Genomic DNA, 57483 nt, shown 5'->3' with positions numbered 1-57483 from the left:
CGAACAACAGCAAACGCATGTGGGCATCCTTTCCACGTCCAGCCGGCATGCTCGCAACGGATCGTTGCGAACGCAAGCCAAGCGCGCGCTGCCGGGATGTGTCTAGAATCCGCCCATGACGCCTCTCGCCCGCCTGCTGGCCTTCCCTGCCCTGGTCCTGACCAGCCTCGCCGCCACCGCCGCGCCGGTGCGCTACGCGCTGGATCCGGTCCACACCCGGGTGCTGTTCGCGGTGGAACATGCCGGGTTTTCCAAGGCTCTAGGCACCGTATCCGGCAGCAGCGGCACCCTGGTGTTCGACCCGGACGACTGGGCGGCGGCAACGCTCGAGGTCACCGTGCCGCTGCGCCGCGCGGACCTGGGCGATGCGAAATGGAACGAGGCCACCCTGGCACGCAACCTACTCGACGCCGAGCGCTTTCCTGACGCGCATTTCGTCTCCACCAAGGTCGAAGCCAGCGATGCGACCCACGCCAAGGTCACCGGCAACCTCACCCTGCACGGGGTCACTCGCCCGGTCACGCTGGACGTCACCCTCAATGCGCTCAAGCGGCATCCGTTGCCGCCGTTCCGCCGCACCGCCGGCTTCTCGGCCACGGCCACGCTCAGCCGCGCCGCGTTCGGCGTGGATGCCTGGAAGTCGATGATCGGCGACACCGTCGAGCTACGCATCGAAGCCGAGGCCGTCCGCGAAGGCCGCGCCGACAGCGACGACGATGGCAGCAAGACCACCGAGCCCGCCGCGCCGGAGCAACCCGCGCCAGCGACCACCGATCCGGAGAGCGGCCGATGAGCCTGAAGAATGTCGAGCGCTGGGGCGGCGTCAGCCAGACCCTGCACTGGTTGATCGCGCTGCTGATCCTGGTGCTGGGCATCGTCGGCCTGACCATGGGCGAGCTGCCCAAGACGCCCAAGTATTTCTGGGTCTACACCGCGCACAAATCCGTGGGCCTGACCGTGCTGGCCCTGGTCATCGCCCGCCTGGGCTGGCGGCTGTATGCCGGCGCCCCGCCACCGGTGCCGGGCACGCCAAGCTGGCAGGAACGCATCGCCGGGTTCACCCACTGGCTGCTGTACGCGATGATCTTTGCGATGCCGCTGTCCGGGTGGCTGTACGACTCCACCAGCGGGCTGCGCCCGTTCCGCTGGTTCGGCCTGTTCAACGTGCCCAAGCTCAGCGCACCGGACGAGCAGCTGCGCGCGGTGTCGCACGCCGTGCACGAATGGGGCTTCTGGCTGTTGATTGCCGTGGTCCTGGCGCATGCCGGCGCCGCGCTTTACCACCATCTCTTCCAACGCGATGCCACGCTGACGCGCATGCTGCCGCGTGGCTGGCTCTCCCCCAAACCGTAAAGGATTTCGCATGTCTTCCAGGCTGTTTGCCTCCCCCCTGCTGGTTGCGTCCGCGCTGGTCGCCACCTTCGCCGCCGCCCCGGTGCTGGCCGCCGACTATGTCCAGGCGCCCGGCTCCTCGCTGGTGTTTGCAAGCAAGTACGACGGCGAAGTGTTCACCGGTACGTTCCCGGGCTTCGACACCACGCTGAGCTTCGATCCCGCCAACCTGGCCGGCGCCAAGCTCGATGTGCGCATCCCGCTGGCCGGTGCCAAGAGCGGCAATGGCGACCGTGATTCCACCCTTCAGGGGCCGGACTTCTTCAACGTGACCAAGTTCGCCACCGCGCGCTACCACGCCGAGAAATTCCGCGCGCTGGGCGGCAACCAGTACGCCGCCGACGGCACCCTGGAGCTGCGCGGTGTCAGCAAGCCGGTCACGCTGACCTTCACCTGGACGCCCGGCGCGCAGCCGGTGCTGGCCGGCAAGGCCACCGTCAAGCGCCTGGACTTCGGCGTGGGCGGCGGCGACTGGACCGATACCAAGACCATTCCCAACGAAACGGCAATCAGCACCAAGGTGGTGTTCAAGGCGAAGTGACGCGCCACCGGCCGCACCAGGACGCGGCCACTGAACGGCGGACTACCTCGTCGGGTCCGCCGTTTTTTTATCTCTCATGCATGGGGTGCAGCGTCCAGCCAGGTGCGCAGACGTGGCGCATCGAATGGCCAGTCCAGCTCACGCCCCATCGGGTCGCGCAACACCGGCACACGCAGACCATAAGCGGACTCTAGCGCCGCATCGTCGTCGATGAACACGCTGAAGAACGCGCCTGCGCGCGCCTGGGCCAGCACTTCCACGGCCTGGTCGCAGAGGTGGCAGTCGTCGCGCTGGTAAAGGGTCAGGGCCATGCGGGGGTCTCATGCTGCGCTGCAGCCGTGCTGCAATCGCCAAGCGCTTAGAATAGCGGGCTTCTTGCTCACCTCTCCGGCACGCATGGCTGTCAGTACGTTCGACCTGTTCAAGATCGGTATCGGTCCGAGTTCCTCGCATACCGTGGGGCCGATGCGCGCCGCCGAGCGCTTCGTCCACCGCTGGTTGCTCGATACCGGCCGCTTGCAGGAGGTGACACGTCTGCGCGCCGAAGTCTTCGGCTCGCTGGCATTGACCGGGCGCGGCCATGGCACCGACAAGGCCGTGCTGCTCGGGCTGGAAGGGCACCGCCCGAACCTGATCGACCCGGACGTCATCCCCGCCACGCTCGAGCGCATCCGCAGCAGCAAGCGCATCAACCTGATGGGCCAGCACGCAATCAGCTTCGACGAAAAGCGCGACCTGCCGATGAACAAGCGGCAGAAGCTGCCGTACCACACCAACGGCATGCGCTTCACCGCCTACGATGCAAACGAAGCGGTGATCGCCACGCGCGATTACTACTCGGTGGGCGGCGGTTTCGTGGTCAACCAGGACGACGCCGCCGACGACCGCATCGTGGCCGACGAGACTCCGTTGCCCTACCCGTTCCTCAGCGGCGATGAGTTGCTGGCACAGTGCGCGCGCAGCGGCCTGAGCATTGCGCAACTGATGTTCGAGAACGAAAAGAGCTGGCGTAGCGAAGACGAGATCCGCGCCGGCCTGCGGGAGCTGTGGAACGCCATGCAGTCGTGCGTGGCACGTGGCATTCGCGAAGAAGGCACCCTGCCCGGCGGCCTGAACGTCTCGCGCCGTGCGCCCGCGCTGTACCGCGAGCTCTCCTCCAAACCCGAAGCGGCGATGCGCGACCCGTTGACCACGCTGGACTGGGTCAACCTCTACGCACTCGCGGTCAACGAAGAAAATGCTGCAGGCGGCCGCGTGGTCACCGCGCCCACCAACGGTGCAGCCGGCATCATTCCCTCGGTGCTGCATTACTTCGATCGTTTTTGCCCGGGCGCTTCGGAACAACGCATTTTCGACTTCCTGCTCACCGCAGCGGCAATCGGCATCCTGTACAAGGAAAACGCCTCGATTTCCGGCGCTGAAGTGGGCTGCCAGGGCGAAGTGGGCGTGGCCTGCTCGATGGCCGCCGGCGGCCTGGTCGCCGCGCTCGGCGGAAACCCCGGGCAGATCGAGAATGCGGCGGAAATCGGCATGGAGCACAACCTCGGCCTGACCTGCGACCCGATCGGCGGGCTGGTGCAGATCCCCTGCATCGAACGCAACGCGATGGGGGCAGTGAAAGCCATCAACGCCAGCCGCATGGCCATGCGTGGCGACGGCAAGCACAAGGTGTCACTGGACAAGGTCATCAAGACCATGCGCGACACCGGCCGTGACATGCAGGACAAGTACAAGGAAACCAGCCGTGGCGGGCTGGCGGTGAATGTCATCGAATGTTGAGTCGGTGCCTGGCTTAGAGCGGCTAACAAAACGTAGCGAGCAGTCGTCGGGTGGGTGCGGACGGCGCGGAGGAACCGGAATGTACGTGGGTACATGCCGATTCCGAGCACCGGCCGCGCCCGCCTGGCAGCCGCGCAGTCGTTTTGATAGCTGCTCTTAGTGCGTGCGTGACACAAGACCGGCCATCATTTGCTGGACGCAAGCGGTGACCGGTTGGACAACATGACAGTACTGCGCGCGGACGCTGCGCTTGTTCCAAGCAGCGGCCGTACGGCACCGCGGCGCGCCGTGGATACGTTGATCGCAATCGCCCGCGTGGTGCGCGTGGCACCGTGTTGCCCCCGCACGCGTCTGCGATTCTTCTTTTATTTCTCCACTCGCCTGTTCTGACAAGCGCGCGTCAAAGCGCGATGGTCAGCGCGACGCTAGCTGCCAACCAAACCGTTGCTCGACAGTTCGATCCAAGTACAGGCGCGACGCCCTTGTACAGCGCAAGCGTTGAGTGGCGCTCAGTAGCGGCCGCCACGTGCTGTACGCGCTCACCACAGCGCGCTGTGTAGCCTTGCGGGATTGCTCACCTGGAGATCGCGATGCGACACCTTGCCTGCTCTCTCGCCCTGGCGCTGGCCTGCGGCCCGCTGATGGCCCAGGAGGCCAGTTATGGCCCTCGCCTGGAAGGCTTCGATTACCCATATCCAGTGAAAACCTACGCGTTCACGTCGCAACAGCAGGCGCTGGAGATGGCGTACCTGGATGTTGCGCCAACGGGCAAAGCCAACGGGCGCACCGCCGTGCTGCTGCACGGCAAGAATTTCTGCGCCGCCACCTGGGAGCAAACCATCGCCGCACTGAGCAAGGCCGGCTACCGCGTGATCGCGCCCGACCAGGTGGGCTTTTGCAAATCCAGCAAACCGGCCGCCTATCAGTTCTCGTTCGCACAGCTCGCCGACAACACGCATGCCCTGCTGCAGAAGCTCGGTATCCAGCGCGCCGTGGTGGTTGGGCACTCGATGGGCGGCATGCTCGCGATCCGCTATGCACTGATGTACCCGCAAGCGACCGAGCACCTCGCGCTGGTCGACCCGATCGGGCTGGAAGACTGGAAGGCCGAAGGCATTCCGTGGCGCAGCGTGGATGCTTGGTACGACAACGAGCTGAAGATCAGCTTCGAGCGCATCAAGAAGTACCAGATGGACGTGTACTACGCTGGCCAATGGAAGCCGGAATTCGAGCGCTGGGCGCGCATGCAGGCCGGTATGTCACTGGGCAACGGCAAACAGGCCGTGGCGTGGAATCAGGCGCTGACCTACGACATGGTGTTCAATCAGCCGGTGGTTTACGAGCTGCCCAAGCTCGCCGTGCCAACCACGCTGTTCATCGGGCTTAAGGATCGCACTGCCATCGGCAAGGACACCGCACCGCCAGAGGTGAAGGCGCGCGTGGGCGATTACACCAAGCTGGGCAAACGCGCCGCCGAGGCCATTCCGGATGCCACGCTGGTCGAATTCGCTGACCTGGGACATTCGCCACAGGTGCAGGATCCGGTGCGTTTCAATGCCGAGTTATTGAAGGCGATTTCCCGCTAGCCAGTTGCGGCGCGCAGGTTCTGGCATGCGCGCCGCCAGTACCAGGCGCGAGCCCCACGCGCCTTTAACGGATCGGCGGCACCTAGCCTAAGGGGCACCAGGCAGCGGCATTCGCTTGGGCAGCCGCCGGCCATTCGCGCACTGCCCTCTGTTCTCATCACCGCCCGGTGCGATGGCGCGTGCCAGGGGTGACACCCGCGCACAGGCCTAACCGCAATGCCGTCCGCACGCGACAGCACCAACAATGCGTCGGGTGCGAAGCACCGCAACCTCAGCCAGCAACGATCCGCAGCACATCGTCCAGCAACGCCGCCGCGGTCACTTCGGCACCGGCGCCCGGCCCTTGAATCAACAGCGGCTGGTCGCGGTAGCGATCGCTGCTGATGGCGACACGGTTATCGGTGCCCGCGCCGCCCGCCAGCGGGTGGTCCAAAGCCAATTCGCGCAAGCCCACGCTTGCCCCATGCTCGTCCACGCGGCCGACGAACCGCAGGCAGCGGCCGGCGGCACGGGCCTGCTGCCAACGTGTCTGCACCAGCGCATCGAGCGTTTCCAAGTGCGCGTCCACCGCCTCCGGTGCCACAGACGCCAGCGCGGCAGGCACCAGCGATTCCACATGCACCTGCTCGGCTTCCAGCGGTTGCCCGGCCGTACGCGCCAGGATCAGCAATTTGCGGCGCACGTCCTCACCGGAGAGATCGATGCGCGGATCGGGCTCGGTGTAGCCGGCCGCCATGGCCTCGCGGACGCACGCCGAGAACGGCGCACTGCCGTCATAGCGATGAAACAGCCATGCCAACGACCCCGACAACACCCCTTCGATCGAATGAATCTGGTCGCCGCCGGCCACCAGTGCACGCACGCTGCTGAGCAAGGGCAGCCCAGCACCCACGGTGGCACTGTCGCCGTAATACGCGCCGCTAGCGTGACGCGCGGCATACAGGTCCTGCGCACGCGACAGTGCCGTGCCCTGGCCCAGCTTGTTGGCCGTCACTATATGCACGCCGCGGGTCAGCCATTCCACGTGCCAATCCGCCACCACGTCGCTGGCGGTGGCATCCACCAGCACATCGCCGGCGCGCAGCGCAGTGGTTTCTGCCCACGGCTGCAGCTCCGCGCGGCCACGCGGCGCCGCGTTGGCCAGCTGCAATGCCTGCTCCGCGCCGGCACCACAATCGTGCGCAATCCGCGAGTTGGCCAGCCAGTCAAAGCGCGGCAGGCGCAACTGACGCTGCTGCAAGGCGGTATAGCGCGTCACGAAGGCACGCCCCACCGTGCCGGTGCCTAACAGGGCGAGTCGCGGTGTGGGCGTCACGGCAGCCACCGGCGAACGGCGCGAGACAGGCAGCACGGCGCTCACGCGTCGACCTGTTTGCGCGCGACCGCGCTCAACGCGGCTTCCGCACGTGCCAGGCCAGCGCGCAGATCGACCAGCAGATCCTCGGCAGATTCAATGCCCACCGACAGACGCAACAAGCCATCGGAAATACCGGCCGCAGCGCGCGCTTCGGCGGTCATCGCCGCATGCGTCATCGAGGCCGGATGCGCGATCAGACTCTCCACGCCGCCCAGCGATTCGGCCAGGGTGAAATAACGCAGCCCGTCGACGAACGCACGCACCGCCGCCTCACCGCCATTGAGCTCGAAGCTGATCATCGCGCCGAAGCCCTTCTGCTGGCGCGCCGCCAACGCATGGCCAGGATGCGATGCCAGCCCGGGGAAATACACATGGTTCACTGCCGCGTGTTCGTCCAGCAGCACCGCGATCGCATCGGCGTTTTCCTGGTGCACCCGCAGGCGGGCATCCAGCGTGCGCAGCCCGCGCAAGGTCAAAAACGCATCGAACGGCGAACCGGTCAGGCCCAGCGCGTTGGCCCACCACACCAGTTGCTGGTGCAGCTCCGCATCGCGCGCGATCACTGCGCCGCCCACCACATCGCTGTGGCCGTTGACGTACTTGGTGGTCGAATGCAGCACCAGGTCGGCGCCAAATTCCAGCGGCTTTTGCAGCGCCGGCGACAGGAAGGTGTTGTCCACCACGGTCAGCGCGCCCACCTTGTGCGCGGCCTCGATGACAAAGCGCAGATCGGTGATGCGCAGCAACGGGTTGGACGGGGTTTCGATCAGCACCAGCTTGGGCGACTGCGCCAATGCATCGGCCAGCGAGCGCGGGTCGGTGAGGTCGGCGGTGATCAGGGCGAAATGGCCCTTCTTGGCCAGCGCGTTGAACAACCGCCAGCTGCCGCCGTAGGCATCGTGCGGCACCACCAGGGTGTCGCCGGGCTGCAGCAAGGCGTTGAGCACCAGGTTGATCGCGCCCATGCCGGTGGAGGTGATCACGCCGCCGGCGCCGCCTTCCAGTTCGGCCAGGGCTTCGCCGAGCAGGTCGCGGGTGGGGTTGCCGCTGCGGGTGTAGTCGTATTGGCGCTTGTTGCCGAAGCCGTCGAAGGAGAAGTTCGACGACAGCACGATCGGCGGCGTCACCGCGCCGTAGGCGGTGTCCCGGTCGATTCCGGCACGGACGGCGGCGGTGGCAGCGCTACAGGGCGCGTCGGCAGGGTCACGAAAGCTCATGCGGTTTCTCCGGTCGTGCGAAGGGCAGTGGTGAGGATCGCGTCGATGCGATCGATTTCTTTGAGGAAGGCGTCGTGGCCGTAGGGCGAGCGCAGCACGCGCAAACTGCCGCGCGGTCCCAGCCCTTCGACCAGGCTGACCAGATCGGCCAGCGGCACCAGGCGGTCGCCTTCCACCGCGACCACCACCGTGGGCACGGCGACCGCAGCCGGGTCGATGCGGTGCAGGTCGATGGACTCGGACAGGCGCAGATAGGCGTTCACCGGCGTGCGCGCCACGTATTGGGCGCCGGCCGCATCCAGATAGTCTTCGGCGGCCACGCGCACGCGGCCATTGATCACTTCCGGCGGCGCATCGAAGCGCTCGCTGAATTCTTCCGGGGTGCGGTAGCTCAGCATCGCGAACTGGCGTGCCAGGGCGAGCCCGTGGTGCTCGGCGCATTGCAACTGGCCAAGCGCCACCGCGCGCCGCTGCAGGGCACGCCATGCGGCGGCATACGGATGAGCCCGATGGGCACCACTCACCGCAACCAGCGTGTGCAGCCGCGCGGCATGCCGGCTGGCGAATTGCAGGCCGACCAGGGCGCCGTAGGAATAACCGACAAAGCCGTGCAGGCGCGCGATGCCCAGCACATCCAGCAGTGCGGCGATTGCATCGGCCTGGTCGGCGGTGTCGATCGGCGCATCCAGGCTGCCGTCTGCACCAAGAAAATCGAAGGCCAATAGTCGGCGCGACGCCGGGTCCAGCGCGCGGCCGGCACCGACCAGCCCCTCTACCCAACCTTTCTCGGGGAACACCGCGCTGGCAGCGAGATGGCGATGGGCTGAAATTCCGCCCGCCACGAACACCACCGGCGCCTGCTCCGCGCCAACCAGTTCGTAGCGCAGGCGCAGCTCGCGTTGGCCGGCGTGGCGCATCGGTAGATTGATGACGAGCTCGCCGCGCACGGCAGGCGGGGCGTCGCTATCAGCGGCGGGCGTATAGGTGTCGGCGGTGGTGAGTGGCGATGCTGTGGTCACGAGGCTCATGGCGATATCCGGGGTGGATCGGCCATCGAGCTTCGCGGGAGCTCGCGTTCGACGTGCGGAGGGCACGATTCGAACCATCTTTCGGCGGACGCTGAGGTCCCCGCAGGATTTGGCACCAAACGCGGGCGCTTGCGCGCTCCGCTGGCTGCCCCGGCATCAAAGGGCCTGTCCCTCCGCCGGTCTCGATGGTGAGGCTACGATGCCACCGCCTTTTTGCGATGTCAATCTCTTCATGCGGATGGAAAGATATATTTTCATCCGATACCACCTGGCCGTGATGGACCGCATACTTGCGCCCCTCTCGCCCGACCTCAACTGCAGCCGCTCGCCCATGCTTCGTGCCGCCGTTTCCGCCGTCATCCTGCTGTTGTGCATCCCCGCGGCACCGGTCGCCGCGCAACAGCGCTGGCATTGGCCTGGCGCAGCGGCAGTGGGCGCAACGCCACCTGCAAGTGCGTCGCAACGCGCCGAAACCGCCGCCGCGCCGGGCCTGGCCCTGCAGCTCGAATGGCAGGCGCCGGTGTATCTGGCCTGGGCCGTCAATCCACTGGACGGCCCGGCCGAAGTGCGCCTGAGCGCACCGCCCAGCGCCGACTACCGCGCCGTGCCGCAGCTTCCGTTGGTGCAGTCGCTGGGCGCGCGCGAACGGCGCCTGCTGGCCCGCGTGTACCCGGTCAGCCAGCGCAGGACCCTGGACGGGCTCGGCCTGCGGCTGGAGGTGGTGCCCGGCGACCCGCAGGCGCACCTGCAGGAAGCGCGCTACCAGTTGCCGTTCCGCGACGTGCCGATCCAGGTGGACCAAGGCTATGGCGGCCAGTACAGCCACGGCGACGATCCCAACTGGTATGCCATCGACTTCGCCCTGCCCGCCGGCACGCCGGTGCTGGCCGCCCGCGACGGCGTGGTCATGGAGATCCAGCAAGGCGCCGAGGAGGCCGGCCCGCATGGGCCGGATGCCGGCGGCGGCAACCTGGTGCGCCTGCTCCACGCCGACGGCAGCATGGCGATCTACGCCCACCTGGCTCCGGCGGGCGTGCTGGTGCGCCCCGGCCAGCGCGTGCGCAGCGGCGAGCGGCTCGGCAGCGCCGGCAGCACCGGCTTCAGCACCGCGCCGCACCTGCATTTCGCGGTGCAACGCAACGTCGGCCTGCGGCTGATCTCGCTGCCATTCCGGATGAGCGGCCCACAAGGCGAGCTGCACTTCCCCTCGCCCGCGCCCTGACGCGTGCCGCCAGCGCCAGCCAGGCGCCCTGGGCTGCCGCTGGCCGGCGCACCGAAGCCGCTATAATCACCGGCTTCCTCAGTTTCCGCAGGCGTCCGACCGGGCGCGCTCCCTCATGTCCGAAGTCTCCAACGAAGCCGCGCGCCGCCGCACCTTCGCCATCATTTCCCATCCCGACGCCGGCAAGACCACGCTGACCGAAAAGCTGCTGCTGTTCGGCGGCGCGATCCAGATGGCCGGCTCGGTGAAGGGACGCAAGGCCGCCCGCCACGCCACCTCGGACTGGATGGCGCTGGAAAAAGAGCGCGGCATCTCGGTGACCTCCTCGGTGATGCAGTTCCCGTACGAGGACAAGATCGTCAACCTGCTCGACACCCCCGGCCACGCCGACTTCGGCGAGGACACCTATCGCGTGCTGACCGCAGTGGACTCGGCGCTGATGGTGATCGACGTGGCCAAGGGCGTGGAAGAACGCACCATCAAGTTGATGGAAGTCTGCCGCCTGCGCGACACCCCCATCATGACCTTCATCAACAAGCTCGATCGCGAAGGCAAGAACCCGATCGACCTGCTGGACGAAGTGGAAACCGTGCTGGGCATCCAGTGCGCCCCGGTCACCTGGCCGATCGGCATGGGCCAGCGCCTGAAGGGTGTGGTGCATCTGATCACCGGCGAAGTGCACCTGTACGAGCAAGGCCGCAACTTCACCCGTCAGGACTCCACCATCTTTCCCTCGCTCGATGCACCGGGTCTTGCCGAAAAGATTGGCACGCAGATGCTGGACGAACTGCGCGAGGAACTGGAACTGGTGCAAGGCGCCAGCAATCCGTTCGACCTGGATGCCTACCGCGCCGGGCAGCAGACGCCGGTGTTCTTCGGCTCGGGCGTCAACAACTTCGGCGTGCAGCCGTTGCTGGATTTCTTCGTCGAGCACGCACCGCCGCCGCAGGCGCGCGATACCACCGGCCGCCGCGTCGAAGCGGTCGAGCCCAAGTTGAGCGGCTTCGTGTTCAAGATTCAGGCCAACATGGACCCGCAGCACCGCGACCGCGTGGCGTTCATGCGCGTGTGCTCGGGCAAGTTCACTGCCGGCATGAAAGCGCTGCATGTGCGCAGCGGCAAGGACGTGAAGCTGGCCAACGCGCTGACCTTCATGGCCTCCGATCGCGAGATCGCCGCCGAAGCGTGGCCGGGCGATGTGATCGGCATCCACAACCACGGCACCATCTCCATCGGCGATACCTTCACCGAAGGCGAATCGCTGTCGTTCACCGGCATTCCCAACTTCGCGCCGGAATTGTTCCGCCGCGCACGCCTGCGCGACCCGCTCAAGCTCAAGCAGTTGCAGAAGGGCCTGGCACAATTGTCCGAAGAAGGCGCCACGCAGTTCTTCCGCCCGCTGATGAGCAACGACCTGATCCTCGGCGCGGTCGGTGTGCTGCAGTTCGACGTGGTGGCCTACCGGCTCAAGGACGAGTACGGCGTGGATGCGATCTTCGAACCGGTGAGCGTCACCACCGCACGCTGGGTGCACTGCGACAACCCCAAAAAGCTCGAAGAGTTCCGCGAGAAGAACGCCGGCAATCTGGGCATCGATGCGGCCGGGCAACTGGTGTATCTCGCACCCACCCGGGTCAACCTGCAGCTGGCCCAGGAACGCGCGCCGGACGTGCGCTTTTCCGCAACGCGCGAACACGCTTACGCCACCGCGGTCGATTGACCGCCACTTGAATCGCCACAAGCCAGCGCCACCGCTGGCGATGCGATTTGCGCGCGGTTACGGTACCTTTTGGGCATGAATGCAGACGCCCCCCCCCTCCACCGACCTGCGCGATGAAATCGCCAGTGCGGTGACCCACGGCCTGGGCGCGATCGCCGCACTGGCCGGTGGCTCGGTCCTGATCACCCTGGCCGCGATCTACGGCGATGGCTGGCAGCTGGCCACCACCATCGTTTTCAGTGCCACGCTGATCCTGCTGTATGTCGCATCCACGCTGTTCCATGCCATCCCGCACGTGGGTGCCAAAGCCCGCCTGCAGGTGCTCGATCACTGCGCGATCTATCTGCTCATTGCAGGCACCTATACGCCGTTCATGCTGATCAACCTGCGCGGGCCATGGGGCTGGAGCCTGTTCGCTGCGATCTGGACCATCGCCGCAGCGGGCGTGATCTTCAAGCTGTTTTTCACCGGCCGCTTCCGGCTGCTGTCGACCATCCTGTACCTGGCAATGGGCTGGCTGATCATCGTGGCGATCAAGCCCCTGCTGGCAGCGGTCGATACGTGGTCTCTATGCTGGCTGCTCGCCGGCGGGCTCTTCTATACGTTGGGCACCTACTTCTACCAGCGCGACACGCAGCGCTATTTCCACGCCATCTGGCACCTGTTCGTGCTCGCCGGCAGCGCTTGCCACTTTGTGGCGGTCACCGCGCAAATCGTGTGACCGATGGCGCGTTCGCGCGCCGTGCACGAGGCTTCGCCAACCATGGGTCGGGTGACTACCCCGACCGCTTCCACCGCCGCCCGCCCTTCCCGCCAACCACGCCGACGCCGCTGGTTGATCGGCACCGGCATCGTGCTGGCACTGATCGTGATCCTGGTGCTGGTGTTCGACTGGAACTGGTTGCGTGGCCCGGTGGAGCGCGCAGTCAGTGCCAAGACCGGGCGCGAATTCCACCTGGGCCATCTCGATGTGGATCTGGGCCGCATCGTCACCGTGCGCGGTGAGCAGCTGAGCTTAGGCAATGCCGCATGGTCCAAACGCGGCCCCATGGCGCAGATGCGCTCAGCCGAAATCGATGTCGAATTCTGGCCATTGCTGCGCGGCAAGGTGCGCCTGCCGGAGATCCGGCTGGAGCACGCCACGGTGGTACTGGAAGCCGGCGACGACACCCACCCCGGCAACTGGGTGTTCGAGACCAGCGGCGGCGATGGCACCCTGCCGCGACTGGGCCGTTTGCTGGTGCAGGACGGACGGCTGCAGTACATCGATGCGGTCAATAAGTCTGACGTGGACGTCGCCATCAACAGCCTGGCACCACCGCGCAGCGATCAGCGCGCCGCGCCGATCGGCATCGACGGCAAGGGTCGCTGGAAGGGGTATCCCTTCACGCTCAAGGGCAATACCGCCTCGCCGCTGGAGCTGAGCCAGACCGAGCACCCGTTCCGGATCGACCTGCGCGGCAGTGCCGGGGCTACCCGCACCCACGTGCGCGGCACGCTGACCAATCCGTTTCAATTCCAGGTGTTCGACCTGCAGATGGCATTGAGCGGCCAGGACATGGAAGACCTGTATCCGCTAACCGGCGTGGCGATTCCCTCAACCCCGCCGTACACGCTGGATGGCCGCCTGCGCCGCAACGGCGATATCTGGCGCTACGAAGATTTCACCGGCAAGGCCGGCGATAGCGATCTCTCAGGCACCGCAGAAGTGGATCTGCGCAACAAGCGCCCCTTCCTGCGCGCCGATCTGGCCTCCAAACGCCTGGATTTCGACGACCTCGCCGGGTTTGTCGGTGCACCGCCCAAGACTGGCGCCAACGAATCGGCTAACGCCGAGCAAAAGAAGCAGGCAGCGCAATTGGCCGCCGACACCCGTGTACTGCCCGACACGCCCTATGACCTGTCCAAATTGCGGGCGATGGATGCGCAGGTGCGCTGGCGCGCGCAGCGCATCAATGCACCCTCGTGGCCGCTGGACGACATGGATGCGTCGCTGCGCTTGAAGGATGGATTGCTGCAGCTGGATCCACTCAATTTCGGCGTGGCGGGCGGCGATATCCGCTCCACCATCCGCATGGACGCACGCAACCCGGTGATTTCCACCCAGCTGCAGGCCGCGATTCGCGGTATCCGCCTGGACAAGCTGTTCCCCGATGCCACCCTGGCCAAGCAGGCGTCTGGTGCGATCGGTGGCGATCTGGATCTGAAAGGACGTGGCAACTCGATCGCCGCCATGCTCGGTACCGCCGACGGCTCGATCGGTGTGGGCATGGGCCGCGGTCACGTGGGCAACCTGATCATGGAACTGGCCGGCCTGGATATTGCCGAATCGCTGAAATACCTGGTCACCCGCGACCGGCAGATTCCGGTGCGCTGCATCTTCGGCGACTTCGGTGTGCGCGATGGCGTGATGCAATCGCGCGCGCTGGCCTTCGACAGCACCGACACCATCATCATCGGCGAAGGAAGTATCAGTTTGAAGGACGAGCAGCTGGATCTGCTGCTGCGCCCGCGCCCGAAGGATCGCAGCATCCTCAGCCTACGCTCGCCGCTGCGGATCGGCGGGACCTTCAAGGACCCGTCGTTCCGCCCGGATTTCAAGGCGCTGGGCGTGCGTGGCGCCATCGCGGTTGCACTGGGCAGCATCGCCCCGCCCGCTGCCCTGCTGGCGACCTTCGAACCCGGCCCCGGCAAGGACAGCGACTGCGGCGGCAAGTACGCGCAGTAACGCCTCGCCTCAGCTGGCGATGTAGCGCTGCAACTGGTCGATGTCCTGTTGCTGCGCTTCGATCACCGCCTTGACCAGATCGCCGATGGAAATCACGCCCTGCACGCGGCCGTTATCCACCACCGGTAGATGCCGAAAACGCCCATCGGTCATCAGCTGCATGCAGTGCTCGACCGAGTCTGCGGGCGACACCGTCACCACCGCGTGGCTCATGATCTCCGCCACGCTGGTGCTGGACGAGGAACGGTCCCGCAACACCACCTTGCGCGCGTAATCCCGCTCGGACACGATGCCGACCAGGCGCTCGCCCTCCATCACCAACACCGCACCGATGCTCTTGTCGGCCATCAGACGGATGGCCTCGATCACCGCGGCGTCGGCCGCGACGGAAAACACCTCAACCTGCTTCATCCCCAACAGCTGCCGTACCGTTTGCATGGCCTGCTCCGCGATTGGACTGGTCGCCCGAGAATACTCCCGCCGCGCCGCGATACGTATCGATCAGATACAGCGGCCGTTGCTTGGCCTCGTCGTACAGGCGCCCCAGGTACTCGCCGATCATGCCCAGCGCGATCAGCTGGATGCCGCCCAGGAACAGGATGATCGACATCATGGTCGGCCAGCCGGGCACCGGGTCGCCCATCAGCGCCGCCTTGACGATCACCCAGCCACCGAACCCGAACGCCACCAGCGCCGTCAGCATGCCCAGGTAGGTGGCCGCGCGCAGTGGCACGGTGGAGAAGCTCGTGATGCCGTCCAGCGCAAAATTCCACAGCCGCCACACCGTAAACTTGCTGCGCCCCGACAAGCGCGGCGCGCGCCGGTACGGGAGCGCCACCTGGCGAAATCCCACCCAGCCAAACAGCCCTTTCATGAAACGATGGCGTTCGCGCAATTGCTGCAGCGCCTGCACCACCCGTGGCGAGAGCAGCCGGAAATCACCGGTATCGGCAGGAATCGGCGTCCGTGACAACTGCCGGATCACCCGGTAAAACGCATGTGCGGCCGCACGCTTCAACCAGCTTTCGCCTTCGCGAAACACGCGCGTGCCAAAGATGTTGTCGTACCCGGCGCGCCACAACGCGACAAACTCGGGAATGAGCTCCGGCGGATCCTGGCCATCCGCGTCCAGCAGTACCACCGCGCCCGGCTGCACATGGTCCAGCCCGGCCGAGATCGCCACTTCCTTGCCGAAATTACGCGACAACCGCACTGCGCTGACCTGCGCATCGGCATCGGTAAGCGCCTGCAGCACCTGCCAGGTGTCGTCGGTGCTGCCATCGTCGACATACAGCACGTGCGTCTGCACGCCGCTCAGGCCAGCCAGGACACCCTGCACGCGCGGGTGCAGCAACGGGATGCTGGTCGCTTCGTTGAAGGCGGCAATCACCACGGTCAGGCGTTCCGCGGTGAGCGGAGCGTTCTGATCGGCCGGCAGCATCGCGGTCGCGCTCATGGCGCCTGCAGATAGCCGGGGCCACCCAACTGGCGGGCCTGGCGCTGGATCCACGCAGTGCGGCGCTGCACATAGGCGCCGGGGCGGCGCGCGTCATAGCGGCGCGGCGATGGCAGTACGGCGGCAAGGCGCGCCGATTCGGTCGGCGTCAGCCGCGACGCATCCTTGCCCCAGAATTGCCGCGCAGCTGCTTGCGCGCCGTAAATTCCGTCGCCGAATTCGGCCACGTTCACATACATCTCCAGGATGCGTTGCTTGGGCCAGAACAGCTCGATCAGCAGCGTGTACCAGGCCTCCAGCCCCTTGCGCATCCAACTGCGACCTTGCCACAGGAACACGTTCTTGGCGACCTGCTGACTGATGGTGCTGGCGCCGCGCACGCGGCCACCGCGCGCGTTGTAGTCGCGTGCCTTCTCGATCGCCTGCAGATCGAACCCATGGTGAGATGGAAACTGCTGGTCTTCGGCGGCCACCACCGAAATCGGCAGGCTGGGCGCGATCTCGTCGAGGTCGCGCCACTGATGGTGCAGCGAGAACCCCGCCTCACCCTCGCCCCAGGCCTCCAGGTAGCGGCCCACCATCACCGTGCTGATGGGCGGGTCGATGATGCGCAGCGCCAACACCTGCAGCACGCTCGCTGCAGCGAACAGCAATGGTGCTGCCAGCACCCAGCGCAGCCAGCGCCGCGCCCGACGCGGTGGCCTGGCCTGCTTGTCATCCAATCCGTCCGTCCCCATTGTTCGCTACGACCTTCATCCCGATGCCTGCCGCATTATCCGGCACTGGCGTCCCTTACGTCCGACGCTCCCATGACCGATCACGATCAGCTTTCCCGTTTCCTGTTGCCTGCCGCCGGCGTGCGTGGCGTGCATGTGCGTCTGACCCAAGCCTGGCGCGACATCCAGGGCGCTGCCCACTACCCGCCGTTCGCACGCCAGTTGCTTGGCGAGGCCGCAGTCGCGTCAGCGCTGTTCACCGGCCACACCAAGGTGGACGGCCGGCTGTCGGTGCAGTTGCGCGGCAATGACCGCCTGCGCACGCTGTTTGCCGAATGCACCGCCGCCGGCACCTTGCGCGGCATCGTCCAGATCGCCGACGGTGCCGATGCGCCCACCGATCTGCGCGAGCTCGGCGACGACGCCCTGCTGGCCATCACCATCGAGAACCCCGGCCTGGACCCGCGCGAACCGCAGCGCTACCAGAGCCTGGTGGGCATGCAGGCGCCGGATCTGGCCGAAGCGTTCGAAACCTACTTCCTGCAGTCCGAGCAGCTGCCCACCCGCCTGCTGCTGGCCGCCGGGCCTGACCAGGCTGCGGGCCTGTTGCTGCAAAAGCTGCCCGGCGACGAAGGCGACACCGACGGCTGGACCCGCGTCGGCGCCCTGTTCGACACCCTGGGCGCCCCGGAACTGCTTTCGGTCGCCGGCGAAGACCTGCTGCATCGTCTATTCCATGAAGAAGCGCCCGAATTGGTGGGCAACAAGGCGCTAAGCTTCGGCTGTTCCTGCTCACGCGAGCGCGTCGCCGCCATGCTGCAGTCGCTGGGCGAAGACGAAGCGCGCGCGGCGGCGGAGCCGACTGGGGAAGTCGAGGTGCGGTGCGAGTTCTGCGGGCGTGAGTATCACTTCCCGTTGACCGAACTGGACGTACTTTTCAGCGAGGTGCAGCCATCGCAGGATGCGCCGGAACGGTTGCAGTAGAGAGCATCTGGCAAGCGACGTTCTGGGGAGAGCGAGGACTTGTTAAATATTCATAAACACCCTAGCATCCTCACTGCCCGCTATCGGGAACTTAACACCTGCCTCTGGGTCTGAACTCTGGTATGCGACATCTTCTGCGCCTTCCGCTCGCTCTCTTGGTTGCCCTTGCGGCAGCCAGCGGCGTGCACGCGCAGTCGGCAGCCCAGATCCGTGAAAGCACCATCTTGCCGGTATGGAACAAGGGCAGCGGCAAGGTCGAAGCCTTCCTCTACCTGGAACCGACCGGCGAGCAGAAGGCCGGCGCGCGCTGGCATTTCGGGCGTAATTCGCTTGATGCCGCGTTTGGCCTGACCTCGGGCGATTCGCTCGGCCTGCTGTGCAACAGCAGCCGCGGCACCAATATCAGCGGCCTTGCCAGCCATTGCCTGCTCGCAGGTATCGGCGATGACGAAGAAGACAGCGCGGCCGCCTCGCGCCGCGTGTCCGCCACGCTGGGCTTCAACCGCAATGGCGCACGCGCCGGCGTAACTGCGGGGACCGGCCGCGACACCCTGCCCTCCTGGTTGATCGGTGCCGGCAAGGCCCCACTGACCCGCGTCGAGCAGAACGATCTCACCGTCTTCGGCCAGAAGAACATCGGCCGCGAAGGCTTCGTGTCCATTGGTGGTACCTACGCCCGCGCCCGCCTGGTGCCGCTGGCCGACGTCTCGCCGGCCATTGCCGACCAATGGGACAGCAAGACCCTCAGCGTCGGCGGCGGCTACGGCGCCTTCAGCGCCAATGTCATCGGGCGCGTGGTTGACGTCCCCGGCCAGCCGGAAAAGTGGGAAGGCCTGGGCCTCGGCCTGACCTGGCGCACCCCCTGGAGCGGCCAGCTCACGGTCGGCGCGGAGAACGTCATTTCCCGCGGCAAGAACCCGTTTGCCCCAAACAACGAGAGCAACAGCGACGGGACCATCCCGTACGTCAGGTACGAGCAAGACCTGTAAGCCTCTGATTAGAAAAAAGAATTTAGCAACGCCACCGGCCACCAGCCGGTGGCGTTTTGCGTTGTGGCCGACCGTTCGTCGCCCGATTTCACGTCTTTCTTCTTTTTCATTAACGGGACTTTAATTCCTGACGCAACGCATATACCATCGGTTCACCCTGACGTTTTGGATCCGCTTCTTCGGATCCCCCGCCGGGCCAACAAACCCTTGGCAGTACCCAAGATCACTTGGAGAGAGAGCTAATGAATTGCAAGTCCAACAAGCTGCGCGATGCAGTTGTCCTCGCGCTTGTCGTGGGCGTCGGCGGTACTGGTACCGCCATCGCTCAGGAAGCCGGTACCACCAACCTCGACAAGATCGAAGTCACCGGCTCGCGCATCAAGCGCGCCGACGTTGAAACGTCGCAGCCAGTCTTCAGCATGAGCCGTCAGCAGATCGAATCGCAGGGTTTGACCTCGATCGGCGACGTGATCCAGAACATCAGCTCCGGTGGTTCGGCGCTTAACAGCAATGTCAACAATGGCGGCAACGGCGAAACCCGTGTCAACCTGCGCAACCTCGGCTCAAACCGCACCCTGGTGCTGGTCAACGGCCGTCGTTGGGTCGGCGGCACCGGTCTCGGTGGCGCGGTCGACCTCAACACGATTCCGACTGCTGCCGTCGAGCGCATCGAAGTCCTGAAGGACGGCGCCTCTACGATCTACGGCTCCGACGCCATCGCCGGCGTGGTCAACATCATCCTGCGCCAGAACTTCGATGGGGCCGAAGCGAATGCGTATTTCGGCCAGTACGATAAGGGCGATGGCAGCCGCGAGTCCTACGACTTCACCATCGGTTCGACCGGTGAGCGCTGGCATGCCACGTTGGGCGTCGGCTATGTGAAGGAAGAGCCTGTCTGGGCGGGCGATCGTGAAATTTCCGCGGTCCCGGTGCTCGGTGCAGTTGCCGGCACCGGTAACAGCACGACGATTCCTGGTGGGCGTTTCGGTATTTTTGGCTCAACCGGTCCGGACCCCAGAACTGGTGCTCCCACCTTCGGCGCGACGCGCTTCAATGGAACGCCGGGCTTCTCCATTACCAATAATGGCGGCACCACCTCGCGCAACTACACCGCTGCCGACAGCTACAACTTCGCGCCTGCCAACTACTTGGTGACGCCGCAGGAGCGCAAGTCGGTATTTGCCGACGCCGGTCTGTCGATCACCGACAACGTGCGATTCAAGACCACCGTGACCTACAACGAGCGTGAGTCGAGCCAGATCCTGGCGCCGATGCCGATCGTTCTGGGTCGCTCCGCGCCTGGCACCAATGGCGCCGACATCGTCATTTCGGCCAACAACATCTACAACAATACCGGCCGCGATATCGATTACATCCAGTACCGTGCGGAAGAAACGGGTGGGCGTATCTTCACCCAGAACGTCAAGACGTTTGGCTTCAGCGGTGCATTCGAGGGTGACTTCGAAGTTGGCCAGCGCTTCTTCAACTGGGAAGCCGGTATGTTCTACGGCAAGAACGACCAGACCGATCGCACCACTGGTCTGTTCAACATCTCTGCATTGCGCAATGCACTTGGCCCGTCGTTCGTCGACGCCGGCGGCGTTGCACGCTGCGGAACCGCAGCCAGCACGATCGACGGCTGCGTGCCGATGAACATGCTGAGCGGCCCGGGCTCCTTGACCCCGGAAATGCTGGGCTACGCAGGCTTTAACGCACATGACCTCTACGGGTACGAGCAGAAGACCTACTTCGGTAACATCGGCGGCGAGCTGTTCGACCTGCAGGGAGGCGCGTTCGCCTTCTCCTTGGGTGTCGAACACCGCGAAGAATCCGGCTTCGATGATCCGGATGCCCTGATCAACTCCGGCGACACCACCGGCAATGCACGTACCGCAACCGACGGCGGCTACAAGCTGGATGAAGCCTACGTCGAATTCGCAGTGCCGCTGCTGGCTGATCTGCCGGGCGCACAGCTGCTCGACTTCAGCCTGGCAACGCGCTATTCGGACTACAGCAACTTCGGTGACACCACCAATAGCAAGTTCGGTTTCCGCTGGAAGCCGATCACCGATTTGATGATCCGTGGTAACTGGTCGCAGGGCTTCCGCGCACCGTCGATCAACGAACTGTTTCAGGGCGTAAGCGATACCTTCGAAGACGTGAGCGATCCGTGCGCAGGTTCCTTCAGCGATGGCTCCGTCAACGCGGCTCGTCCAGGCTCGTGCGGCGCAGTGCCAGCCTACGCACAGGCCAACCCGCAGGTACGTACCGCCACCGGTGGCAACCCGAACCTCCAGCCGGAAACCTCGACGTCCAAGACGTTGGGCTTCGTCTACAGCCCGGGTTGGGTGACCGGTCTGGATATCTCGCTCGACTGGTGGAACATCGAGATCGAAGACGCGATCGACACGCAGACCGTGCAGGAGACGCTGGATAGCTGCTACCTGGCAGGTATTGCCAATGCTTGTTCGCTGATTCAGCGCGAGCCAACTGGCGAAGTTTCGAATCTGCTGGCAGTGCCGAACAACATTGCGAAAATCGAGGCTGAAGGTTACGACCTGACCTTGGGCTACCGCTTGCCTGATACCGCATGGGGCAGCTTCAGCGTCGTGTGGGACTCGACCTACATGAGCAAGTTCGTGGTCGAAAAGCCGCTGCAGGATCCGGAAACCCGCGTTGGTCTGTACCGCGGCGGTTCGGCTCGTGACAATAACTGGCGCATCCGCTCCAACCTAATGCTCAATTGGGAACTGGGTGATGTCGGCGGTTCGGCATCGATGCGCTACTACAGCTCGCAGGTTGAAAACTGCACCGGCGCCAACGTCGCCACCCCGGCAAACGTCGCGCTGCTGTGCTCGGATCCGAATCGTGTGACCAGTGCCGGGGCCGCTCCACGTAACCACGTGCCCAGCGTCACCTACACCGATCTGGCTGCGTATTGGAAGGCTCCGTGGAATGCCCGCGTCACCGTTGGCGTGAACAATGCCTTCGATCGCGATCCGCCGCAGGCTGCTACCGCGTTCGCAAACAGCTTTGACTCGCAGTACGAAATTCCGGGTCGTTTCTACTACATGCGCTACACCCAGAAGTTCTGATAGCTCTCCGCGTTTGTAATGCGTAATAAAAAAACCGCGACTCGAAAGAGTCGCGGTTTTTCTTTACTCACGAGGCAGCATTAAGCCATCCCTGACGTGTACGGGAATCACCCCGGAATCAACGTCTGAATCACGTGCTCGACGTAGGCTTCGAAATCTTCGCGGGCCTGCTTGGGTTGCTGCAGTTGCAGCGAGAGTTGTAGAAAGCCGACGTAAGCGGCGTAGGCCAGGCGGGCGCGGTGTTGGGCGTCGGTGCGGCTGAGGCCGGCTTGGCGGAACGAGGCGATCAGGTAGTCGAGGCGGCGCTGCGAGACACGGTCGATGACCGGGCGTACTGCGGGATGATCCAGCGCCTTGAGCAGCTCGCTGTAGATCACATGCGGCTTGACCTCGTGCGCAACCAGCTGGAACAGCGCGCGCAGGCGAGCGCTTGGGTCGGGCACGTCCTCCAGGCTGCCGAACACTTCTTTCTGTTCGAAGATTTCCCAGCGTTCGAGTGCGGCCTGCAAGAGTGCGTCGCGCGAGGGGAAGTGCCAGTAGAAGCTGCCCTTGGTGACGCCCAGACGGCGCGCCAGCGGTTCGACCGCAACGGCGCCCACGCCTTGTTCTGCAATCAGATCCAGCGCAGCCTGCGCCCAATCGTCGGCGCTGAGGCGGTTGCCGCGACCGGAACTGGCGCGGGGAGTGGCAGGGCTGGATTCGGTGATGTCGTTCATTGTGACGATTTAACCATACGCTCGGGTCGGTTGCAGTATGCACCATCCGCCGATAACGCAAAGCGCGGCAATTCAACGGCTTAACCGTCCATACCAGGGAGTATTGACATCCCCCGGACGGGATCCATACCATTAGGTATGGTCAGCCATCCCTCTAGCCTCGCCGAGACTGCATCCCTTGCTCGCATCAGCGTGGGAGATGCGTCGCTGGCGGTTTCGCGGCGTGGTGCTGGCAATGCGCCCACCGTGTTACTGGCGCATGGATTCGGGCAGACACGTCATGCCTGGGAAGCGACGGCCACGGCACTGGCGGAAGCCGGCTATCAGGCGCTGTCATTCGATGCGCGCGGGCATGGCGACTCCAGTCCCAATCCTGCGTCCCTGCCTTATTCGGCGGCACAATTCACCGATGACCTGATCGTGCTGGCGGGTGAGTTGCCTGAGCCACCGGTGCTGGTAGCTGCGTCGATGGGCGGGCTGTTCGGCCTGCTGGCCGAAGCACGTTGGCCGGGCTTGTTCCGCGCGATCGTGCTGGTGGACATCACGCCACGCTGGGATACCACCGGCGTGGAGCGCATCCTGCGCTTCATGACCGCGCATCCGAAGGGATTTGCATCGCTGGATGCGGCTGCCGATGCAATTGCCGCGTATCTGCCGCAGCGCCCGCGTAAGAGTGCCGCGCAACTGCAGTTGCTGCTGCGCCAGCGCAGCGATGGGCAGTGGCATTGGCATTGGGATCCGCGCCTGGTCAGCGAACTGGCGGGCCAGGATAGTCAGGCGCAGCAACAGGCACTGATGGAGGCTGCCGCACAGGTGCGTTGCCCGATGCTGCTGATCAGCGGCGGACGCAGCGATCTGGTCACGCCGCAAACCATCACTGAATTCCTGTCGATCGCCCAGCATGCGCAGCACGTGCAACTGCCGCACGCCACGCACATGCTGGCCGGCGATGACAACACCACGTTTACCGCCACCGTGTTGCATTATCTGGACGCACTTCCCTCGGTTGGCATCAGCACCGCGTCCAACATTACCGAGCATGTCACTGGAGCAAGACCATGAGCATCGTTGCACCGTTCCTCCTCGTCATCCTGGCGGCGGGCATCGCTGCCTATCACCGCATGCGCCTTGCCACGTGGGTCGCGCTGAGCGCCTGCGTGCTGGTGGCATGCTGGCTGTTGGGGGCCAACCTCACCGCCACCATCGTTGCAGCCGCGCTGGTCGTGCTGATTGCAGCGCCGGTGTTGTTGCCGTTTTTGCGAAAGCCACTGCTGACCACGCCGTTGATGGCGTTTTTCCGCAAGGTGCTGCCGCCGCTCTCGCAGACCGAGCGCATTGCGCTGGAAACCGGCTCGGTCGGTTTCGAGGGCGAGCTGTTCACCGGTGATCCGGACTGGCAGAAGCTGCTCAACTATCCCAAGCCGCAGTTGACCGCCGAAGAGCAGGCGTTCCTGGATGGCCCGGTGGAAGAGCTGTGCAAGATGGTCAACGACTGGGAAATCACCCATGTCCACGCTGACCTGCCGCCGGAGCTGTGGGATTACATCAAGAAGCACAAGTTCTTCGGCATGATCATTCCGAAGCAATACGGCGGCTTGGGTTTCAGTGCGCTGGCGCACCACAAGGTGATCCAGAAGCTGTCGTCGATCTCCAGCGTGGTCAGTTCCACCGTCGGTGTGCCGAACTCGCTCGGGCCGGGTGAGCTGCTGCTGCACTACGGCACGCCGGAACAGAAAGATTATTACCTGCCGCGTCTGGCGGTCGGTGCCGAGGTGCCGTGCTTCGGTCTGACGGGTCCGTTCGCTGGCTCCGATGCCACGTCGATTCCGGATTACGGCATCGTCTGCAAGGGCGAGTGGAATGGCGCCAACGTGCTCGGCGTCAAGCTCACCTTCGACAAGCGTTACATCACCCTGGCGCCGGTGGCGTCGCTGATCGGTCTGGCGTTCCGCGCGTATGATCCGGATGGCCTGATCGGTGACAAGAAGGACATCGGCATCACCCTGGCGCTGCTGCCGCGCGACACTCCCGGGGTGGAGATCGGCCGCCGCCACTTCCCGTTGAATTCGCCGTTCCAGAATGGCCCGATCCATGGCGAAGAAGTGTTCATTCCGCTGAGCCAGTTGATCGGCGGCGTGGAGATGGTCGGCAAGGGCTGGAACATGCTCAACGAGTGCCTCGCCGTGGGCCGCTCGATCACCCTGCCCTCCACCGCCAGTGGCGGCGGCAAGTACGCTGCTGTGGTGACCGGTGCGTACGCACGCATCCGCAAGCAGTTCGGCCTGTCGGTTGGCCGTTTCGAGGGCGTGGAAGAAGCGCTGGCGCGTATCGGCGGCAAGGCGTATGCGATCAGCGCACTGGCGCAGGCCACTGCCGCAGCGGTCGACCGTGGCGACGTGCCGTCGGTGCCGTCGGCGATTGCCAAGTACCACTGCACCACCATGGGCCGCGAAGTGGTCAGCGACATGATGGATGTGATCGGCGGCAAGGGCATCATCCTGGGGCCGCGTAACTTCGCCGGCCGCGCCTGGCAGGCCGCACCGATCGGCGTGACCGTGGAAGGCGCCAACATCATGACCCGCAGCCTGCTGATCTTTGGCCAGGGCGCGATCCTGTGCCATCCGTGGGTGATGAAGGAAATGAAGGCGGCGCAGGATCCGGATACGCGTCGCGGCCTGGAAGAGTTCGACCAGAGCCTGTTCGGCCATATCCGCTTCGGTATCTCCAACGCCGTGCGCTCGTTCTGGTTTGGCCTGACCGGTGCGCGCATCGGTGCGGCGCCCGGCGATGCGTACACGCGTCGTTTCTTCCGCAAGCTGGATCGCTATTCGGCCAACCTGGCCTTGATGGCCGACGTGTCGATGCTGATGCTGGGCGGCAAATTGAAGTTCAAGGAGTCGTTGTCCGGGCGCCTGGGCGATGTGCTGAGCCATATCTACATGACCAGCGCGATGCTCAAGCGGTATCACGACGAAGGCGCACCGGCGACCGACCAGCCGCTGCTGGCCTGGGCCTTCCACGACAGCGTGCACAAGATCGAAACCGCGCTGTCGGCGGCACTGCGTAACTTCCCGATCCGCCCGGTGGGCTGGCTGATGTGGGTGCTGATCTTCCCGCTGGGCCGCCGTGCCGAAGCACCGGGCGACCGCCTGGGCCATCGTGTGGCATCGATCCTGATGGCACCTAATGAAGCACGCGATCGCTTGGCACAGGGCGTCTTCCTCACCCCGTGCGCCAACAATCCGGGCGGTCGTATCGCCAGCTATCTAACCAAGGCGGTGATGGCCGAGCCGGTGGAACGCAAGTTCCTGAAGGCACTCAAGACCAAGGGCATCGAGGCGTTGGATTTCCCGGCGCAGCTGGACGAAGCCGTGGCCGAGGGCGTGCTCAGCCTGGACGAGCGCAAGCTGCTGGAAGAGCTGCGCGAGATCATGATGGACACGATCACCGTGGACGATTTCGATCCGCACGAACTGCGCGCGGCCAGCTTCTACGACAAGCCGCAGGCACAGCAGCCGCGCGAAGCCGCGTAAGGGCTGCAACGAGGCACAACACAACGGCGAGCTCAGGCTCGCCGTTGTTGTTTATGGCGACGCGTGAGCGCAGGCGAATGTGCCGTCGCCAGCGCGTGGAAGGTCAGGCTGACTGATCGGCAGCGTTGATGAGAAGGGGATGAGCGACTCGTCGCGCAGTGTCCTTTGCAACGGCGAGCTCAGGCTAGCCGTTGCTGTTCTGACTGGCGACCGTGCCAACACGCTGCAGGCATCGCGTGGAGCGATTGCGCCGACGGGTCCGGCCGCGTTTGGGGTGAGAGAGATGCAGGCTTGTTGCACAGCGTCTCTGCGAGCGGATTGTGCTTCGCCACTGTTGTCTCTGGAGCCTGGCGAACGAGTGCTTGCCGCGCGCAAGAGAGCAATCGTCATTGCACCTGCACTACTGCGCTGATTGGCCTGGCTGTGCATCGCTGCGGAGGTCACTTGGCACCCTGCACAATCGCGTTCGGCGCGACGGGAGGTGATCTCCTTCCACTTCTAGCGCTGGCGTCGCCAGGCAGCAGCACAGCGCCCTTCCCGAGCACCAACGGAAGACACGTTGGAACGCGCGCAGCAAACCGACGATGCGCTGCCGCACTCCCGCCTACGTGCCCTGCACGCCGGTTGCAGCGCGTCGGTCGCGCGCCGCTATCAACGCAACAGCGACGTCAACCCGGCAACCACAGCAGTGCCAAGTCAATCAGCGCCGGCAACGCCTGCACAAAGAAGATGCGTCGATTGACGCTGTAGGCGCCGTAGCAGCCCGCCACCACCACACAGCCCAGGAAGAAGCTCAGCACGTCGGTGCGGGCCTGCAGCGCGCCCCAGAACAGGCCGGCGGCAAGGAAGCCGTTGTAGAGCCCCTGGTTGGCCGCGAGCACGCGGGTGGCCTGTGCCTTCTCCGGCGTGTTGCGGAAGGTCTTCAGGCCCAGTGGGCGCGTCCACAGCACCATCTCCAGGACCAGGATGTAGACGTGCAGCAGTGCAACACACAGGCCGGCAACGATGGCAAACATGGACATAGGGACGGGCTCGATCAAGGTAGGCGCCAGCATAGCGGCGATGACTGGCGTGCGGCTTACTCGCGGGCGCGCCCTGACCCCGCATCGCGTTCGGCGGGGAGCTTGCGTGCCTCATGCAGCACACCCAGAGCGCCCACCGTCATGCCGCATGCGATCAACACGCCCACACCGAAGACGACACTGGAACCGAACGCCGACACCACCTTGTGGATCCACACAACGCTCAGATCGCCGCCGCGGTAAACCACGGTGTCGATCGCGGCCCCGGCCTTGTAGCGCCATTCGCGATCCACGCGCGTGTACAGCGTCTCGCGCGCCGGCTTGGCCAAGGCAAACTCGCTGGAACGGGTCATCACCTGCACGATCGCCAGCATCATGGGCAACGGTGAGGCAGACAACACGGCGAATCCGAAGATGATCGCCGCGCCGGGAATCAGCAGCGCGGGTGCAATGCCGAAGCGCGACAACAGGGCGCGCGTGACCAGTAACTGCAGGACCAGCGTGAGCGCATTGACCGCCAGATCGATGTTGGCGTAGTAGGCGGTGCTCGCTGCCGCATCGGTATACAGGCGCCGCACCAGCGCGGCCTGCTCGTTGTACAGCAGCGTGCCAACGCCCACACCAAACACCACCATGACCGCGAGCCAGCGCAGCAGCGGCTCGCGCACGATCAGCTTCAGCCCGCCCAACACGTCGCCGCCCATCGGCACTTCACCGGAGGTCACCTGGCGCTCCTGCTCGCGTGCGACCGCCCACAGGCGCAGGCGCAACAGGCACACCACGCACATCCCCAGAAAGCCGGCCGACACCAGCATCAAGTGCGCAATGCCGATCCGCTCCACCAGGGTGCGGGTGAGGATCGGCCCCAGGAACGCGCCGATGGTGCCGGCCGCACCGATATAGCCGTAATAGCTGCGCGCCTCCGCATTGCTGAAGACATCGGCCATGAAGCTCCAGAACACTGCCACGGCGAACAGGTTGAACACCGCCGTCCACAGGAAGAATGCCATTCCGCGCCCGGGCACACCGGTGTCGAACAGCACATAGAACAGCAACAGCGTAGCGATAAAGAAGCCGTACACCACCGGCAGAAACACACGGCGCGGGTAGCGGCTCACCAGCGCCCCGTAGATCGGTTGCAAAAGCAGGGTGATCAAAAAGGTGCAGGTAAACAGCACCTGCAAGGTGAAGTCCTTCAGAGGCATGCCGTGTGCACCGAAGAACGCGATCATGCCGGCCGGAAAGATTGCCGCCACATCCGCCGATGCACCCATCGCTTCGCGCACCGGGCGCAGCACGTAGTAGCCGCTCAGCAGGCAGAAGAAGTACAGAAACGACCACGCCAACGGCGGAGAACTGCGCAAAGCACCCGCCAGGTGGGCCACCGATGGACGCGAAGATGACTGGCCGTTCATCGGCATGACAGCGCTCGGTGCGGCGAGCTCGACAACAAGACCATGGCAGCGCAGCGCCCGCAGGAAAGCGCGCAAGTTAGCCGATGCACGCGTTCGCAGCCAGCGGTGGCAAGCACTTGCGCGGTTTTAACGGTCCTGGCGAGGCCTGCCCGGCACCTGGGCACGCGGCTTGCAACTGCCTGATGGTGGTGTCTGCATGCCGCCCAGGCGCGCTGCACGCGGGGTTTTTCACAAGCAGAATCATCAATAGGATCAATACGATGCCCATTCATCTTCCGGCAGTTTGTGCTATTGCAAAGCGCGGCGCTAGAATCGGCGGAGGCAGTGGAACAGGCGGGAACACCATGACAGAAGTACGCAGGCGCCGACGGTTCCGTCCGTTGGCCGTTGGGCTGTTCGGGGCATTGCTGCCTCTGGCGCTTTCTTCCACCGCGCAGACCCCTGCCCTGACTGCCAATAGCTTGCAGCCGGCGACCGCCGCGCAGTCGCCCACGGCTCCGTTGCCTTACCGCACGTCGCTGCCTGCCAGCAGCGTGCTGGCGCCTGCCGCCGGCTTCGATGTACCTTCGTTCGAGTCGATGGCCGACCAGCTCACCTACGGCAACCGCGTACCTGGCATGGCGATGGCCATCGTGCAGGGCGGCAAAGTGCTCAGCGCACGCGGCTATGGCGTCACCGACGTCAATCATCCGCAGCCTGTCGACGGCCACACCGTGTTCCGGCTGGCGTCGTTGTCCAAGGCCTTTGCCGGCACCATGGCCGGGCTGCTGGTCAACGACGGCGTGCTGCGCTGGGACAGCAAGGTGGTGGATTACGTCCCCGGCTTCCAGCTCAGCGACTCCACTGCCACCCGTCAGCTCACCGTGGCCGAAGTCCTCAGCCACCGCGTCGGCCTGACCCGCAACGCCTACGACCGCGACATCGAATCCAACGCTGACTACTACTCTCTCAGCCACAAGCTGGCAGCCGCGCCACTGCGCTGCGCGCCTGGCGATTGCTATGCCTACCAGAACGTCGCCTTCAGCCTGGTCGGTGATGTGGTGTTCGCGGCCTCGGGCAGCTTCTATGAGCAATCGGTGGAGCGCCGCATCTTCAAACCGCTGGGCATGAACGATGCCAGCATGGGCCTGGCCGGTATCCAGGCCAGTCCGCATTGGGCACGCCCGCATGTGCGCAGCCGCAATGGCTGGGTGTCGCTGACGCCCAAGCCGACCTACTACCGCCTGGCACCGGCCGCCGGCGTCAATGCCAGCGCCAGCGACATGGCGCAGTGGCTGCTCGCCCACACCGGGCATCGCACCGACGTGCTGCCTGCGCCGCTGCTGGCGACATTGCACGCACCGCTGATCTCCACACCGGGCGAAATGCGCTCGGGCTGGCGCCACGAGCGCGTGGACGCAGCCAGCTATGCACTGGGCTGGCGCGTGTTCGACTACGCCGGGCATCAGGTGATCTTCCACGCCGGCGCCGTGCAGGGCTATCGCGGCCTGGTGGCGTTGCTGCCCGAACGCGACCTCGGCATTGCCATCATGTGGAACGGCGAAAGCGGCCTGCCCTCCGGCATGCTGCCGACCATCCTGGACCGCGCCCTTGGCCTGCCGGCCAAGCGTTGGCTTGATATCGATGTGGACGGCGACTTCGGTAGCGAAAACATGCTGGCCGAGCGCCCCGATCCGGCCGGCAAGGGCGCCTCTTCCGGCAAGTCGGTGGCATCGCCGCGCTGACCTGGTGGCTGGATAACGCATAGATCGAAAGGCGGCTTCGGCCGCCTTTTTTGTTGCCTTGCCGGGAGGCGGTGCGATGGATTTCGGGGCAGCCGATCGCCGGCGCTCAGAAGTGGTGCGCCAGTGCCCGGTGCCTGCATGCACGTACGTGGCTGAGGTGTGATGTGCAATGCCACCCACGGCAAGTGAAGTTGCCTAGCTGGTAGGTGCGATGCCGTGTTGCTATGCATCCTTGGTAGCCGTGCCTGTCTCGACTCTCCGCGCCTGCGGGATTGGATGGCGGCGGCAGCCGAGGTCGGGTGAAGCATTACTCCATATTGGAACCGGGGGTGCCTTGGTCCTTGATGCTCGGCGTCGGAACTGTTGTTCATCGGCTGGCTGCCACTGCTTCCTGGAAGACTGCGCAGCGGCATCCGCAGAACCCACGACTAGCGACTGGCCTCAGCTGTAGCACATCCCGCAAACAGCCTTGATTGCTTGTCCGCTCGAGAGCGGTCCGATGCTGGTTGGCAGCACGAACGCTGGCCAGACGTGATGCGTCACGACGATCTTGCTGTATTTACATACCTAGTAACCAGCAAGCGCTCAGTGCTTTGCACTCGGCCAAGCGAGCCTGCGCCACTGATGGCTTTAAGGGCGTGCTGATCGGCACGCTCTGTGCCGGCTGGCCACGAGCAAACAGCTCCCGAAGCTCATGATGGCCTGCCACTGGCAGATAGCTCTCAAAGCTTGTACCGGCTGACCACTGGCAGACAGATGACGAGGCTTGTGTCGGTTGGCCTTTGGCAGACAGATTCCGGGGTTGGTGATGGACAGCCACTGGCGGGCAGACCCCGAAGCTCGTGTCGCTGCGAACAGATTCCGCGTTTGGTGATGGAAGGGAAATGGCGATGGCAGGCAGGTAGCGGCAGAGTCACCGCCATCTGCAGGCGGTTATGCACATTGAGGCACTTCGAAAACGATGCCGGTAATGCAATCGGCGGATCGACCCGGGCGATCCACAGCGACTGCAAGGAAGTCGCTGGGGTGGTGGTCAACTGAGCTGAAGATCGGTCGCTGCAACTACAGCTATCACTAACAGCTATACGCTGGCGATGGGGATCCAGCCGACGCAGGCAAACTCGGCGGCATTGATCGGTGCAGCATGGTGCCGCGTCGAGCCGTCCGCAGTTATGGCGCCTTGTCGGCTATGCAACCCTGGCCGCAGGTCCGAGGGGCTCTTCCGTCCCTGGGCTGCAGCCTGTCCTAGCGCATTGCCCGCTGTCGTATTGCACTGCCCATTCCTTACAGACGATCCGCAAGCTACAAGCACGCGACCCAGCCGCCTGCATCCATCCGCCGCGTCAGCGAAGATGCTCTGCCCCGGCAACCCGCCCAACTACATCCGCCCAATAAAAAAGCTCCCTCCCCGCTGGGCGTCGGGGAGAGAGCTCGATGTTTACGGCGATCGGGTGTTACAAATCAGATCAGCGGTGCCGGGGTTGCGGGCAGCGCGACCGGAGCGGCCTTCTTCTTGCGAGCGGCCGGCTTCTTCTTGGCGACCTTCTTCACAGCAGGCTTCTTGGCAGCAGACTTCTTGGTGGCGGACTTCTTGGTCGCCTTCTTCGGAGCTGCCTTCTTGGCGGTCTTCTTGACGGCCTTCTTGGCGGCAGTCTTCTTGGTCGCCTTCTTTGCAGTCTTCTTCACTGCCTTCTTGGCGGCAGTCTTCTTGGTTGCCTTCTTCGCAGTCTTCTTGACGGCCTTCTTGGCAGCAGTCTTCTTGGTTGCCTTCTTTGCAGTCTTCTTGACGGCCTTCTTGGCGGCGGTCTTCTTCACTGCCTTCTTGGCGGTCGCCTTCTTCGCGACCTTCTTGACGGCCTTCTTGGCGGCAGTCTTCTTCACTGCCTTCTTGGCGGTGGGTTTCTTTTTCGCAGCTTTTTTAGTGGTGGCCATGTGTTTGGCTCCTCGTCAGTGAACTATGGAGTTGGAAAACGCCCAGTTGAAGCAAACCCCGTGACGGCATGCCGTCGTCGGGAACCGTCCGCAGGTGATGCGCGACGGGACGGATACAGAAACACCCGCATCGAACGGCGACACGGGTGCGTGATCGGAACGACCGCTGCGTTTTTTTGGAGAGAAGCGAACCCGACTCCACCGTTGATGGTGCTTCGGTGGACATCTGGAACAAGCGTGTCGGCCTGATGTCGATTCTGCTCACTCTCTTCCGCAGCAATGTCTGCTGGGCGAAACCTAATCACGCTTTTTTTTACTGTCAACACTCTTTTGCAAATATTTTTCAGTCTGGTGTCGCCACGCGTCGGCAAGCGGCGACGCAAACCGGCGTTGCCGGCGATCACCAACCCCGCATTCGCACAGACGCTTGCGCAGTGGTTTTTTAAAAAGCACTTCTTTTGCGCTGTTTTTTTCATACATGCCGTTCAAGCACATACGCAGGCACTCCGCGCCAGCAACACGACGCGGCGTCTGCGATGACCGCTGCGCCGCCTGTCCGCCAGCTGAAAATTTTTTTGCCGGCGTTGCCGCTTCCGGCGTCGCACAAGCACAAATGCGCAAACTTCTTGCGCCGTTTTGTACTGCATGCGGTGCGGCACACGCGCACCGATGGAGTCGCAGGCGTTGGTTCGCGACATCGGCAATGGCAGTACGACGACTACTTTTTCACCGAGCGCACGCCAACTCCTCACGAGTGGCTCACGCCAGAATTCCGACGCGACGAAAAACGACCGCACACCTCTGACCAACAAACCGACCGCCCGCATGTAGTGCATCGGCCGACCATCACCCGCGACGGATGCGACCGCGAAGACATCGATCGGTCGGCCACTGCTCCGCGCGCCGACGCCCTGCACCTGCGCATGCATCGCTGCCAGCTAGAAAACGACGGCATGCAGTTCTGTGCTCGGTCGGCGAACCACCGCCCGCCAGGCAAAAAAAATGGCCGCTCGGATGAGCGGCCATCGGGATGCGGCAGGCGGCGCGATCAGTGCGCGTCGTCTTCCAGCAGCTCGGCGTAATCGTCCGGGGCCAGCAGTTCGTTGAGCTGTTCCTTGTCGTCGATCTCCACCACGAAGATCCAGCCTTCGCCGTACGCGTCTTCATTGATGGTTTCCGGCTTGTCGCTCAGCGAGGCATTGACCTCGACGACCGTGCCGGTGACCGGGCTGTAGACGTCGGAGGCGGCCTTGACCGACTCCACCACCGCAGCGCCGTTGCCAGCCTGGACGGTGTCGCCAACGGCTGGCAGTTCGACGTAGACCAGGTCACCCAGCAAGCCTTGCGCGTGGTCGGAGATACCGACAGTGACGCGGCCATTGCCTTCGACGCGGGCCCACTCGTGGGATTTGAGGAACTTGAGGTCGCCAGGGATCTCGCTCATGGGTGTGCTCCGGGAAAACGTAGGGTTCGGGGACAAGGCGCTAGTTTAACCAAGGCCGTGCGTCAGGTGCTGGCATCGCGTGATGGCAATGCCGATGGATCGCTGCTGCCGGCCGCGCGAACGACCGGCAGCGGCAGGCTTACGCGCCGAGTACGCCGGGCTGGGCCTGGCCGTCGCGCACGAACGGAAACTTCACCGCGCGCAATGGCACCTGCTTGCCACGGATGTCCACGCGCAGGTCGTCGATGCTGCCGGCCGGCACGCGTGCGAAGGCGATGGCCTTGCCCAGGGTGGGCGAGAACGTGCCGGACAGGATCTCGCCTTCGCCGCCTGCGCTGAGCACCTTCTGGCCGTGACGCAGCACGCCCTTCTCGTCCATGACCACGCCGATCATCTGGCGGGGTGCGCCCTGCGCTTTTTGCGACTCCAGCACGCTGCGGCCGATGAAGTCGCGGCCTTCGTCGAGCGTGATGGTCCAGGCCAGCGCGGCTTCGTACGGAGTGACGTTGTCGTCCATGTCCTGGCCGTAGAGATTCATGCCCGCTTCCAGACGCAAGGTGTCGCGCGCGCCCAGGCCGGCAGGCGCCACGCCATGCGCGAGCAATGCATTCCAGAACGCGACCGCATCGGCCTGCGGCAACACGATTTCAAAACCGTCCTCACCGGTGTAGCCGGTGCGCGCCAGGAACAACGCAACGCCATCGTGCGTGCGCGTCTGCAACGCAGCGAAGCGGCCGAGCTTGCTCGCCGCGCTGGCGTCGGCGGGGTCAAGCAGATCGATCACCTTGCTGCGCGCGTTGGGCCCCTGCACCGCGATCATGGCGAAGTCGGCGCGCTCTTCCACGCGCACCTCGAAGCGTGCGGCCTGTTCGCCGATCCACTGCAGGTCCTTGTCGCGGGTGGCGGCGTTGACCACCAAGCGGAAGAACTCTTCCTGCATGAAGTACACGATCAGGTCGTCGATCACGCCGCCTTGCGGGTTGAGCATGCAGGTGTACAGGGCCTTGCCGGAGACCTTGAGCTTGTCGACCGAATTGGCCAGCAGGTAGCGCAAGAACTCGCGCACGCGCGCGCCGTGCAGATCGACCACGGTCATATGGCTGACGTCGAACATGCCGGCGTCGCGACGCACCTGGTGGTGTTCGTCGATCTGCGAGCCGTAGTGGATCGGCATGTCCCAACCGCCGAAGTCGACCATCTTGGCGCCGAGAGCGCGATGGGTGTCGTTGAGGATGGTCTTCTGGGTCATGAGCGCCGGTCCAAGGGAAAGAGGACCATTATCGCCGGCCGGCCACGCTTGGGGGAAACCGCGGATTGCCACTGGCGCAACGCACGGCCGATGCGTGGGCATCGGGGTGCGTGCGCCGCTTGGGCGAACCCGACCAGCGGCGACCGATGAGCTCCCGATTGAGCGGCGTGCGGCGCAAGACGGGCGCATCACGCGCCCGTGGGTGGGTCAGGTGTTGGGCTGCACCTGCAGGGTCATGCCGTCGACCGCAACGATGCGCACCAACGCACCGGCGGGCAGGTCCGGGCCGCTCACCACCCAGAACGCATCGTCCACTTTGGCGCGGCCACGTCCGTCAACGATCGCCTGATCCAGCAACACGCTGCGGCCGATCAACTGTTCGGCGCGCCGGTTGAGCAAGGGCCGATCGCTCTGCCGGCCCTTGCCGCGGAACCAGGTGCGATACACCTGGATGGCGACGAAGCTGAGCACCACGAATGCCACGATCTGCACCAGCACCGACATGCCGGGCACGGCCAGCACCAGCACGCACACCGCCGCGGCCGCGATGCCCATCCATAGCAGAAACGCGCCGGGCGCCAGCGTCTCGGCGGCGATCAGCAGCAGGGCCAGCACTGCCCAGGCGACCACGTCCCAGCGCATCGCTCAGCCTCCCGCGCGCGGCGGCAATGGCGGCGTGCGCACCACCGGCGCGTCGGGCTTGCCCAAGGCTTCCTTGGCCAGCTCGGCGATGCCGGCGATGGAGCCGATGATGCCGCTGGATTCCATCGGCATCAGCACGAACTTCTGGTTGGGCGCGGTGGCCAGCGCCTTGAACGCTTCCACATACTTCTGCGCAACGAAGTAGTTGATGGCCTGCACGCTGCCTTGAGCGATCGCATCGGACACCACCTGGGTGGCCTTGGCTTCGGCCTCGGCCAGGCGCTCGCGTGCCTCGGCATCGCGGAACGCGGCTTCCTTGCGGCCCTCGGCTTCAAGCACCGCGGCTTGCTTTTCCCCCTCGGCGCGCAGGATTTCCGATTGACGCGAGCCTTCGGCTTCGAGAATCTGCGCGCGCTTCTCGCGTTCGGCCTTCATCTGCCGCGCCATTGAATCGATCAGGTCGCGCGGCGGCTGGATGTCGCGGATCTCGATCCGGGTGACCTTGATGCCCCACGGGTTGGTGGCCTGGTCGACCACGCTGAGCAGCTGCGCGTTGATGGTTTCGCGCTGGCTGAGCGATTCGTCCAGGTCCATCGAACCGATCACCGTGCGGATATTGGTCTGCACCAGCGCGATGCTGGCGATTTCCAGATTCGACACTTCATAGGCGGCCTTGGCCGCGTCCAGCACCTGGAAGAACACCACGCCGTCCACGCGCACCACCGCGTTGTCCTTGGTGATGACGTCCTGGCTGGGCACGTCGAGCACCTGTTCCATCATGTTGATCTTGCGGCCCACGCCGTAGACCACCGGAATCAGGAAATGCAGGCCCGGCGTCATCGTGTGGGTGTAGCGGCCGAAGCGCTCCACGGTCCACTCAAATCCCTGCGGCACCATGCGCACCGTCTTGAACAGCACGATGACGCCAGCGACCAGAACCACGATTGCCAAGAACGATGTTGGAAACATGTGCGACTCCTTCCCCGATGCGAACGATCCTTGCCCAAGTATAGGCCTGTGCGTGGAGTGCCCGAATGCGCTGGAGGACGGGAGGCATGCACGTGGGATCATTGATGGGTGCCATCAGGCAGGCGGCGCCTAGGCGCTGCGCATGACCAACCTTACGCGTGTGCGCGGCGCTTGATCAGTACGCGCGCGGTCCCCTCGCATGGCGCAGTGCAGCAGCCACGGCGCTCTGTCTCGGACTTGCCTAAGGCAGTTCTTACCGCGACGCATAAGAAGGTGTGGAGAGATACCGCCTCAACGTGCAGCGCGATAGCGAGGCACTGCATGCCTGTGACCCAGGCGCACGAGCGCACTCAACCGGAGCGCGGCGAGAACATGATGATGGCCATGCCCAGCAGGCAGCAGCCTGCGCCGAGCAGATCCCACCGCGTGGGCGTCACCCGGTCCACCCACCACAACCACAGCAGTGCGGTGGCGATGTAGACGCCACCATAGGCGGCATACACGCGGCCGCTGGCGGCCGGGTGCAAGGTCAACAACCAGACGAACACCGCCAGGCTGAGTGCCGCCGGCAACAGCAGCCACACGCTGCCTCCTTTGCGCAGGCAAAGATAAGGAAGGTAGCAACCCACCAATTCGGCCACCGCGGTGGCCACGAACAACAGCAGCGTGGTCAGTGCTGCGCTCACTGCGCGGCGGGCTCGTCACGCTTGACGCGTTGCCACAACGCTTCTTGTTCGCTCAGCGACAACGCGTCCAGCGCGGTGCCGTCGGCCTGGGCATGCGCTTCCATCGCGCGGAAGCGACGCTCGAATTTCAGATTGGCGTGGCGCAATGCCGCGCCCACATCCACCTTGGCATGCCGGGCCAGGTTGGCACAGACAAACAGCACATCGCCCAACTCGTCTTCCAGTCGTGCCTGGTTGTCGGCGACCGGGCCACGCGCAAACTCCACGCGCAGCTCGTCGATTTCTTCCTGCAGTTTTTCCAGCACCGGCGCCGGGCCGGGCCAGTCGAAGCCGACCCGCGCTGCGCGCGACTGCAACTTGGTGGCACGCTGCCACTCCGGCAGCCCGCGTGCGATGCCGGCCAGCGCGGAGCTGTCTTTCTCTCCCGCCGCACGGCGCTCCTCGCGCTTGATCTGCTCCCAGTTGGCGCTCACTGCCTGCGCGCCATCCACCTGTTGCGCGCCGAAGACATGTGGATGGCGACGCACCAGCTTGTCGCTGATGCTGGCGACCACGTCGGCAAACCCGAAAGCACCTTGCTCAGACGCCATCTGCGCGTGAAAAACCACCTGCAACAACAGGTCGCCCAATTCGTCCTGCAACCCAAGCAGGTCGTGGCGATCGATCGCGTCGGCCACTTCGTAGGCTTCTTCGATGGTGTAAGGCGCGATGGTGGCGAAGGTCTGTTCGACATCCCACGGGCAGCCCTGCTCGCGGTCGCGCAGGCGCGCCATCAGCTGCAGCAGGTGCGCGATGTCGCCGCTGGAAGGAGGTTGGCTCATTGGATCTCTCGTTGGGTGCGGCGGGGCGGCACGCTTACACCAGCCAGTCGCGCCACGGCAGGCCGGGGTCGCCCAGGGCGATGAAGTCGCCATTGAGCAAGGTGTCGCGGCGGTTGTAGCGGAATGGCTTGCCGGTGCCGGCCGCGAGCAGCGCGCCACCGGCGGCATGCAGCACGCACTGGCCCGCGGCGGTGTCCCACTCCGAGGTGGGACCGAAGCGCGGGTACACATCCAGCTCGCCTTCGGCAATGCGGCAGAACTTCAATGAGGAACCCTGCGCCACCACGTCGATCTGGCCCATGCGTTCCAGCGCTGCGGCTGTGCGTGCATCGCGATGCGAGCGGCTGGCGGCGACCCGCAGCGGGGCAGCAGCGGGCGTGCGCGAATGCAGCATTTCGTCGCGGTCGCCATCGCGGCGGTAGGCGTTCTCGCCGCGCGCCGCATACCAGACGCGGCCATCGACCGGCGCCTGCACCACACCCAGCACCGGCGCGCCCATGTGGATCAGAGCGATGTTGACGCTGAACTCGCCATTGCGCTTGACGAACTCGCGCGTGCCATCCAGCGGGTCGACCAGCCAATAGCTGGTCCAGTACTGGCGTTCTTCCCAGGCCACGTGGGCAGACTCTTCCGACAGCACCGGCACATCCGGCGTGACCCGGCGCAAGCCTTCCACGATGACGCGGTTGGCGGCCAGGTCGGCCTGGGTCAGCGGGCTGGCGTCGGCCTTGATCTCGACAGCGAAATCCTGCGCGTACACCTCCATGATGGCGTCGCCGGCCTGGCGCGCGATCGCGATCACGGTCTCGCGCAATTCCATCGGGATGCGGATCATGGGTTGCGCTCCAGCCACTCGCGCGCAATGAACAAGGCCGCCAGGGAACGGCCTTCGGAAAAGTCTTCGCGCAGCATCAGTTCGTCCAGGCGTGCCAAGGGCCAGGGGATCACATCCAGTTCTTCCGGTTCGTCGCCGGGCAGACGCTCGGGGTAGAGGTCGCGCGCCAGCACCAGCCAGGATTGGTGACTCATATAAGTAGGAGCAAGCGTCATGGCGCGCAGCACCTGCACCTGGCGCGCGCCGTAGCCGGCTTCTTCCTTGAGCTCGCGGTCGGCGGCCTGCTCGGGCGTCTCGCCGGCATCGATGCGGCCCTTGACCAGGCCCAGCTCGTAGCGATGCACGCCGGCGGCGTACTCGCGCACCAGCAGCACGGTCTGCGCATCGAGCATCGGCACCACCACCACCGCGCCGTGGCCCTGGCTGAGCTGGCGTTCGTACAGGCGCCGCTCGCCGTTGGAAAATTCCAGATCCAGCTGCTGGCGCCGGAACGGCCCCTCGCCCAGATCGGTGATCTTGTGGATGGTCGGCAGACGCGTGCTCATGCGCAGCACGCAGCGGCGGAGCCGGCCGATAGAATAGGCAGATGCATCGACATGTTCATGAGCCCGAAATCCTAGCAGACCCGGCAGCCTTCGAAGCTGCCGAACATTGGCGGCAACGCGATCTTGCGGTGGTGTGGCACCCCTGCACCCAGATGCGCGAGCACCCACACACACTGCCCCTGGTGCCGATCGCACGTGGCGACGGCGCCTGGCTGATCGGCCACGATGGCCGCCACTACCTGGATGCGGTCAGCAGTTGGTGGACCAACTTGTTTGGACACGCCGAACCGCGCATCGGCGCGGCCATCGCGCAACAGGCCGGCACGCTGGAACAGGTGATGCTGGCCGGCTTCACGCATGCGCCCGCCGTGCAACTGGCCGAGCGGCTGTTGGCCATCGCGCCGCGCCAGCCCGACCGCGCGCCGCTGGCCAAGGTGTTCTACGCCGACAATGGCTCGGCCGGGGTGGAAGTCGCCTTGAAGATGGCCTTCCACTATTTCCATAACCGTGGCGAGCACCGCCGCACCCGCTTCATTGCGCTGGAGAACGGCTACCACGGCGAGACCATCGGTGCGCTGTCGGTGGGTGACATTCCGCTGTACCGCCGCGTGTACGCGCCGCTGTTGCTGGAATCGATCTTCGCGCCTTCGCCCGATGCGTACCTGGCCGAACCGGGACAGAGCGCCGAGGACTACGCGTTGCGAGCGGCCGATGCACTGCAGCATCTGCTGGAGCAATCCCCGGGCGAAATCTGCGCCTTGATCCTGGAGCCGCGGGTGCAGTGCGCCGGCGGCATGCGCATGTATCACCCGGCCTACCTGCGCCGCGCGCGCGAACTGTGCGATGCGTATGGCGTGTTCCTGATCGCCGACGAGATCGCCACCGGCTTTGGCCGCACCGGCACCTTGTTCGCCTGCGAACAGGCCGGCGTGATGCCGGACCTGTTGTGCCTGTCGAAAGGACTCACCGGTGGCTTCCTGCCCCTGTCGGCGGTGCTGGCTACGCAGCAGCTGTATGACGCGTTTCTGGATGACTCGCGCGAGCGCGCCTTCCTGCATTCGCACAGCTACACCGGCAACCCGCTGGCGTGTGCGGCGGCGCTGGCGACGCTGCAGATCTTCGCCGACGACGACATCATTGCGCGTAACCAACGCACCGCCGCACACATGACCCAGCTCGCTGCGCAGATCGGCGAGCACAGCGCGGTGGCCGACGTGCGCCAGGCCGGCATGATCGTGGCCTTCGAGCTCACCCAGGGCGGCGACAAGCGCACGCCCTTCCCCGCCGCCGCGCGCGTTGGGCTGCAGGCCTACCGCGCTGCACTGGCACGCGGCGTGGTGCTGCGCCCGTTGGGCGACGTGCTGTACTGGATGCCGCCGTATTGCGTGGACGACGCACAGCTTGCGCTGCTTGCCGACACCACCCGTCACGCCATCGCCGAGGCCGTTGCATGCGCCTGACCCGTTCGTATGTTGCATTGCCGCTGCACAACGGCGGCGATGTCACGCTGCCGGAGGAATCGGCCAATCACCTGCTGCGTGTGCTGCGGCTGCGCGAAGGCGATGCCTGCGTGCTGTTCAATGGCGATGGCAGTGACTACCACGCACGCATCACCGTGGCCGGCAAGCGCGAGGCGCGGGCTGTGGTCGAGCGCGTCGAGGCGGTGAGCAACGAATCACCGCTGGCAATCACCCTGCTGCAGGGCATTGCACGCGGCGAGAAGATGGACCTGATTCTGCAGAAAGCCACCGAGCTCGGCGTGACAGCGGTCGTTCCGGTCAATGCCGAGCGCACCGAGGTGAAGTTGGATGCCGCGCGCTTGGAAAAACGCATGGCGCATTGGCGCAGCGTGATTGTCTCGGCCTGCGAGCAATCCGGGCGCGCACGCATTCCCTCGCTGGCACCGCCCGCGTCGCTGCAGGACGCCGCGCGTGCCAGCGATGCACAGGCGTTGCGGTTGACGCTGGACCCGCACGGCGAACATCGCCTGGGCACGCTGGCGGTGCAGCCCGGGCAAGAGCTGATCGTCGCGATTGGCCCGGAAGGCGGCTGGTCGCCGCGCGACCGCACAACGCTGGGCGAGGCCGGCTTCACCGGGCTGCGCCTGGGTCCCCGCATCCTGCGCACCGAAACCGCGGGATTGGCAGCGATTGCGGCGCTGCAGTCGCGATTTGGGGATTTGTAGGGCGGGTTGTTCGTGTGTGTGCGGCGCTGGCAAGGCACGTCCTGTCAGGGCTGCGTTTTCTGTAGGAGCGCCGTTGGGCGCGAGGGCTTTATCGATAGAGCCTCATCGCGCCCGAGGGCGCTCCTACGACGTGCTGTGACTTTCCTGCTTAATTATTGAAACCGCGCATATGCGGCATCGGCATCGGCGGGTTGCGTGATGACGGCGCGCAGCGGTCGGATTGGGAATCTGAGGCCGGACTTTAGCCAGGCACGTACCGCGCTGACCAAGCATTCCGTGGATCAGGTGCTGGCCGTTGGCGATCCGCTCTTATGTAGGAGCGCCCTTGGGCGCGATCGCTCTATCGGTAGAGCTTCATCGCGCCCGAGGGCGCTCCTACGATGTTCTTTGACTTTCCTGCTTACGTGCCGAAGCCGCGCATGTCGAGCATCGGCATTGGCGGGTTGCATGATGACAGCGCGCAGCGGCCGGATTGGGAATCTGAGGCCGAACTTCAGCCAGGCGCGCACCGCGCTGACCAAGCATTCCGCGGACTAAGCGCTGGCTGTGAGGCGATCCGATCTTATGTAGGAGCGCCCTTGGGCGCGAGGGCTCTACCGGTAGAGCTTCATCGCGCCCGAGGGCGCTCCTACCTGTGTCCGACTAATGCCAGGCGCGTGGTAGCGCTGCGCACCGGACGCATGCTGCCCCTGCGCTCCCGCGAAACGCAGGCGCTTAGCGGCAGTGCTGCAGAAACCAGCTGGCGGCACCGATCACGCCAAGCTGGCCGTGTTCGACGATGCGAACCGGCACCTGCTCCAGCGCAGGGCGCAGCGGGCCCTTGTCGAGCAAGCGTGCGGCGAAGTCGCTGCGGGCGACGAAGTCGGCAATCTGCGGCAGGAAACCACCGGCCAGATACACACCGCTACGCACGCCGTACAACAGCATCATGTCGCCAACCACGCTACCCATGAAACCGCAGAACGTCTGCAGTGCCTCGTGCGCCAGCACGTCGTCACCCGCCAGTGCTGCAGCAGTGACCGCAGCCGGGGTGGCGTGCACCGCCGGCGCGTCGCGTAGAGTGGCCAGCGCGGTATACAGCGTGAGCAAGCCCGGGCCGGAGAGAAAATGTTCGGTCGCCACATGGCTGCGCGTGCGGCGCAACTCCTGCAGCAAGGCCACTTCCAGATCGCTGGCTGCCGCCAGTGCGGCGTGGCCGGCCTCTGTCGGCAACACCACCGAGTTCCCACCATTGGGAATCCACAGCGCCGCGCCCAGGCCGGTGCCCGGACCCAGCACCAAGGCCGGGCCAGGAGCGCCCTGGGCAGGGCCGGACAGCTGCATGACCTGATTGCCGGTCATGTAGTTGGCCGCGTAGGCGACCGCTTCGAAATCGTTGACCAGGTGCAAGGCCTGCATGCCGAGCTGCTGGCGGATCTGCTCCGGTGCCAGCACCCACGGCAGATTGGCGGTGATCACACGGCCATCTTCCAGTGCATACCCGGCGCTGGCGATCACGCCACGGCGCACCGGCGCGCAGGACAGCTCGGCAAAGAACGCGGCCATGATCTCGGCCAGGCCCGGGTAATCAGCGCAGCGGTACTTGCGGTAATCCAGCACGGTGACCGGCTTGCGCGGATCGTTGCTCTCGCAGGCCAGCGCCAGGCGCACATGCGTTCCTCCGACATCCGCGGCAACGAAGGTTTCGGGGCGCGGAAATGCCACCGCTTCCATTGGGCTGCTTGCGCTCACGCATTCTCCTGATAAGTGGCAGCGGGGCCGACATCGTCCTGCTGGCCGACGAACGGCGAGCGGGTAGACAACGTTGTCAGCAATTGTCCTGTAACGCAACCGTCGCGCGCGTACTGCATCGCGCGCGCGGTCAATTCCATCATCCAACAAATATCAGCGCTGGTAATGGTGATTCCGGCACAAACTTTAGTGATGTCGGCTTGAATTGCACAACAGCCATAGAAACGGCCGATCGCTGCACAGATCGCGTGCGGCCCAATTGCGCAGCGCCGCCGACGTTCCGCGAACCACCGCACAAAAATGCTGCATTGCAGCGCAATCGCAGCGAGTTCAGAGATCTGTGACGATGTGTTGACAACGCTGTCAACGCTACGCGAGACTCGATTCAAATCAGAGTTCAGGCAGGAGGGGCCATGGACTGTTTTACGACTGTACGGACTGGCGCGCCCCTCGCCCGGAACATCCAGATTTGCGAGCCACGCGTCATGGGACGCTGCACTCGCAGATGTCGCGTTCGCTCCACTGCACCACCGCACGGGGGACACCTCCTCTACCACGCGAATTACCGCAGCCGCACTTCGCTCGAAGCTCGGTCAGGCGATCACCGCGATCGGTCAGGGCGTGTTGTTTTGCCGGCCACGCCGAGCGCGTTGCGCCTCACCACGGGCCATCCGCGCTCAAAGCACTAACCAACGAGGTTTAGCCATGCACAGCCGCACCACGACGTTAGCATTCTGTATTACCGCCGCCCTGTACTACTCCGGCGCTGCCATGGCTGCCGGACAAGAACAGCAAGCCGCTCCGCAAGCTGCTCCAAACGCGCCCTCGTCCACCACCGAGCTGGACACGATCACCGTCACCGGTTATCGCGCTTCGCTGGAGAAGAGCCAGGCGGTCAAGCGCTCGGCCAACTCGATCGTCGACGCGATCAGCGCCGAAGACATCGGCAAGTTCCCGGACATCAACGCCGCAGAATCGCTCTCGCACCTGCCGGGCATCAGCGTCGACCGCCAGTTCGGCGAAGGCGAAAAGGTCAGCATCAACGGCACCGACCCGGCATTGAACCGCGTGCTGCTCAACGGCCAGACCATCGCCTCCGGCGACTGGGGCGGCAACCCGACCGACACCAGCGGCCGTACCTTCAACTACACCCTGCTGTCGCCGGAAATCATCGGCCTGATGGAGGTCTACAAGACCCCCGAAGCGCGCATCGACGAAGGCTCGATCGGCGGCACCGTGATCGTGCACACCCGCAAGCCGCTGGACCTGCCCAAGAACACCATCCGCGGCTCGATCGGCTACAACTACAACGATCGCTCGGAAGAAGGTAATCCGCGCGGCTCGGCGCTGTGGAGCTGGAAGAACGACGACGAAACCTTCGGCGCGTTGATTTCCGCCACGCACGACAAGCAGGACCTGGCACGCGCCGGTATCGAATACTTCGGCTACACCACCGGTGCCGGCATTCCGGCCAGCGCCACCATCACCGGCGACGGCAGCGATGTGGCCACCGCCCGCGTGCCGGCCGGCATCAGCAGTGCATTCTTCCAGCAGACCCGCGAGCGCAGCGGCCTGCAGGGTGCATTGCAGTGGAAGCCCAACGAGCAGAACGAGTTCAACCTGACCGGCCTGTACATCAAGGGCAAGTACAACAACTTCAGCCAGGCGCGCTACGTGTGCCCGGCATGTAACGACGACCGCCAGAAGATCACCAGCGCCAATGTCGAAAACGGCGTGGTGACCGGCGCCACCGTCAGCGACGGCGCAGCCGGCCAGCCGTACGCACAGCTGGATGCCAACTACCGCGAGAGCACGGTCACCACCAAGAGCCTGAACCTGCGTCACGACTGGTCCGGCGAGAAGTGGGTGTTCACCACGCAGGCCGGTTACACCGAAGCCACCGGTGGCAAGAACCCCGAATACCTGATGAAGTTCCTGATGCAGGACGGCGGCTACAACTACGCCTTCGACGGTCAGAACACCTCGGTGAACTACGACAACGGCGGCGCCTCGAACTGGGTGTTGCCGGGCAATCCGGCCGGCCTGGCACCTGGCCAGCAAGGCAATATCCCGGGCACCAATACCGGCATCATGCAGGCCGGCGGTATCGCCTACCAGAAGAGCAAGGACGACGAGAAGTACTTCCAGTGGGACGCCTCGCGTGACCTGGAATGGGGTCCGTTCACCAAGCTGCAGTTCGGCTACAAGTACATCAACCATAACAACGGCGTGGACGCGCGCGGCAACCGCATCAACTCCACCGATGCGGTGTCGTTGACGCAGTTCAACCCGGGCAGCACGCCCAGCAGCCTGTACGACGGCCTCGGCGCCAGCGGTGACCTGACCACCTGGCCGACCGCCAGCCTGAATGCCGTGCGCAGCTACCTGTTGTCGCAGCCGCAGGGCCCGTACCGCACCGATTTCGGCGCCTCGTTCCAGGTCAAGGAAATCACCCAGAACGTCTACACGCAGTTGAACTTCGAATCCGGCCAGTGGCGCGGTAACGTCGGCGTGCGTTTGGTCGACACCACCGACAAGTCCGAGTTCTGGCAGAGCAACGACGGTGGCACCAACTTCGACCGCGTGGCCGAAACCAACGACTACCGCAAGGCGCTGCCGAGCTTCAACATCGCTTACGACATCACCGACGACACCGTGCTGCGCTTCTCGGCGGCCAAGGTGATTGCACGTCCGCGTTATGCCGACCTGGCCGGTACGTTCACCATCAACAGCGGTACCGGTGACCTGACCGCAAACGGCGGCAACCCGGATCTGAAGCCGTACGAGTCCACCAACTACGACCTTGCTGCGGAATGGTATTTCGCTCCGTCCAGCATGCTGTCCGGTGAAGTGTTCTACCGCGATATCAGCTCCTACATCGTCAGCACCACCACCAGCCAGCAGTTGAACCCGGCACCGCCGGCCGTTGCCGGTCTGTACCAGGTCACCACGCCGGTGAACGTGTCCGATGCCAAGGTCAAGGGCGTGTCGGTCAACTACCAGCAGACCTTCGGTCTGGGCTTTGGTCTGCAGGCCAACTACACGTTTGCCGAATCCGATTCCAGCTCGGGCTTGAACCTGCCGTACCTGTCGCGTGACACCTACAACGTGATCCCGTACTGGGAACACGGCGACTGGACCGTGCGTGTGAACTACAGCTACCGCTCGAAGTACTTCACCCAGATCGGCCGACTGGAATCGCGTGACTTTGCAGATGCCTACAAGCAGCTGGATTTGAACGCCTCGTATCAAATCACCGATTACATGGGCATCACCTTCGGCGCGACCAACCTGCTGGATTCCACCTACCGGGTCTTCAGCAACACGCGTGATACCCCGACCGCGTTCTACAAGAACGGCCGCGGCTACCAGGCACAGCTCAACTTCAAGTTCTGATGGTGTGACGGCGCGCCACCGACCCTCCACGGTGGCGCGCCTTTTTTTCTGTCGTTGCATGGGGCAACGACAGTGCATGCAGTGCACATTGAGTGGACCTGGCCATCGCCCTTCGCTGAAGGATGATGGCCAGTCCCGCTTCCGCAACCACGGGCCGGATGCCTGATGCCGGCGCGTCTTTGCCCACAGGAGTGCAGTTCCCATGACGACCGATAGCCGCCTTGCGGCTCCATCCCGCCGCCACGCCGGAGCTGCACCCAGAACGCGAATGCTCGCGCTCGGTCTGTTGCTCGCGTTGCCTGCCGCCACGCTCAGCGCAGCGCAATCGCCCACCGCGCCGACCGCCACCACGCTCAGCCCGGAGGTCATCGACCAGCAGTGGCTCGACGCCACCGCGCAGTACGCACCCGAACGCGCACGGCTGGTGCGCGAAGCGCAAGCCGGCGCGCGCAAGGGGCCGTTCCGCCCCGACTGGGCCGCATTGAAGGCGTATCAATCGCCTGCGTGGTACGACAACGCCAAGTTCGGCATCTTCATTCACTGGGGCGTGTTTTCGGTGCCGGCCTTCGGCAGCGAGTGGTACTCGCGCAACATGTATCTGGAAGGCTCCAAGGAATTCGCGCACCACGTGGCGACCTATGGCCCGCAGGCGAGCAGCGGCTACAAGGACCTGATTCCCAAGTTCACCGCACCCAAGTTCGACCCGACTGGCTGGGCCAAGCTGTTCCGTGAATCCGGTGCGCGCTACGTGGTGCCAGTGGCCGAGCATCACGATGGCTTTGCGTTGTACGACTCGAAGTTGTCCGACTGGACGGCGATGAAGATGGGGCCCAAGCGCGACCTGCTGGGCGAGTTGTCCACGGCGATCCGTGCGCAAGGCTTGCACTTCGGGCTGTCCTCTCACCGCGCCGAGCACAACTGGTTCTTCGATGGCGGGCGCAAGTTCGATTCGGATGTCAACGACCCGCGCTATGCGGCGCTGTATGGCCCCGCGCAGGTGCGCCTGCCCGGCAAGGACGACGCTGATGTCGCCAACGACTGGACGCCCGTATCGCAGGCGTGGCTGGACGACTGGCTGGCGCGCACCACCGAGTTGATCGATGTCTACCAGCCGGACCTGATCTATTTCGATTGGTGGATCGCCCACCCCACCTTCCGCAGCAGCCTGCCGACCATGCTGGCGTACTACTACAACCAGGGTGCGGCGCGGACCGAAGCCGACCGTGGCGTGGTGGTGAACTACAAGCTCGGTGCGTTTCCCGAAGGCGCCGGCACGCTGGATATCGAACGCGGCCAGCTCACCGGCATCCACCCCACGCATTGGCAGACCGACACCTCGGTGAGCAATGCATCGTGGGGCTATATCGAAAACGACACCTACAAGTCACCCACCTTCATCATCCACATGCTGGCCGATGTGGTGGCCAAGAACGGCAACCTGATGCTCAACATCGGCCCGCGCGCCGATGGCTCCATCCCCGACACCGAGCGCGGCATCCTGCTGGCGATCGGCAAGTGGCTCAAGACCAATGGCGGCGCGATCTACGACAGCAAGCCGTGGCGCGTGTATGGCGAAGGCCCCACCGAAGTGGTGGGCGGCACCTTCCAGGACGTCAAGACCAAGCCGTACACGGCTGAAGATTTCCGCTTCACCACCCGCGATGGCGCGCTGTATGCCATCGAACTGGGCTGGCCGGCCGATGGCAAGGCGGTGATCCGCTCGCTCACCGCCGCCGATGGCGTGCGCGGGGTGACGCTGCTGGCCAATGGCAAAAAGATTCCCTTCGAACAACAGGCCGATGGCTTGCACCTGCGGCTGCCGGCCAAGCCGGTAGGCGAAAGCGCCTACGTGTTCCGCATCGACCTTGCGCCCTCTTCCACTCCCTGACGGATCCTGTCTTCATGATCAAGCGATTGACCTGGATGTTGCTCGCGCTGGCGGTTGCCTGCGCGCCCACCTTGGCGCTGGCCAAGAATCCCACGGCGCTGTTCTATCTGATGAACACGCAGAAATCGACCAATTCGTTCCTGGCCAATGTCGACAAGATCGATGTGGTGGTGCCCACCTGGTATGGCGTGGATCAGAACGGCTTGGTCAACGGTACGCCCAACCTGTATCTGTACGACATCGCCAAGCAGAAAAATCTGCGCGTGATGCCGATACTGTCGATGACCACCGGCCGCGACGGCTTCCACAAGCTGATGCACGACGAAGCGGCCAAGAAGCGCATGATCGAATCGCTGCTGATCCACGGCAAGCAGCACAAGTACTACGGCTTCCAGTTCGATTTCGAGAACATTGCCTGGACCGATCGCGATGCCTACACGCTGATGGTCAAGCAGACCGCCGATGCGCTGCACAAGGCCGGTTTCAAGATGTCGGTGGCAGTGGTGCCCAATGCGCCGGGCCATGCCGAAGGCGGCCAGTTTTCCAAGTGGATGTGGGAATACTGGCGCGGTGCGTATGACCTGAAGGCACTGGGCCAGGCCGCCGATCTGGTCAGCATCATGACCTACGACCAGCACACCCGCTGGACCACGCCTGGCCCGGTCGACGGCATGGTGTGGATGAAAAAGCACCTGGACTACGCCATCACCCAGGTACCGAAGGAAAAGCTCTCGCTGGGTATCGCCACTTACGGCTACCGTTGGTACACCGGCAACCCGGTGAAGGAAGACGGCACCGAAGCGTCGAACATCTCGGCCACGTATATCGATGCCGACGAATCCTTCCCGCTGGCGATCGAACAGAACGCCACCGTGCAGTGGGATCCGGTGGAGCAGGAATCGTGGTTCTACTTCTACCGCGACGATATGCGCGAGTGGGTGTTCCGCCCGGATGCGCGCAGCTTCAAGGCACGCTACGACATGGTGAAGCAGTACGGCCTGGAAGGCTTTAGCTGCTGGGTGCTGGGCGCCGAAGATCCGAAGGTGTGGGATGAGCTGCCGGTGGCGCAGCGCTGAGCCCGCCACGCAGCAGGGCGGCGCGCGCACGAAGCGTGCGCCAGTCCCTGCGTCGTTCGCCACGGCTTTGCTACTGTGCGTGGCTGCCGTGTCCTGGCGCGTGGCAAGCTGCATGACACGCGCTGATTGCCACATCGGGATGTGATTGCATGCTCTCCAACACCGGCCCTGTTCCACGCACGCTGTCGTCGCGCCTGCTGCTGTCCACACGATTGCCGTCGCGCCTGCTTGTCTGCTGCGTTGCAGTCAGCGCCCTGCTTGGATGTGGTCAACGCGAGGCCGGCACTGCACCGGCCGTTGCCAGTGCCGGCGCGCCCGCGGCACCTGCCGCGAACACACCGCTGCCCCTGATTCCGGCACCGGCGCAGCTCACACGCGGCAGTGGCAGTTTCCACATCGGTGCCGGCACGGTGATTTCGATCGTCGGTGGCGATGCCGATGCACGCCGCAGCGCCGAATATCTCGCCGAGCTGCTCAAGCGCACGCGCGGCCTGTCGCTGGAAGTGCGCAACGAAACCAGCGCATCGCCGGGCAGCATCCGCCTGGAACGCAGCGCGCAGGCACCGGTGACGCAAAAGGAAGGCTATAGCCTCGATAGCGACGCGAAGGGCATCCGTATCCAGGCGCGTGATGGCGCCGGGTTGTTCTACGGCACCGTGAGCGCGTGGCAGTTGATGACCCCGGATGCGCGCAAGGGCGATGTCGAGGTACCGGCGGTGACCATCCGCGACTGGCCGCGTTTCAGCTGGCGCGGCCAGCATCTGGATGTGGCGCGCCACTTCCACGACGTAGCAACGGTCAAGCACGTGCTCGACACGATGGCCGTGCACAAGCTCAACGTGCTGCACTGGCATCTCACCGATGACCAGGGCTGGCGGATCGAGATCAAGCGCTACCCCAAGCTCACCGAGGTGGGTGCGTGGCGCACGCCGCCGGGCGCGGGCCAGCACGGCACACCGGAGCGCTATGGCGGCTTCTACACGCAGGAACAGATCAGCGAAGTGGTGGCCTACGCGGCGCGCCTGCACATCACCGTGCTGCCCGAGCTGGATATGCCCGGGCATGCGCAGGCGGCCGTTGCCGCCTACCCCGAAGAAGTGGGCGTCCCCGGCGTGCGCACCCAGGTGGGTGTGGACTGGGGCGTCAACCCGTACCTGTTCAACACCAGCGAACGCAGCCTGACCTTCATCACCAATGTGCTGGATGAAGTACTCACGCTGTTCCCGTCGACCTACATCCACATCGGCGGCGATGAGGCAGTCAAGGACCAATGGGAAGCCTCGCCTACGGTGCGCGCACAGATGCGCAAGCTCGGCGTCAAGGACGCACACGCGATGCAAGGCTGGTTCAACGAGCAACTGGCGCAGTACCTCACCCTGCACGGCCGGCGCATGATCGGCTGGGACGAAATCCTCGAAGGTGGCGTGCCCGCCAGCGCGGCCGTGATGTCCTGGCGTGGCATCGAAGGCGCGGTGACCGCCGCCAAGCAAGGCCACGACGTGGTGCTGGCACCGGGCGATTCGCTGTATCTGGACAACCTGCAAACCACGCGCAGCGATGAACCCAACGGCCGCCTGACCACGCTGCCGCTCTCGAAGGTCTACGCGTTCAACCCGGTGCCGGCCGCGCTCAATGCCGAGCAGGCCAAGCATGTGCTCGGCGCACAGGGCGCGTTGTGGGCCGAATACATTCCCTCGCGCTGGCACATCGACCACGCGCTGTTCCCGCGCCTGGCAGCGGTGGCCGAAGTGACGTGGTCGCCGATGGCCGCGCGCGACTGGAAGAGTTTCCTGGCGCGGATGCCGGCGCAGCTGCAGCGTTATCAGGCGCTGGGCATCGATTACAGCGATGGCGCCTTTGCCGCCGACATCGACCTGGACGGCGACGTCAACGCGGTACTGGCCGGTGGCCCGGCCAAGGTGTCGCTCGGCAACCAGAGCGGCGCCGGCAGCCTGCACTACACCGTGGATGGCAGCGACCCCACACCGGATGCACCGCGCTACACGGCGCCGTTCGCGATTCAGCTGCCCACCACCGTCAAGGCCACCGCCTTCACCGACGATGGCATTGCACTGGCCGCCCCACGCAGCCGCACCTTTGACCGTGCCGCGCTGCTGAGCCGCGACACCCAGGGTCTGCGTCACTGTGTCGAGCAAGGAGCGCTGGGCTTGCGCCTGCCGCTGCTGCCGGATCTGCCGGGCGCGGACACGCCGGTCTACAACGTGGACCTGTTCCATGCCTGCCGCCTGTATCCGCAGGCGCGGCTGGATGATGTGGGCGCGATCAAGGTGGACGCCGCACGCCTGGCGCGCAACTTCGGCCTGGCGCACGAGCAGTCCAAGGTGCAGAAGTACCCGGCCAAGACACCCGGCGGTGAACTCGAAGTGCGCCTGGGTTGCGAAGGCGAGCTGCTCGCGCTCATCCCGCTGCCCAAGGGCAACGCGCTCGGCGAACAATTCACGCTGGAAAGCGCGCTGCCTGCACGCACCGGCACGCACGATCTGTGCCTGCGCTTCACCGCCCCCATCACCGGCCCGTTGTATGCCATCGGCGCCGTCCATCTGATCGAAACCACCGCGCAGGCGCCCCCCGCCGCCACGCGCTGATCCCTTCAAGGAGAACCCTGCATGCCCCTGCCCCGCCAACGTCGTGTTCCTGCACCCGCCCGCCTCGGGCTTGCCCTCGCCTTCGCCATGTCGCAGGCCTGGGCAGCGCCGCCCACGGCCGTGACGCTGGACAGCGGCTGGCAGGTGCGGCTGGTCCCGGGGCAGGAACAGGCCAAGACCTACCCCAAGGCCGCCGCCTGGTTGCCGGCGCACGTGCCGGGCGTGGTGCAGACCGATCTGATCGCCGCCAAGGTCGTGCCGGACCCGTTCTACCGCGACAACGAAGGCAAGATTCAGTGGGCCGGCCTGAGCGACTGGCAGTACCAGACGCGCTTCAAGGTCGATGCGGCCACGCTCGCGCGTGAGCATGTGGAGCTGGTGTTCGATGGCCTGGATACGTTTGCCGAGGTCACCCTCAACGGCAAGCCGTTGCTCAGCGCCGACAACATGTTCCGGCAGTGGCGCGTGGACGCCAAGGCGCTGCTCAAGCGCGGCGACAACGTGCTGGAAGTGAAGCTGTTTTCGCCGATCAAGAAAATCCAGCCGTGGCTCGCCAAGCAGCCGTACGCGCTGCCGGGCGCCTACGATTCGGCCTTCGGCGACGAGCCCGAATCGCGGCACAGCTCCACCTACGTGCGCAAGGCGCCGTACAACTTCGGCTGGGACTGGGGCCCGCGCATGGTCAACGCCGGCATCTGGAAAGACGTGCGTGTGGAAGCCTGGGATGCGGTGCGCGTGGACGGCTTGCACATCGCCCAGCAGCGCGTGGATGCCAACAGTGCGCAGCTGCAGGCGCAGCTGGAGTTGCAGGCCGGCCGCAGCGGCCCGGTGCAGGTCAGCCTTGACGTGCTCGGCCCGGATGGCCAGCGCGTGGGCCAGTTCACCCAGGACGCGGTGGTCGACCCGGGCCAGAACCACATCGATCTGGCCGTGCGCATCGCCAAGCCCAAGCGCTGGTTCCCGGCCGGCTACGGCGCGCAGGACCGCTACACCTTCGTGGCGACGGTGCGCGATGCCGATGGCGACAGCCAGCAGATCAAGCGCATCACCGGGCTGCGTTCGGTGGAGCTGCGCCGCGAAAAAGACAAGTTCGGCAAGAGCATGGAGATCGTGATCAACGGCATCCCGATCTTTGCCAAGGGCGCCAACCTGATTCCGCTGGACGCCTTCCCCTCGCGCGTCAGCCAGGCGCGCATGCGCAGCACCCTGCAGGACGCGCGCGATGCCAACATGAACATGCTGCGCATGTGGGGCGGCGGCCATTACCAGGACGACCATTTCTACGAGGTGGCCGACGAGCTGGGCATCATGATCTGGCAGGACTTCATGTTCGGTGGCGCGGTGCCGCCGTATGACGTGGAGTTCCGCGAAAACACCCGCCAGGAAGCGATCGAGCAGGTCAAACGCCTGCGCGACCATCCCAGCGTGGTGTTGTGGTGCGGCAATAACGAAGTGCAGACCGGTTGGGAAAACTGGGGCGACCGGGTCAAGTTCAAGCAGTCGGTGGACCCGGAAGAACGCAGCCGCATCGAGCGCGGCATGACCACGCTGTTCGGCACCGTGTTCCGCGAAGTGGTCGCCACCTACGACAGCGATGTGCCGTATTGGTCCACCTCGCCCGGCACCAATTTCGACGGTGCTGCGGACCAGGCCAACGATGGCGACATGCATTACTGGAAGGTCTGGGGCGGCCCGGCGCTGCCGGTCACCGAATACCTCAATGTCACTCCGCGTTTCATGTCCGAATACGGCCTGCAGTCGTTCCCGGACATGCGCACCGTGCGCGCGTTCGCCGAACCCGGCGACATGGATCCGGAATCGCCGGTGATGCGCGTGCATCAGAAGTTCGACAAGGGCAACGGCAACAAACGGCTGATGCTGTATATCCGCCGCGAATTCGGCGAGCCCAAGGATTTCGAAAGCTTCGTCTACCTGAGCCAGCTGATGCAGGCCGAAGGCATCAACCTGGCCGCCTCGCATCTACGCGCTTCGCGTCCGCAGTCGATGGGCTCGCTGTACTGGCAGCTCAACGACGTGTGGCCCGGCGCCTCCTGGTCGAGCGTGGACTACTACGGCCGCTGGAAGGCGCTGCACTACCACGCACGCCGCTTCTATGCGCCAGAAATGATCGCCGCGCTGCGCAACGACAAGGGCCAGACCGAGGTCTCGCTGGTGTCCGACCGCACCACGCCGCTGCAGGCGCGCTGGCGCATGCGCGTGATGAGCATGGAGGGCAAGGTGCTGAGCAAGCGCGAAGAAAAAGCCACGCTTAAGCCGCTGAGCAGCCTGCAGGTGGGCAACTTCAGCGACAAGCAATTGCTGGGCAGCGCCGATCCGAAGCGTAGCTATGCGGTGTTCGAACTGCTGGATGGCGATACCGTGCTTTCACGCGAAGTGGTGTTTTTCGCCGCCGCCAAGCAACTGGCCTTGCCCACCGCCACGATCGACAGCCAGTGGCGCGCCGATGGCGATGGTTACGCGCTCACGCTGTCCAGCAAGACGCTGGCGCGCGAGGTGTGGCTGTCGTTCGGCGACGTGGACGCCACGCTGTCGGACAACGCCTTCGACCTGCTGCCGGGCGAGCCGCTGACCGTGCACGTGACCAGCAAAACTGCGCTGGCGCAGTTGCAGGCCGCGCTGCAGGTCCGCGACCTGGCCAGCACGCTGGCGGGTGCACCACCGGAGCCGGCCGAGAGCAAATGACGTTTCAGTTCGCTGCACAGTGAGCGCGGCGCATGCACCGCGGTGAACATCATCGTTGGTGCAACGCGCGACGCACACGCCAGCACCACCGCACCGCTTCGCACCTGCGCAGCAGCGCGAGCCAGACGTCGCACTACCGCGGCAGCGCCGATACACGGCCTGCCGCATCCAGATCCATCCCTGCCCGTCGCCACGCGACGGGTACCCCAATGCAACGCCGCGCGGCCACTGCCGCACGGCAGGAGTGAAATGATGTCGTTGTCCGTGTTTCCGCATCGCCTGGCCCTTGCTCTCGGATTTGCCTTGGCTGCACCGCTGACCAGTGCGCCCGCTCAGGCCGCAGCGCCCACCGGGACGCCGGAACAGCGTGCCGCTGCACTGGTCGCGCAGATGAGCCGCGAGGAAAAAGTGGCCCAGGCGATGAGCGCGGCGCCGGCAATTCCGCGCCTGGGCATCCCCGCCTACGAATGGTGGAGCGAAGGCCTGCACGGCATTGCCCGCAATGGCTACGCCACGGTGTTTCCGCAGGCGATCGGGCTGGCCGCCAGCTGGAATACGCAGCTGATGCAGCAGGTGGGCACGGTGGTGTCGACCGAGGCACGTGCCAAGTTCAACCAGGCCGGCGGCCCGGGCAAGGACCACAAGCGTTACGCAGGCCTGACCATCTGGTCGCCGAACATCAACATCTTCCGCGACCCGCGCTGGGGCCGTGGCATGGAAACCTATGGCGAAGACCCGTTCCTCACCGGGCAACTGGCCGTGGGTTTCATTCGCGGCCTGCAGGGCGATGACCTGGAACATCCGCGCACCATTGCAACGCCCAAGCACATCGCCGTGCACAGCGGCCCGGAGCCGGGCCGGCATGGTTTCGATGTGGACGTCTCCCCGCGCGATGTGGAAGCGACCTACACACCTGCGTTCCGTGCCGCGCTGGTCGAGGGCCAGGCCGGCTCGGTGATGTGCGCCTACAACTCCCTGCACGGCACGCCGGCATGCGCGGCAGACTGGTTGCTCAACGGCCGCGTGCGCGGCGATTGGGGCTTCAAGGGCTTTGTGGTCTCCGACTGCGATGCAGTGGACGACATGACCCAGTTCCATTACTTCCGCCCGGATAACGCCGGATCGTCGGCGGCATCGCTCAAGGCGGGCCACGATCTCAACTGCGGCACTGCCTATCGCGCGCTTGGCACCGCGATCGAACGCGGCGAAGTGGATGAAGCCCTGCTCGATCAATCGCTGGTGCGCCTGTTCGCCGCACGCTACCGCCTGGGCGAGCTGCAGGCGCCGCGCAAGGACCGCTACGCCATGCTCGGCGCCAAGGACATCGACAACGCGGGCAACCGTGCGCTGGCGTTGCAGGCGGCCGCCGAGTCGATTGTGCTGCTGAAGAACGCAAACGCCACGCTGCCGTTGAAGGCCGGCACGCGGCTGGCGGTGATCGGCCCCAACGCCGATGCATTGGCTGCACTGGAAGCCAACTACCAAGGCACCTCATCGCAGCCGGTGACGCCGCTGCTCGGCCTGCGCCAGCGCTTCGGCGCGCAGCAGGTGCGCTACGCGCAAGGCGCGCCGCTGGCCGCTGGCGTGCCGGGCATGATTCCGGAGACCGCGCTGCGCAGCGACGGCAAGCCCGGGCTGCGCGGTGAGTATTTCGACAATGTCGAGTTGGAAGGCGCACCGCGCGTGACGCGCCAGGACCGCGCGATCAGCTTCAACTGGGACCAGGTAAGCCCGGCCAAGGGCGTGCCCGCCGATCGCTACGCCGTGCGCTGGAGCGGCGAGCTGTTGCCGCCCGGCACTGGCGACTACACGCTGGCAGTGCGCGTGGCGCGGTGCTTCGATTGCACCGGCCACGACCCGGTGCGGCTGTACATCGACGACAAACTGGTCGTTGCCGGCAACGCCGAAGACAAGCACGTGCCGGCCGGCATGCACAATGCCGACGGCCGCAGCGTGGAGACGGTGCTGCATTTCGACGACACCCGCCCACGCAAGATCCGCCTGGAACTCGAACACCGCGGCCAGGACCAGGGCGTGCGCCTGGAATGGTTGGCACCGGCCGCCGCGCAACTGGCCGAAGCCGAACAAGCCGTGGCGCAGTCCGATGCGGTGGTGGCCTTCGTCGGTTTATCGCCGGATGTGGAAGGCGAGGAACTGCGTATCGACGTGCCCGGCTTCGACGGCGGCGACCGTAACGACATCGCCCTGCCCGCCGCGCAACAGGCCTTGCTGGAACGTGCCAAGGCCTCCGGCAAGCCGTTGGTGGTGGTGTTGATGAGCGGCAGCGCGGTGGCATTGAACTGGGCCAAGACCCATGCCGATGCGATCGTGGCGGCGTGGTACCCCGGCCAGTCCGGCGGCACCGCGATTGCCCGTGCGCTGGCCGGTGAAGACAACCCCGGCGGGCGCCTGCCGGTGACGTTCTATCGCTCCACCAAGGACCTGCCGCCATACGTCAGCTACGACATGAAGGGCCGCACCTACCGCTATTTCAAGGGCGAGGCGTTGTTCCCGTTCGGCTACGGGCTCAGCTACACCCGCTTTGCGTACGAGGC

46 protein-coding genes, 1 other RNA gene, 1 pseudogene and 1 riboswitch (2 of these 49 only partly in view) are annotated in these 57483 nt (G+C 65.0%); of the genes and pseudogenes, 25 read left to right on the top strand and 23 right to left on the bottom strand.

Going from position 1 to position 57483, the window contains the following annotated elements; genetic code table 11:
• Window positions 1-19, bottom strand: partial view of an ATP-binding protein gene (locus QRM60_RS11705; protein WP_115556498.1) — the start only. 3551 nt of this gene lie to the left of the window's left edge; the window shows 19 of its 3570 coding nt (coding positions 1-19); its start codon is at window positions 17-19; the stop codon falls past the left edge of the window.
• A 96-nt stretch (window positions 20-115) separates the two neighbouring features.
• Here QRM60_RS11705 and QRM60_RS11700 point away from each other — a divergent pair, with 96 nt between their 5' ends.
• Genes QRM60_RS11700 through QRM60_RS11690 form a run of 3 tightly spaced genes read left to right on the top strand, consistent with a single transcriptional unit; the run spans window position 116 to window position 1933 of the window.
• A complete protein-coding gene (locus tag QRM60_RS11700; RefSeq protein WP_115556499.1) occupies window positions 116-793 on the top strand; it encodes a YceI family protein in 678 nt (225 codons plus the stop codon).
• Window positions 790-1353, top strand: a complete 564-nt coding sequence (locus tag QRM60_RS11695; RefSeq protein WP_014508516.1) for a cytochrome b — start codon at window positions 790-792, stop codon at window positions 1351-1353. The genes QRM60_RS11700 and QRM60_RS11695 overlap by 4 nt, the downstream gene beginning before the upstream one ends.
• Before the next feature lie 10 nt (window positions 1354-1363).
• Window positions 1364-1933: a YceI family protein gene (locus QRM60_RS11690; protein WP_115556500.1), complete on the top strand. Its 570-nt coding sequence runs from the start codon at window positions 1364-1366 to the stop codon at window positions 1931-1933.
• Window positions 1934-2007: 74 nt separating this feature from the next.
• On the opposite strand, the gene QRM60_RS11685 is transcribed toward QRM60_RS11690, so the two are convergent.
• Entirely contained in the window at window positions 2008-2244 is a 237-nt protein-coding gene (locus tag QRM60_RS11685; RefSeq protein WP_042594683.1) for a glutaredoxin family protein, read from the bottom strand.
• A gap of 85 nt (window positions 2245-2329) precedes the next feature.
• Between QRM60_RS11685 and QRM60_RS11680 the strand changes: the two genes are divergently transcribed.
• A complete protein-coding gene (locus QRM60_RS11680; RefSeq protein WP_274347353.1) occupies window positions 2330-3712 on the top strand; it encodes an L-serine ammonia-lyase in 1383 nt (460 codons plus the stop codon).
• Window positions 3713-3732: 20 nt separating this feature from the next.
• On the opposite strand, the gene QRM60_RS11675 is transcribed toward QRM60_RS11680, so the two are convergent.
• Window positions 3733-3807, bottom strand: a non-coding RNA gene (locus QRM60_RS11675) — sX9 sRNA.
• A 495-nt stretch (window positions 3808-4302) separates the two neighbouring features.
• Here QRM60_RS11675 and QRM60_RS11670 point away from each other — a divergent pair.
• Window positions 4303-5298: an alpha/beta hydrolase gene (locus QRM60_RS11670; RefSeq protein WP_285446248.1), complete on the top strand. Its 996-nt coding sequence runs from the start codon at window positions 4303-4305 to the stop codon at window positions 5296-5298.
• A 271-nt stretch (window positions 5299-5569) separates the two neighbouring features.
• On the opposite strand, the gene QRM60_RS11665 is transcribed toward QRM60_RS11670, so the two are convergent.
• Genes QRM60_RS11665 through QRM60_RS11655 form a run of 3 tightly spaced genes read right to left on the bottom strand, consistent with a single transcriptional unit; the run spans window position 5570 to window position 8900 of the window.
• On the bottom strand, window positions 5570-6658 hold the full coding sequence (locus QRM60_RS11665; RefSeq protein WP_285446247.1) for a homoserine dehydrogenase: 1089 nt from the start codon (window positions 6656-6658) through the stop codon (window positions 5570-5572).
• Window positions 6655-7872: an O-succinylhomoserine (thiol)-lyase gene (locus QRM60_RS11660; protein ID WP_285446246.1), complete on the bottom strand. Its 1218-nt coding sequence runs from the start codon at window positions 7870-7872 to the stop codon at window positions 6655-6657. Before QRM60_RS11660 ends, QRM60_RS11665 begins: the two co-directional genes overlap by 4 nt.
• Entirely contained in the window at window positions 7869-8900 is a 1032-nt protein-coding gene (locus QRM60_RS11655; protein ID WP_115556504.1) for a homoserine O-succinyltransferase, read from the bottom strand. Before QRM60_RS11655 ends, QRM60_RS11660 begins: the two co-directional genes overlap by 4 nt.
• Before the next feature lie 71 nt (window positions 8901-8971).
• Window positions 8972-9092: riboswitch (SAM riboswitch) on the bottom strand.
• Between the two features lie 139 nt (window positions 9093-9231).
• Here QRM60_RS11655 and QRM60_RS11650 point away from each other — a divergent pair.
• From QRM60_RS11650 to QRM60_RS11635, 4 genes and pseudogenes are all read left to right on the top strand, one after another.
• Window positions 9232-10122 carry a M23 family metallopeptidase gene (locus tag QRM60_RS11650; RefSeq protein ID WP_115556505.1) on the top strand — a complete coding sequence of 297 codons (891 nt, stop codon included), beginning with the start codon at window positions 9232-9234 and terminating at the stop codon, window positions 10120-10122.
• A gap of 115 nt (window positions 10123-10237) precedes the next feature.
• Entirely contained in the window at window positions 10238-11842 is a 1605-nt protein-coding gene (locus tag QRM60_RS11645; protein WP_011037984.1) for a peptide chain release factor 3, read from the top strand.
• A 75-nt stretch (window positions 11843-11917) separates the two neighbouring features.
• A pseudogene (locus QRM60_RS11640) lies at window positions 11918-12563 on the top strand (hemolysin III family protein).
• Between the two features lie 42 nt (window positions 12564-12605).
• Window positions 12606-14570: an AsmA family protein gene (locus QRM60_RS11635; RefSeq protein WP_225041195.1), complete on the top strand. Its 1965-nt coding sequence runs from the start codon at window positions 12606-12608 to the stop codon at window positions 14568-14570.
• A gap of 9 nt (window positions 14571-14579) precedes the next feature.
• On the opposite strand, the gene QRM60_RS11630 is transcribed toward QRM60_RS11635, so the two are convergent.
• Genes QRM60_RS11630 through mtgA form a run of 3 tightly spaced genes read right to left on the bottom strand, consistent with a single transcriptional unit; the run spans window position 14580 to window position 16763 of the window.
• The gene (locus tag QRM60_RS11630) at window positions 14580-15008 is read right to left on the bottom strand and encodes a CBS domain-containing protein (protein WP_070694333.1); all 429 of its coding nucleotides are present in this window, start codon (window positions 15006-15008) and stop codon (window positions 14580-14582) included.
• Entirely contained in the window at window positions 14968-16026 is a 1059-nt protein-coding gene (locus tag QRM60_RS11625) for a glycosyltransferase family 2 protein (protein ID WP_285446245.1), read from the bottom strand. The genes QRM60_RS11630 and QRM60_RS11625 overlap by 41 nt, the downstream gene beginning before the upstream one ends.
• Window positions 16023-16763: a monofunctional biosynthetic peptidoglycan transglycosylase gene (gene mtgA, locus QRM60_RS11620; RefSeq protein WP_115001352.1), complete on the bottom strand. Its 741-nt coding sequence runs from the start codon at window positions 16761-16763 to the stop codon at window positions 16023-16025. The genes QRM60_RS11625 and mtgA overlap by 4 nt, the downstream gene beginning before the upstream one ends.
• A 72-nt stretch (window positions 16764-16835) precedes the next feature.
• Here mtgA and QRM60_RS11615 point away from each other — a divergent pair, with 72 nt between their 5' ends.
• The 3 genes from QRM60_RS11615 to QRM60_RS11605 all read left to right on the top strand — a co-directional run bounded on the left by QRM60_RS11615 (window position 16836) and on the right by QRM60_RS11605 (window position 21810).
• On the top strand, window positions 16836-17726 hold the full coding sequence (locus QRM60_RS11615) for an Hsp33 family molecular chaperone HslO (protein ID WP_285446244.1): 891 nt from the start codon (window positions 16836-16838) through the stop codon (window positions 17724-17726).
• A 155-nt stretch (window positions 17727-17881) separates the two neighbouring features.
• The gene (locus QRM60_RS11610) at window positions 17882-18715 is read left to right on the top strand and encodes a hypothetical protein (protein WP_016944143.1); all 834 of its coding nucleotides are present in this window, start codon (window positions 17882-17884) and stop codon (window positions 18713-18715) included.
• 242 nt (window positions 18716-18957) lie between these two features.
• Complete coding sequence (locus tag QRM60_RS11605; RefSeq protein WP_115540743.1) at window positions 18958-21810, top strand: TonB-dependent receptor; 2853 nt, start codon at window positions 18958-18960, stop codon at window positions 21808-21810.
• Between the two features lie 107 nt (window positions 21811-21917).
• Here the strand turns inward: QRM60_RS11605 and QRM60_RS11600 are convergent, their stop codons facing one another.
• The gene (locus tag QRM60_RS11600) at window positions 21918-22526 is read right to left on the bottom strand and encodes a TetR/AcrR family transcriptional regulator (RefSeq protein WP_011037993.1); all 609 of its coding nucleotides are present in this window, start codon (window positions 22524-22526) and stop codon (window positions 21918-21920) included.
• 138 nt (window positions 22527-22664) lie between these two features.
• On the opposite strand from QRM60_RS11600, the gene QRM60_RS11595 reads away from it, so the two are divergent.
• Entirely contained in the window at window positions 22665-23588 is a 924-nt protein-coding gene (locus QRM60_RS11595) for an alpha/beta hydrolase (RefSeq protein WP_285446243.1), read from the top strand.
• Window positions 23585-26059: an acyl-CoA dehydrogenase gene (locus QRM60_RS11590; RefSeq protein WP_115540745.1), complete on the top strand. Its 2475-nt coding sequence runs from the start codon at window positions 23585-23587 to the stop codon at window positions 26057-26059. The genes QRM60_RS11595 and QRM60_RS11590 overlap by 4 nt, the downstream gene beginning before the upstream one ends.
• A gap of 668 nt (window positions 26060-26727) precedes the next feature.
• On the opposite strand, the gene QRM60_RS11585 is transcribed toward QRM60_RS11590, so the two are convergent.
• The gene (locus QRM60_RS11585; protein WP_285446242.1) at window positions 26728-27081 is read right to left on the bottom strand and encodes a DUF1304 domain-containing protein; all 354 of its coding nucleotides are present in this window, start codon (window positions 27079-27081) and stop codon (window positions 26728-26730) included.
• Window positions 27082-27137: 56 nt separating this feature from the next.
• A complete protein-coding gene (locus tag QRM60_RS11580; protein ID WP_115573366.1) occupies window positions 27138-28502 on the bottom strand; it encodes an MFS transporter in 1365 nt (454 codons plus the stop codon).
• Window positions 28503-28876: 374 nt separating this feature from the next.
• On the opposite strand from QRM60_RS11580, the gene QRM60_RS11575 reads away from it, so the two are divergent.
• A complete protein-coding gene (locus tag QRM60_RS11575) occupies window positions 28877-30220 on the top strand; it encodes a serine hydrolase domain-containing protein (RefSeq protein WP_014508534.1) in 1344 nt (447 codons plus the stop codon).
• A 1513-nt stretch (window positions 30221-31733) separates the two neighbouring features.
• Window positions 31734-32174 carry a hypothetical protein gene (locus QRM60_RS11570; RefSeq protein ID WP_020372506.1) on the top strand — a complete coding sequence of 147 codons (441 nt, stop codon included), beginning with the start codon at window positions 31734-31736 and terminating at the stop codon, window positions 32172-32174.
• A gap of 275 nt (window positions 32175-32449) precedes the next feature.
• On the opposite strand, the gene QRM60_RS11565 is transcribed toward QRM60_RS11570, so the two are convergent.
• Window positions 32450-32641, bottom strand: coding sequence for a hypothetical protein (locus QRM60_RS11565; RefSeq protein WP_153065445.1), 192 nt, complete (start codon window positions 32639-32641; stop codon window positions 32450-32452).
• A gap of 47 nt (window positions 32642-32688) precedes the next feature.
• Between QRM60_RS11565 and QRM60_RS11560 the strand changes: the two genes are divergently transcribed.
• A complete protein-coding gene (locus QRM60_RS11560; protein ID WP_238153067.1) occupies window positions 32689-33234 on the top strand; it encodes a hypothetical protein in 546 nt (181 codons plus the stop codon).
• On the opposite strand, the gene gcvH is transcribed toward QRM60_RS11560, so the two are convergent.
• The 8 genes from gcvH to nudE all read right to left on the bottom strand — a co-directional run bounded on the left by gcvH (window position 33201) and on the right by nudE (window position 39343).
• Window positions 33201-33596 carry a glycine cleavage system protein GcvH gene (gcvH, locus tag QRM60_RS11555; protein WP_011038001.1) on the bottom strand — a complete coding sequence of 132 codons (396 nt, stop codon included), beginning with the start codon at window positions 33594-33596 and terminating at the stop codon, window positions 33201-33203. The genes QRM60_RS11560 and gcvH overlap by 34 nt on opposite strands.
• A gap of 139 nt (window positions 33597-33735) precedes the next feature.
• Window positions 33736-34845, bottom strand: a complete 1110-nt coding sequence (gene gcvT, locus QRM60_RS11550; protein WP_115006177.1) for a glycine cleavage system aminomethyltransferase GcvT — start codon at window positions 34843-34845, stop codon at window positions 33736-33738.
• A gap of 207 nt (window positions 34846-35052) precedes the next feature.
• Complete coding sequence (locus tag QRM60_RS11545; RefSeq protein ID WP_042594711.1) at window positions 35053-35487, bottom strand: NfeD family protein; 435 nt, start codon at window positions 35485-35487, stop codon at window positions 35053-35055.
• A 3-nt stretch (window positions 35488-35490) separates the two neighbouring features.
• Window positions 35491-36456 carry an SPFH domain-containing protein gene (locus QRM60_RS11540; RefSeq protein ID WP_014508540.1) on the bottom strand — a complete coding sequence of 322 codons (966 nt, stop codon included), beginning with the start codon at window positions 36454-36456 and terminating at the stop codon, window positions 35491-35493.
• Between the two features lie 350 nt (window positions 36457-36806).
• Entirely contained in the window at window positions 36807-37142 is a 336-nt protein-coding gene (locus QRM60_RS11535; RefSeq protein ID WP_115556519.1) for a YnfA family protein, read from the bottom strand.
• Entirely contained in the window at window positions 37139-37963 is an 825-nt protein-coding gene (gene mazG / locus QRM60_RS11530) for a nucleoside triphosphate pyrophosphohydrolase (RefSeq protein ID WP_115556520.1), read from the bottom strand. Before mazG ends, QRM60_RS11535 begins: the two co-directional genes overlap by 4 nt.
• Window positions 37964-37997: 34 nt before the next feature.
• On the bottom strand, window positions 37998-38798 hold the full coding sequence (cysQ, locus tag QRM60_RS11525; protein WP_014508542.1) for a 3'(2'),5'-bisphosphate nucleotidase CysQ: 801 nt from the start codon (window positions 38796-38798) through the stop codon (window positions 37998-38000).
• Complete coding sequence (gene nudE / locus QRM60_RS11520; protein ID WP_029216848.1) at window positions 38795-39343, bottom strand: ADP compounds hydrolase NudE; 549 nt, start codon at window positions 39341-39343, stop codon at window positions 38795-38797. Before nudE ends, cysQ begins: the two co-directional genes overlap by 4 nt.
• Before the next feature lie 41 nt (window positions 39344-39384).
• Here nudE and bioA point away from each other — a divergent pair, with 41 nt between their 5' ends.
• Both bioA and QRM60_RS11510 read left to right on the top strand, forming a co-directional pair.
• Window positions 39385-40803 (top strand): adenosylmethionine--8-amino-7-oxononanoate transaminase, encoded by a 1419-nt coding sequence (gene bioA / locus QRM60_RS11515; RefSeq protein ID WP_285446241.1) that lies wholly within the window; start codon window positions 39385-39387, stop codon window positions 40801-40803.
• A complete protein-coding gene (locus tag QRM60_RS11510; protein WP_070690202.1) occupies window positions 40794-41528 on the top strand; it encodes a 16S rRNA (uracil(1498)-N(3))-methyltransferase in 735 nt (244 codons plus the stop codon). Before bioA ends, QRM60_RS11510 begins: the two co-directional genes overlap by 10 nt.
• Window positions 41529-42242: 714 nt before the next feature.
• Here QRM60_RS11510 and QRM60_RS11505 read toward each other — a convergent pair.
• Together QRM60_RS11505 and QRM60_RS11500 are read right to left on the bottom strand one after the other, a co-directional pair.
• Entirely contained in the window at window positions 42243-43259 is a 1017-nt protein-coding gene (locus QRM60_RS11505) for a glucokinase family protein (protein WP_285446240.1), read from the bottom strand.
• On the bottom strand, window positions 43256-43648 hold the full coding sequence (locus QRM60_RS11500; RefSeq protein WP_285446239.1) for a hypothetical protein: 393 nt from the start codon (window positions 43646-43648) through the stop codon (window positions 43256-43258). The genes QRM60_RS11505 and QRM60_RS11500 overlap by 4 nt, the downstream gene beginning before the upstream one ends.
• A 316-nt stretch (window positions 43649-43964) precedes the next feature.
• On the opposite strand from QRM60_RS11500, the gene QRM60_RS11495 reads away from it, so the two are divergent.
• The 6 genes from QRM60_RS11495 to QRM60_RS11470 all read left to right on the top strand — a co-directional run.
• Window positions 43965-46655 carry a TonB-dependent receptor gene (locus tag QRM60_RS11495; protein WP_042594719.1) on the top strand — a complete coding sequence of 897 codons (2691 nt, stop codon included), beginning with the start codon at window positions 43965-43967 and terminating at the stop codon, window positions 46653-46655.
• 202 nt (window positions 46656-46857) lie between these two features.
• Window positions 46858-48543 carry an alpha-L-fucosidase gene (locus QRM60_RS11490; RefSeq protein ID WP_285446238.1) on the top strand — a complete coding sequence of 562 codons (1686 nt, stop codon included), beginning with the start codon at window positions 46858-46860 and terminating at the stop codon, window positions 48541-48543.
• Window positions 48544-48557: 14 nt separating this feature from the next.
• Window positions 48558-49619, top strand: coding sequence for a glycosyl hydrolase family 18 protein (locus QRM60_RS11485; protein ID WP_115006187.1), 1062 nt, complete (start codon window positions 48558-48560; stop codon window positions 49617-49619).
• Window positions 49620-49768: 149 nt separating this feature from the next.
• Entirely contained in the window at window positions 49769-52225 is a 2457-nt protein-coding gene (locus QRM60_RS11480; protein ID WP_285446237.1) for a family 20 glycosylhydrolase, read from the top strand.
• 21 nt (window positions 52226-52246) lie between these two features.
• Window positions 52247-54928, top strand: a complete 2682-nt coding sequence (locus QRM60_RS11475) for a glycoside hydrolase family 2 protein (RefSeq protein ID WP_285446236.1) — start codon at window positions 52247-52249, stop codon at window positions 54926-54928.
• 252 nt (window positions 54929-55180) lie between these two features.
• A protein-coding gene (locus QRM60_RS11470; RefSeq protein WP_115557457.1) for a glycoside hydrolase family 3 protein crosses the window boundary here: on the top strand, window positions 55181-57483 show its 5' portion. 364 nt of this gene lie beyond the right edge of the window; the window shows 2303 of its 2667 coding nt (coding positions 1-2303); the start codon lies at window positions 55181-55183; its stop codon lies off the right edge, out of view.

It is taken from the genome of Xanthomonas sp. fls2-241-TYG-148 (assembly GCF_030208815.1).
Lineage (GTDB): Bacteria > Pseudomonadota > Gammaproteobacteria > Xanthomonadales > Xanthomonadaceae > Xanthomonas > Xanthomonas campestris.
The sequence above is the reverse complement of the archived record's forward strand: the minus strand, read 5'-3'. Positions and strand labels throughout refer to the sequence as shown.

What these genes read in the sequence shown, in the direction of transcription:
- QRM60_RS11590 (WP_115540745.1), top strand. Translation starts at nt 23,585, where the DNA reads ATGAGCATCGTTGCACCGTTCCTCCTCGTCATCCTGGCGGCGGGCATC.
- mtgA (WP_115001352.1), bottom strand. Translation starts at nt 16,763, where the DNA reads ATGGGGACGGACGGATTGGATGACAAGCAGGCCAGGCCACCGCGTCGG.
- QRM60_RS11540 (WP_014508540.1), bottom strand. Translation starts at nt 36,456, where the DNA reads ATGTTTCCAACATCGTTCTTGGCAATCGTGGTTCTGGTCGCTGGCGTC.
- QRM60_RS11605 (WP_115540743.1), top strand. Translation starts at nt 18,958, where the DNA reads ATGAATTGCAAGTCCAACAAGCTGCGCGATGCAGTTGTCCTCGCGCTT.
- QRM60_RS11615 (WP_285446244.1), top strand. Translation starts at nt 16,836, where the DNA reads ATGACCGATCACGATCAGCTTTCCCGTTTCCTGTTGCCTGCCGCCGGC.
- QRM60_RS11580 (WP_115573366.1), bottom strand. Translation starts at nt 28,502, where the DNA reads ATGCCGATGAACGGCCAGTCATCTTCGCGTCCATCGGTGGCCCACCTG.
- cysQ (WP_014508542.1), bottom strand. Translation starts at nt 38,798, where the DNA reads ATGATCCGCATCCCGATGGAATTGCGCGAGACCGTGATCGCGATCGCG.
- QRM60_RS11645 (WP_011037984.1), top strand. Translation starts at nt 10,238, where the DNA reads ATGTCCGAAGTCTCCAACGAAGCCGCGCGCCGCCGCACCTTCGCCATC.
- QRM60_RS11600 (WP_011037993.1), bottom strand. Translation starts at nt 22,526, where the DNA reads ATGAACGACATCACCGAATCCAGCCCTGCCACTCCCCGCGCCAGTTCC.
- QRM60_RS11700 (WP_115556499.1), top strand. Translation starts at nt 116, where the DNA reads ATGACGCCTCTCGCCCGCCTGCTGGCCTTCCCTGCCCTGGTCCTGACC.
- QRM60_RS11670 (WP_285446248.1), top strand. Translation starts at nt 4,303, where the DNA reads ATGCGACACCTTGCCTGCTCTCTCGCCCTGGCGCTGGCCTGCGGCCCG.
- QRM60_RS11695 (WP_014508516.1), top strand. Translation starts at nt 790, where the DNA reads ATGAGCCTGAAGAATGTCGAGCGCTGGGGCGGCGTCAGCCAGACCCTG.
- QRM60_RS11650 (WP_115556505.1), top strand. Translation starts at nt 9,232, where the DNA reads ATGCTTCGTGCCGCCGTTTCCGCCGTCATCCTGCTGTTGTGCATCCCC.
- QRM60_RS11480 (WP_285446237.1), top strand. Translation starts at nt 49,769, where the DNA reads ATGCTCTCCAACACCGGCCCTGTTCCACGCACGCTGTCGTCGCGCCTG.
- QRM60_RS11655 (WP_115556504.1), bottom strand. Translation starts at nt 8,900, where the DNA reads ATGAGCCTCGTGACCACAGCATCGCCACTCACCACCGCCGACACCTAT.
- QRM60_RS11545 (WP_042594711.1), bottom strand. Translation starts at nt 35,487, where the DNA reads ATGCGCTGGGACGTGGTCGCCTGGGCAGTGCTGGCCCTGCTGCTGATC.
- QRM60_RS11635 (WP_225041195.1), top strand. Translation starts at nt 12,606, where the DNA reads ATGGGTCGGGTGACTACCCCGACCGCTTCCACCGCCGCCCGCCCTTCC.
- QRM60_RS11685 (WP_042594683.1), bottom strand. Translation starts at nt 2,244, where the DNA reads ATGGCCCTGACCCTTTACCAGCGCGACGACTGCCACCTCTGCGACCAG.
- QRM60_RS11660 (WP_285446246.1), bottom strand. Translation starts at nt 7,872, where the DNA reads ATGAGCTTTCGTGACCCTGCCGACGCGCCCTGTAGCGCTGCCACCGCC.
- QRM60_RS11490 (WP_285446238.1), top strand. Translation starts at nt 46,858, where the DNA reads ATGACGACCGATAGCCGCCTTGCGGCTCCATCCCGCCGCCACGCCGGA.
- QRM60_RS11630 (WP_070694333.1), bottom strand. Translation starts at nt 15,008, where the DNA reads ATGCAAACGGTACGGCAGCTGTTGGGGATGAAGCAGGTTGAGGTGTTT.
- QRM60_RS11495 (WP_042594719.1), top strand. Translation starts at nt 43,965, where the DNA reads ATGCACAGCCGCACCACGACGTTAGCATTCTGTATTACCGCCGCCCTG.
- QRM60_RS11585 (WP_285446242.1), bottom strand. Translation starts at nt 27,081, where the DNA reads ATGTCCATGTTTGCCATCGTTGCCGGCCTGTGTGTTGCACTGCTGCAC.
- QRM60_RS11475 (WP_285446236.1), top strand. Translation starts at nt 52,247, where the DNA reads ATGCCCCTGCCCCGCCAACGTCGTGTTCCTGCACCCGCCCGCCTCGGG.
- mazG (WP_115556520.1), bottom strand. Translation starts at nt 37,963, where the DNA reads ATGAGCCAACCTCCTTCCAGCGGCGACATCGCGCACCTGCTGCAGCTG.
- QRM60_RS11560 (WP_238153067.1), top strand. Translation starts at nt 32,689, where the DNA reads ATGACCGCTGCGCCGCCTGTCCGCCAGCTGAAAATTTTTTTGCCGGCG.
- bioA (WP_285446241.1), top strand. Translation starts at nt 39,385, where the DNA reads ATGCATCGACATGTTCATGAGCCCGAAATCCTAGCAGACCCGGCAGCC.
- QRM60_RS11625 (WP_285446245.1), bottom strand. Translation starts at nt 16,026, where the DNA reads ATGAGCGCGACCGCGATGCTGCCGGCCGATCAGAACGCTCCGCTCACC.
- QRM60_RS11510 (WP_070690202.1), top strand. Translation starts at nt 40,794, where the DNA reads ATGCGCCTGACCCGTTCGTATGTTGCATTGCCGCTGCACAACGGCGGC.
- QRM60_RS11690 (WP_115556500.1), top strand. Translation starts at nt 1,364, where the DNA reads ATGTCTTCCAGGCTGTTTGCCTCCCCCCTGCTGGTTGCGTCCGCGCTG.
- QRM60_RS11485 (WP_115006187.1), top strand. Translation starts at nt 48,558, where the DNA reads ATGATCAAGCGATTGACCTGGATGTTGCTCGCGCTGGCGGTTGCCTGC.
- gcvT (WP_115006177.1), bottom strand. Translation starts at nt 34,845, where the DNA reads ATGACCCAGAAGACCATCCTCAACGACACCCATCGCGCTCTCGGCGCC.
- gcvH (WP_011038001.1), bottom strand. Translation starts at nt 33,596, where the DNA reads ATGAGCGAGATCCCTGGCGACCTCAAGTTCCTCAAATCCCACGAGTGG.
- nudE (WP_029216848.1), bottom strand. Translation starts at nt 39,343, where the DNA reads ATGAGCACGCGTCTGCCGACCATCCACAAGATCACCGATCTGGGCGAG.
- QRM60_RS11595 (WP_285446243.1), top strand. Translation starts at nt 22,665, where the DNA reads ATGGTCAGCCATCCCTCTAGCCTCGCCGAGACTGCATCCCTTGCTCGC.
- QRM60_RS11680 (WP_274347353.1), top strand. Translation starts at nt 2,330, where the DNA reads ATGGCTGTCAGTACGTTCGACCTGTTCAAGATCGGTATCGGTCCGAGT.